43 protein-coding genes (2 of these 43 only partly in view) are annotated in these 57,671 nt (G+C 59.8%); 15 read left to right on the top strand and 28 right to left on the bottom strand.

Annotation, left to right across the window (positions count from 1 at the left end; all coding sequences use genetic code 11):
• The 4 genes from HNR03_RS18840 to HNR03_RS18825 all read left to right on the top strand — a co-directional run.
• Positions 1-1,405: the end of an error-prone DNA polymerase gene (locus tag HNR03_RS18840; protein WP_259155113.1), read on the top strand. The gene continues 1,694 nt to the left of window position 1, outside the view; 1,405 of the gene's 3,099 nt are visible here — the last part of the coding sequence; its start codon lies beyond the left edge, outside the window; its stop codon occupies positions 1,403-1,405.
• 330 nt (positions 1,406-1,735) lie between these two features.
• Entirely contained in the window at positions 1,736-2,410 is a 675-nt protein-coding gene (locus HNR03_RS18835) for a CsgG/HfaB family protein (RefSeq protein ID WP_222590403.1), read from the top strand.
• Between the two features lie 31 nt (positions 2,411-2,441).
• Entirely contained in the window at positions 2,442-2,813 is a 372-nt protein-coding gene (locus HNR03_RS18830) for a DUF4810 domain-containing protein (protein ID WP_222586389.1), read from the top strand.
• Positions 2,810-3,469: a DUF799 domain-containing protein gene (locus HNR03_RS18825; RefSeq protein ID WP_222586390.1), complete on the top strand. Its 660-nt coding sequence runs from the start codon at positions 2,810-2,812 to the stop codon at positions 3,467-3,469. The genes HNR03_RS18830 and HNR03_RS18825 overlap by 4 nt, the downstream gene beginning before the upstream one ends.
• 96 nt (positions 3,470-3,565) lie before the next feature.
• On the opposite strand, the gene HNR03_RS18820 is transcribed toward HNR03_RS18825, so the two are convergent.
• The 11 genes from HNR03_RS18820 to HNR03_RS18770 all read right to left on the bottom strand — a co-directional run bounded on the left by HNR03_RS18820 (position 3,566) and on the right by HNR03_RS18770 (position 14,365).
• On the bottom strand, positions 3,566-4,918 hold the full coding sequence (locus tag HNR03_RS18820; RefSeq protein WP_259155112.1) for an ATP-binding protein: 1,353 nt from the start codon (positions 4,916-4,918) through the stop codon (positions 3,566-3,568).
• Complete coding sequence (locus tag HNR03_RS18815; RefSeq protein ID WP_259155111.1) at positions 4,894-5,559, bottom strand: response regulator; 666 nt, start codon at positions 5,557-5,559, stop codon at positions 4,894-4,896. The genes HNR03_RS18820 and HNR03_RS18815 overlap by 25 nt, the downstream gene beginning before the upstream one ends.
• Before the next feature lie 109 nt (positions 5,560-5,668).
• A complete protein-coding gene (locus HNR03_RS18810; RefSeq protein WP_259155110.1) occupies positions 5,669-6,100 on the bottom strand; it encodes a hypothetical protein in 432 nt (143 codons plus the stop codon).
• Positions 6,101-6,128: 28 nt separating this feature from the next.
• The gene (locus tag HNR03_RS18805) at positions 6,129-6,893 is read right to left on the bottom strand and encodes a hypothetical protein (protein ID WP_259155109.1); all 765 of its coding nucleotides are present in this window, start codon (positions 6,891-6,893) and stop codon (positions 6,129-6,131) included.
• Positions 6,894-6,975: 82 nt separating this feature from the next.
• A complete protein-coding gene (locus HNR03_RS18800) occupies positions 6,976-7,638 on the bottom strand; it encodes a flavin reductase family protein (protein WP_259155108.1) in 663 nt (220 codons plus the stop codon).
• A 12-nt stretch (positions 7,639-7,650) separates the two neighbouring features.
• Complete coding sequence (locus HNR03_RS18795) at positions 7,651-9,138, bottom strand: amidohydrolase family protein (RefSeq protein ID WP_259155107.1); 1,488 nt, start codon at positions 9,136-9,138, stop codon at positions 7,651-7,653.
• Positions 9,135-10,331, bottom strand: coding sequence for an amidohydrolase family protein (locus tag HNR03_RS18790; RefSeq protein WP_259155106.1), 1,197 nt, complete (start codon positions 10,329-10,331; stop codon positions 9,135-9,137). The genes HNR03_RS18795 and HNR03_RS18790 overlap by 4 nt, the downstream gene beginning before the upstream one ends.
• Before the next feature lie 159 nt (positions 10,332-10,490).
• Positions 10,491-11,558: an extracellular solute-binding protein gene (locus HNR03_RS18785; protein WP_259155105.1), complete on the bottom strand. Its 1,068-nt coding sequence runs from the start codon at positions 11,556-11,558 to the stop codon at positions 10,491-10,493.
• Between the two features lie 17 nt (positions 11,559-11,575).
• Positions 11,576-12,364, bottom strand: coding sequence for an ABC transporter permease (locus HNR03_RS18780; protein WP_259155104.1), 789 nt, complete (start codon positions 12,362-12,364; stop codon positions 11,576-11,578).
• Positions 12,361-13,278 carry an ABC transporter permease gene (locus tag HNR03_RS18775; protein ID WP_259155103.1) on the bottom strand — a complete coding sequence of 306 codons (918 nt, stop codon included), beginning with the start codon at positions 13,276-13,278 and terminating at the stop codon, positions 12,361-12,363. The genes HNR03_RS18780 and HNR03_RS18775 overlap by 4 nt, the downstream gene beginning before the upstream one ends.
• Position 13,279: 1 nt before the next feature.
• Positions 13,280-14,365: an ABC transporter ATP-binding protein gene (locus HNR03_RS18770; protein WP_259155102.1), complete on the bottom strand. Its 1,086-nt coding sequence runs from the start codon at positions 14,363-14,365 to the stop codon at positions 13,280-13,282.
• A gap of 141 nt (positions 14,366-14,506) precedes the next feature.
• Between HNR03_RS18770 and HNR03_RS18765 the strand changes: the two genes are divergently transcribed.
• The 3 genes from HNR03_RS18765 (at position 14,507) to HNR03_RS18755 (ending at position 20,235) form a co-directional block, all read left to right on the top strand.
• A complete protein-coding gene (locus HNR03_RS18765; protein WP_259155101.1) occupies positions 14,507-15,196 on the top strand; it encodes a GntR family transcriptional regulator in 690 nt (229 codons plus the stop codon).
• 138 nt (positions 15,197-15,334) lie between these two features.
• Positions 15,335-17,446: a PAS domain-containing sensor histidine kinase gene (locus tag HNR03_RS18760; RefSeq protein WP_259155100.1), complete on the top strand. Its 2,112-nt coding sequence runs from the start codon at positions 15,335-15,337 to the stop codon at positions 17,444-17,446.
• Between the two features lie 152 nt (positions 17,447-17,598).
• Positions 17,599-20,235 carry an excinuclease ABC subunit UvrA gene (locus tag HNR03_RS18755; RefSeq protein ID WP_259155099.1) on the top strand — a complete coding sequence of 879 codons (2,637 nt, stop codon included), beginning with the start codon at positions 17,599-17,601 and terminating at the stop codon, positions 20,233-20,235.
• Between the two features lie 44 nt (positions 20,236-20,279).
• On the opposite strand, the gene HNR03_RS18750 is transcribed toward HNR03_RS18755, so the two are convergent.
• From HNR03_RS18750 to HNR03_RS18725, 6 genes are read right to left on the bottom strand one after another with little or no spacing between them, the layout of a single operon-like run.
• A complete protein-coding gene (locus HNR03_RS18750; protein WP_259155098.1) occupies positions 20,280-22,223 on the bottom strand; it encodes a response regulator in 1,944 nt (647 codons plus the stop codon).
• Complete coding sequence (locus tag HNR03_RS18745; RefSeq protein ID WP_259155097.1) at positions 22,213-23,088, bottom strand: sensor histidine kinase KdpD; 876 nt, start codon at positions 23,086-23,088, stop codon at positions 22,213-22,215. Before HNR03_RS18745 ends, HNR03_RS18750 begins: the two co-directional genes overlap by 11 nt.
• Positions 23,081-24,091, bottom strand: coding sequence for an ATP-binding protein (locus HNR03_RS18740; RefSeq protein ID WP_259155178.1), 1,011 nt, complete (start codon positions 24,089-24,091; stop codon positions 23,081-23,083). Before HNR03_RS18740 ends, HNR03_RS18745 begins: the two co-directional genes overlap by 8 nt.
• Positions 24,088-24,492: an anti-sigma regulatory factor gene (locus HNR03_RS18735; protein ID WP_222586407.1), complete on the bottom strand. Its 405-nt coding sequence runs from the start codon at positions 24,490-24,492 to the stop codon at positions 24,088-24,090. Before HNR03_RS18735 ends, HNR03_RS18740 begins: the two co-directional genes overlap by 4 nt.
• Positions 24,489-24,851 carry an STAS domain-containing protein gene (locus HNR03_RS18730; protein ID WP_222586408.1) on the bottom strand — a complete coding sequence of 121 codons (363 nt, stop codon included), beginning with the start codon at positions 24,849-24,851 and terminating at the stop codon, positions 24,489-24,491. Before HNR03_RS18730 ends, HNR03_RS18735 begins: the two co-directional genes overlap by 4 nt.
• 4 nt (positions 24,852-24,855) lie before the next feature.
• Complete coding sequence (locus tag HNR03_RS18725) at positions 24,856-25,707, bottom strand: STAS domain-containing protein (RefSeq protein ID WP_222586409.1); 852 nt, start codon at positions 25,705-25,707, stop codon at positions 24,856-24,858.
• 264 nt (positions 25,708-25,971) lie between these two features.
• Here HNR03_RS18725 and HNR03_RS18720 point away from each other — a divergent pair, with 264 nt between their 5' ends.
• Positions 25,972-26,262 carry a hypothetical protein gene (locus HNR03_RS18720; RefSeq protein WP_405046062.1) on the top strand — a complete coding sequence of 97 codons (291 nt, stop codon included), beginning with the start codon at positions 25,972-25,974 and terminating at the stop codon, positions 26,260-26,262.
• 57 nt (positions 26,263-26,319) lie between these two features.
• Here the strand turns inward: HNR03_RS18720 and HNR03_RS18715 are convergent, their stop codons facing one another.
• Positions 26,320-26,841: a DUF4142 domain-containing protein gene (locus tag HNR03_RS18715; RefSeq protein ID WP_259155096.1), complete on the bottom strand. Its 522-nt coding sequence runs from the start codon at positions 26,839-26,841 to the stop codon at positions 26,320-26,322.
• 215 nt (positions 26,842-27,056) lie between these two features.
• On the opposite strand from HNR03_RS18715, the gene HNR03_RS18710 reads away from it, so the two are divergent.
• Entirely contained in the window at positions 27,057-27,299 is a 243-nt protein-coding gene (locus HNR03_RS18710) for a DUF465 domain-containing protein (protein ID WP_222586411.1), read from the top strand.
• A gap of 112 nt (positions 27,300-27,411) precedes the next feature.
• Complete coding sequence (locus HNR03_RS18705; protein WP_259155095.1) at positions 27,412-27,654, top strand: hypothetical protein; 243 nt, start codon at positions 27,412-27,414, stop codon at positions 27,652-27,654.
• Positions 27,655-27,775: 121 nt separating this feature from the next.
• On the opposite strand, the gene HNR03_RS18700 is transcribed toward HNR03_RS18705, so the two are convergent.
• The 6 genes from HNR03_RS18700 to HNR03_RS18675 all read right to left on the bottom strand — a co-directional run bounded on the left by HNR03_RS18700 (position 27,776) and on the right by HNR03_RS18675 (position 35,198).
• Positions 27,776-28,867: an SMP-30/gluconolactonase/LRE family protein gene (locus HNR03_RS18700; RefSeq protein ID WP_259155094.1), complete on the bottom strand. Its 1,092-nt coding sequence runs from the start codon at positions 28,865-28,867 to the stop codon at positions 27,776-27,778.
• Complete coding sequence (locus tag HNR03_RS18695) at positions 28,864-30,009, bottom strand: SRPBCC family protein (protein WP_259155093.1); 1,146 nt, start codon at positions 30,007-30,009, stop codon at positions 28,864-28,866. The genes HNR03_RS18700 and HNR03_RS18695 overlap by 4 nt, the downstream gene beginning before the upstream one ends.
• A gap of 97 nt (positions 30,010-30,106) precedes the next feature.
• Complete coding sequence (locus tag HNR03_RS18690; RefSeq protein WP_259155092.1) at positions 30,107-30,970, bottom strand: LysR family transcriptional regulator; 864 nt, start codon at positions 30,968-30,970, stop codon at positions 30,107-30,109.
• Positions 30,971-31,954: 984 nt separating this feature from the next.
• On the bottom strand, positions 31,955-33,802 hold the full coding sequence (locus HNR03_RS18685) for an amidohydrolase (RefSeq protein ID WP_259155177.1): 1,848 nt from the start codon (positions 33,800-33,802) through the stop codon (positions 31,955-31,957).
• A 293-nt stretch (positions 33,803-34,095) separates the two neighbouring features.
• Positions 34,096-34,410, bottom strand: coding sequence for an SCP2 sterol-binding domain-containing protein (locus HNR03_RS18680; RefSeq protein WP_007976511.1), 315 nt, complete (start codon positions 34,408-34,410; stop codon positions 34,096-34,098).
• A gap of 77 nt (positions 34,411-34,487) precedes the next feature.
• Complete coding sequence (locus tag HNR03_RS18675) at positions 34,488-35,198, bottom strand: histidine phosphatase family protein (protein WP_208672329.1); 711 nt, start codon at positions 35,196-35,198, stop codon at positions 34,488-34,490.
• 204 nt (positions 35,199-35,402) lie between these two features.
• Here HNR03_RS18675 and sohB point away from each other — a divergent pair, with 204 nt between their 5' ends.
• The 3 genes from sohB to HNR03_RS18660 all read left to right on the top strand — a co-directional run bounded on the left by sohB (position 35,403) and on the right by HNR03_RS18660 (position 45,289).
• On the top strand, positions 35,403-36,425 hold the full coding sequence (gene sohB, locus HNR03_RS18670) for a protease SohB (protein WP_259155091.1): 1,023 nt from the start codon (positions 35,403-35,405) through the stop codon (positions 36,423-36,425).
• A gap of 132 nt (positions 36,426-36,557) precedes the next feature.
• Positions 36,558-41,426 (top strand): NEL-type E3 ubiquitin ligase domain-containing protein, encoded by a 4,869-nt coding sequence (locus HNR03_RS18665; protein ID WP_259155090.1) that lies wholly within the window; start codon positions 36,558-36,560, stop codon positions 41,424-41,426.
• Positions 41,423-45,289, top strand: coding sequence for a dermonecrotic toxin domain-containing protein (locus HNR03_RS18660; protein ID WP_259155089.1), 3,867 nt, complete (start codon positions 41,423-41,425; stop codon positions 45,287-45,289). Before HNR03_RS18665 ends, HNR03_RS18660 begins: the two co-directional genes overlap by 4 nt.
• A gap of 43 nt (positions 45,290-45,332) precedes the next feature.
• On the opposite strand, the gene HNR03_RS18655 is transcribed toward HNR03_RS18660, so the two are convergent.
• Both HNR03_RS18655 and HNR03_RS18650 read right to left on the bottom strand, forming a co-directional pair.
• Entirely contained in the window at positions 45,333-45,827 is a 495-nt protein-coding gene (locus HNR03_RS18655; protein ID WP_090183422.1) for a DUF934 domain-containing protein, read from the bottom strand.
• Entirely contained in the window at positions 45,811-47,469 is a 1,659-nt protein-coding gene (locus tag HNR03_RS18650) for a nitrite/sulfite reductase (protein ID WP_259155088.1), read from the bottom strand. Before HNR03_RS18650 ends, HNR03_RS18655 begins: the two co-directional genes overlap by 17 nt.
• A gap of 525 nt (positions 47,470-47,994) precedes the next feature.
• Here HNR03_RS18650 and HNR03_RS18645 point away from each other — a divergent pair.
• The gene (locus HNR03_RS18645; RefSeq protein ID WP_259155087.1) at positions 47,995-49,068 is read left to right on the top strand and encodes an ABC transporter substrate-binding protein; all 1,074 of its coding nucleotides are present in this window, start codon (positions 47,995-47,997) and stop codon (positions 49,066-49,068) included.
• Here HNR03_RS18645 and HNR03_RS18640 read toward each other — a convergent pair.
• Complete coding sequence (locus HNR03_RS18640) at positions 49,065-49,283, bottom strand: DUF2970 domain-containing protein (protein ID WP_222586421.1); 219 nt, start codon at positions 49,281-49,283, stop codon at positions 49,065-49,067. The genes HNR03_RS18645 and HNR03_RS18640 overlap by 4 nt on opposite strands.
• Positions 49,284-49,422: 139 nt before the next feature.
• Between HNR03_RS18640 and HNR03_RS18635 the strand changes: the two genes are divergently transcribed.
• A complete protein-coding gene (locus HNR03_RS18635) occupies positions 49,423-56,412 on the top strand; it encodes an NEL-type E3 ubiquitin ligase domain-containing protein (protein ID WP_259155086.1) in 6,990 nt (2,329 codons plus the stop codon).
• Between the two features lie 63 nt (positions 56,413-56,475).
• On the opposite strand, the gene metH is transcribed toward HNR03_RS18635, so the two are convergent.
• Positions 56,476-57,671, bottom strand: the end of a protein-coding gene (metH, locus tag HNR03_RS18630; RefSeq protein WP_259155085.1) for a methionine synthase. The gene runs 2,515 nt beyond the window's last position; only the last 1,196 of its 3,711 coding nucleotides appear in the window; its start codon lies off the right edge, out of view; its stop codon occupies positions 56,476-56,478.

Raw genomic sequence — 57,671 nt, 5'->3', positions numbered from 1 at the left:
CTACGACATGATCGGCCGTGCCGACACCATCGGCGTGTTCCAGATCGAATCCCGGGCGCAGATGTCGATGCTGCCCAGACTCAAGCCGCGCACGTTTTACGATCTGGTGATCGAGGTCGCCATCGTCCGTCCGGGGCCGATTCAGGGCGGAATGGTGCATCCGTACCTGCGCCGGCGAAACAAGCAAGAACCCGAGGTCTACCCGTCCCCGGCCCTGGAAGTCGTGCTCAAGCGTACCCTGGGCGTGCCGCTGTTCCAGGAACAAGTGATGCAGATTGCGATTGTCGCCGCCGACTACAGCCCCGGCGAGGCCGATCAGTTACGCCGCTCCATGGCGGCCTGGAAGCGTCACGGTGGATTGGAGCCGCACAAGGACCGACTGGCCGCCGGCATGAAGAAAAACGGCTACACGGCCGAGTTTGCCGCGCAGATCTTCGAACAGATCAAAGGTTTTGGCAGCTACGGATTTCCTGAGTCCCACGCCGCCAGTTTCGCGTTGCTGACCTACGCCAGTTGCTGGCTGAAATGCCACGAACCGGCGGCTTTCGCTTGTGCGCTGATCAACAGCTGGCCGATGGGGTTCTACAGCCCGGACCAGATCCTGCAGGACGCGCGCCGGCATCATTTGCAGATCCGCCCGGTGGATGTGCGCGCCAGTGACTGGGATTGCAGCCTGGAGCCGATCAGCGGCGCGCAACCGGCGATTCGCATGGGGCTGCGGATGATCAAGGGCTTTCGCGAGGACGATGCCCGACGCATCGAAGCGGCGAGGGCGAAGGGGGTATTTGTCGACATCGCCGACCTGGGCGAACGGGCGCAGCTCGATGCTCGCGCCCAGGAGCAACTGGCCGATGCCGGTGCGCTGCGCGGCCTGGCCGGTGACCGCCATCGAGCGCGCTGGGAAGTGGCGGGGGTGCACAAGCAACTGGGCTTGTTCGCCGGTCTGCCGAGTCAGGAAGAGGACGCGGTGTCGCTGCCCAAACCCACCGTGGGCGAGGACCTGTTGGCCGACTACAACAGCGTCGGCACCACCCTCGGCCCGCATCCGCTGGCCTTGCTACGCGGTGAATTGAAAGCCCGGCGTTGCCGCAGTTCGAAAGAACTGATGGAGGTCGAGCACGGGCGTCCGGTCAGCGTCGCCGGCCTGGTCACCGGGCGACAACGGCCGGGCACCGCCAGCGGCGTGACGTTCGTCACCCTTGAAGATGAATTCGGCAACGTCAACGTGATTGTCTGGCGTGACCTGGCAGAGCGGCAGCGCAAGGTGCTGGTCGGCTCGCAACTGCTCAAGGTCGATGGCCGCTGGGAAAAAGAAGGCGAGGTGCGCCACCTGATCGCCGGGCGCTTGAGCGACCTGACTCCTTTGCTCGACGGCATCAGCGTGCGCAGCCGCGATTTCCGCTGATCGCCACACTGACGATGATCGTTCCCACGCTCTGCGTGGGAATGCAGCCATGGACGCTCCGCGTCCCCCCGCTGTGACGCAGAGCGTCACGGGAGGCATTCCCACGCGGAGCATGGGAACGATCATCACGGTGCGGCCAATACATTGGCGCCAATAAAAATTAAACATTGTTCTCAATGATGGCACTTTGGCATAATGCCGGCCGCCGACGTCCCGCACGTCGATCATCGATTTGATTCCCCCCTCGCTTTTTCGCCGCTGCAACCCGCAGTGGCTGGCTATTGTCGCGCCGGGATAAACCGTTTTTTTCAAAAGGAATGTGCAGTGAGAATGATCTCTCGAATGTTGGTATCGACGGCAGCGATTGCCCTCTTGGGTAGCATTGCCGGCTGCGCGACCGAAAGCTCGCAAGCCTTGCCGATTGCCAAAGTCGAAAGCGCCAGCGTTGCGTATGCCGGTGTTCGTGTGCCGATGGCTGTCGGCAAGTTCGATAACCGTTCGAGCTACATGCGCGGGATCTTCTCCGATGGCGTCGATCGCCTCGGCGGTCAGGCCAAGACCATCCTGATCACCCACCTGCAGCAGACCAATCGCTTCAGCGTGCTGGACCGCGACAACATGGGCGAGATCCAGCAGGAGGCCGCGATCAAGGGCCAGTCCCAGCGACTCAAGGGCGCTGATTTTGTGGTGACCGGCGACGTCACCGAGTTCGGCCGCAAAGAAACCGGCGATCACCAGTTGTTCGGCATTCTGGGACGCGGCAAGACCCAGGTGGCCTACGCCAAGGTCAACCTGAACATCGTCAATATCAGCACGTCCGAAGTGGTGTATTCGACCCAGGGCGCGGGTGAATACGCCTTGTCCAACCGGGAAATCATCGGCTTTGGCGGCACCGCTGCCTACGATTCGACCCTCAACGGCAAAGTGCTCGACCTGGCCATGCGCGAGGCGATCAATCGTCTGGTGGATGGCATGAACGCCGGTGCATGGAAACCGGGCAACTGATCAAGGTTTGATGACAAGGAGCGGTACACGCATGTTCAAGATGTATGCGAAATGGGCGCTGATGGCGTCGACATTACTGGCCAGCGGTCTGTTGGCCGGTTGCAGCACCCCGAAAACCCTTTACCAGTGGGAAAGCTACCAGCCTGAGGTCTATGAGTACTTCAAGGGTGAACAACCCAAGGAAGCGCAGGCCGAAGCACTGGAGCGCGATCTGCAGAAAATCCGCTCCACCGGCAAGACCCCACCCCCTGGCTACCACGCTCACTTGGGCCTGTTGTACCTGAGCATGGGCAAGGACGATCAGATGGTGCAGCAATTCAGGACCGAGAAAACGCTGTTCCCTGAGTCGACGCCGTACATGGACTTTCTGCTTAAAAACGCCAAGGCCGGGGTGACTCAATGATCGCGCGCTCAATGAAACTGATGGCCGGGCTGCTGGCGCTGGCACTGCTTGGCGGTTGTGTCAGCCCCAAGACCGTGGACTATGCGGCGTACAAGCAGGCTCGTCCGAAAACCATTCTGGTGCTGCCACCGCTGAACAACTCACCGGACGTCAAGGCGTCCTACAGCATGCTGTCGCAAGTCACGTTCCCATTGGCGGAAGCCGGTTATTACGTGCTGCCGATCACGCTGGTCGATGAGACATTTCGCCAGAACGGTCTGACCACGCCGGCAGACATCCATCAGGCACCGGCCAACAAACTGCAGGAAATTTTCGGTGCCGATGCAGCGCTCTACATCACCGTGACGGATTACGGTACGCGCTACTTGATCATCCGCAGCGAAACCGTGGTGACCGCCACCGCGAAACTGGTTGACCTCAAGACCGGCACCACCCTGTGGACCGGCTCGGCCCGGGCGTCGAGCGAAGAGGGCAATAACAACAGCGGCGGTGGCTTGATCGGCGCGCTGATTACTGCGGCGGTCAAGCAGGTGATCAACAGTTCCACCGATGCCGGTTACCCGATTGCCGGTGTGACCAGTGCGCGGCTGTTGTCCGCAGGTCAACCGGCAGGGTTGCTGTACGGTCCGCGTTCGCCGAAATACGGTACTGACTGATACCTGTCGCTCCAAGCAAGCTCCCGTGGCAAGGGAGCTTGCTGGCGTTGGCCTGTCCGCGCTCGACAAGGGGCGGACCAAGCCACCTTCAGCGAATTACCTGGCTCTTTTCAACCAGACCGAAACACACAATCCGCTCTCGTTTTTTTCATCCGAAAAACTCAATCGCAGGCGTGCTCCCATGCGGTCAGCGATGGCTTTGACGATCGCCAGCCCCAGCCCGGAACCTGATTCATCGGTGCCCAGACTGCGGTAAAACGGATCGAACACCAGCAATTGCTCTTCTGCGCTGATCCCGGGGCCCGAGTCCTTGACTTCAAGGATCACGGATTCACCCGCCATTTCGACCGCCAGGTCAACTCGCCCACCCACCGGGGTATAACGGATCGCGTTGTCCACCAGATTCCTGACCAGGATCAGGAGGTCCATTTCGTTGCCCACGACCTGTACGTCTTCGAAGCTTTCGACACCGATATCGATGTGTCGGCTTTCCGCCAACGGCAGCAAGTCTTCCAGTACCCGTCGATAGATGTCATGCACTGAAACCGATGCCTGTAATCGCTCGGCGCTCGATTGTGCGGTCGCCAGGGCCAGCAATTGATCGATCAGTTTTCTGCTGCGTTCAATGCCCTGGGTCAATGGCAACAAGCGTTGATGAGCCGCTGCCGACATTTCTATGGCCGACAGTCGCTCGGCTTGTAGCGAGAGGGCGGTCATCGGCGAACGCAGTTCGTGGGCTGCGTCGGCAATGAAGCGGCGCTGGGTTTCCATGGATTGCGCGACACGCGTCAACAATCGATTGATGGCCACCACGAAAGGCCGGATCTCGGTTGGCAGGTGGTTCTCGTCGATAGGGTGCAGCGCCTGCTCGTCGCGCTGATCGATTTCCTCCGAAAGGGTCGCTATGGGGCGGAAGAGTTTGCGCACCAGATCGCTCACCACCAGCAACAGCACCGGAAACAGAATGAGAAACGGCAAAAGACTCCGCCAAGCGCTCTTTCGCGCCTCTTTTTCGCGTACGTCTGCTTCTTGAGCGACAACGATGCGTTCGCCACTGGCTATTGTTCTCACCAGCACGCGGAAATTTTCGCCGGCAACGCTCAACGTCGAGAAGCCATCGGCCAGGCCGGTCGGGAAGGGCAGCGGCGTTGTGGCGTCATCACTGCCGCTCGCTTTGGTGCTGTCGGTCAGGTATTGGACGATCACCCGCGACTCTTCGTCGTCACCGGCTACCTGCTCCACCACAGGGTAGTGCAAGGTCATCTTTTGCCGATCAAACAGAATGGCTACTTGACGCAGGGTCTCGTCCTGCATCTCGTGTGTCTCGTTGATCGCCGAAAAAAAAGCGAAAAAACCAGCCAGTACCGCGACGATCAGGATGGCCAGCGACAGCGTTACAGACAAACGTACCTGCACCGAGTCATTCAAGCGTTCTTTGAAACCATCCATCCCATACCCCTGACATTCTTGATGATGTGGTTTCCCAGTTTTCGCCGCAGCGCATGAATCAGAAACTCCACGGCGTTGCTTTCCACCTCATTGCCCCAGCCGTAGATCCGCTCTTCAAGTTCGCTGCGCGAGAGAATGGTGCCCGGCCGGATCAACAGGGCCTGTAGCAAAGCGAACTCACGGTTGGAAAGCTGAACGTCGGGAATATCGGCGGTGCTGGCTTTTTTGGAGAGAAGATCCAGCGACACCTCGCCGTTATCGAGCCGTGATTGGGCGCTGCCGCCTTTACGGCGCAAGACCGCGCGGATACGGGCCAGCAACTCCGCCATGGCGAAGGGTTTGAGCAAGTAATCGTCAGCACCGCCGTCGAGCCCGCGCAGGCGATCATCGAGACTGTCCCTGGCGGTAATGATCAGGAGCGGCACCGGATTGTTGCGCCCGCGTATGCCATCGAGCACATCGAGGCCGTCTTTGCCGGGCAATCCGAGATCCAGCAACACCAAGTCATAGACGTGGGTTTCCAGGGCCGCCAGGGCGATGAGTCCGTTTTTGACCCAATCGGTGGCGTAGCTCGCATCGTTCAGCGCGCCCTGAATGGCATCACCAATCATAGAGTCATCTTCGACCAGCAGGATTCGCATAAATGGCTCCGAAAAAAAGCGCGACGGTCATGACCGTCGCGCCTGTATTGAAGCACCTGAGCGGATGTTTGTCCGCCACCGGATTAACCCGGCGGGTTGTCGGTGATTATTAGCCTTTCATCGAATCGAAGGCTTTCAACAGATCATCCATCGATGCCTTGCAATCGCTCTGCTTCGGCGTGTTGGCGCGCAGGGCGTCAAGTGACCGGTCGATGGCTTTGTCCACCACATGCCAGTCACTGGCGGCACGGGGTTTGATGCCGGCTTCGGCGGAGTCCCAAGACGTTTCCAGATCCTTGATGCGGGTTTTCGCGCCGGGCAGGTCGTTTTTGTCGACAAGCGCAGCAACATCCGCAGCGATGGCTCGGAACTCAGACAAATCACCCAGCTTTGAACCGGTCTGGGCAGAGGCGCTTACCGAAGTGGCCGGTGTGGCCGCAACGGGCTTGTCGGCATGTTTCGAGCAACCAGCGGTGACGCCGAGTAACACGATCGATGAAACGATGGCGACGTGACGAAGGGCATTTTGAAATGGGCGCATGACAAATCCTTAAAGGGGGTTTGAAAGGTTACTGAGTGACGGTTCTGCGGTTGACCACGTTGAATTGCGCAACCGCGACCAAAAGAAAAATGACGCACAGGAAGATGGCACTCGTCCAGGTCGCTCCCATGCCCAGGCCACCATAGGTTTTAGCCTGGGTCAGTAAATCGCCGAGAGAAGCACCAAATGGACGGGTCAGGATGTAGGCCAGCCAAAAAGTCAGCACCACATTGCCGCCCAGGCGCCAGGCCACCAGCGTCGCCGCGATAAGTGCGCCGAAAATCATCACGCCAAGGGTGAAGCCCAGGCCCAGTGCTTCGGTGGCCAGGTCGCCCGCTGCGGTCCCGAGGGCAAAGGTACACAGCACCGTGGCCCAGTAGAAAAGCTCCCGTCGCGGGGTGACGATTTCGCGGATCGACAGGTTGTGCTCGACCCGATACCAGACCAGAAAGTTGACCGCCAGCAGAACCGCAAAGACCGCGGTGCTGGTGTACAGGCTGATGTCGAGCATGTCGGTCATGATGTCGGTGATCTGTGTCCCGACGATGCTGACCAGCACCACGGTCAACCAGTAGATCCAGGGTGTATAGGCCTTGGTACGCAGTTGAAAGAACAACGCGAGCGCCAGCAGCACGGCCATGCCGATGCTCGTCAAGCCTGCGCCAAAACCGGCATCCACGGCCAGAAAGTCCGCGCCGGTTTCACCTACCGTCGTCGAAAGAATCTTGATCACCCAGAATGACAGCGTCACCTCGGGCACTTTGTTGAGCCATCCGGCTTTATCGAAAGTCATGGGCGGGTCGCCTCTCCTGATCTGCGCTGAACTTGCGTAGGGGAGAAGATACGTCGCCAGACTTAGCTGAGACTGAGGAGCTCTATTTGCTGGCCGGCCAAAACCGCTCCCCACCGCCCGGCGCCTCCGTCCACGCCTGCAACGAACGCGTCGGCAGATCAAAATAATCGCGGGTTCGCGCATAACCATGGCCACCCATGCGCCCGATCGCATCCAGCCCAAGTTGATCGATATACAAGGTTTTCGGATCGATCAATTCGTCGCGCACATGGGCCATCAACACTTCCCCGAAGATGATTTCCCGCGACTGGCCGATGGACAGCGCCATCATGCGTCGGCATTCCAGGGCCACCGGCGCTTCACCGATACGCGGGCATTTGACCGTGGTGCCGGGAATCGCCGTCAGCCCGGCTGCTGTTAACTCATCGAAACCGGGCGCGAAGGGCACGGCGCAGACATTCATCGCCTCGACCAGCGCGTCACTGACGATGTTGACGGTGAATTCCTGGTTGAGCTGGATGTTGCGCGTGGTGTCCTTGGGGCTGTGATCTCCGTAGTTTTCCACGCCCAGCGCGAGGATCGGCGGGTCGGCGGACAACGCATTGAAAAAGCTGAACGGCGCGGCATTGATCCGGCCTTCGCCATCGATCGTGGTGACCAGCGCGATGGGGCGTGGCACCACGCTGCCGATCAGGATCTTGTATTTGTCTCGCGCACTCAGTGTGCTGAAGTCGAAGCTTTGCATAGGCAGACGTCTCTAAAGAAGGGGATCGATTGCGCTCAGCGGCGCGTGTGCGCTGTAGTCGTCGGCGAACGGGATGGCCGGTTTGAACAGGGTTTTCCAGTCCGGTTGGCCAAAGGCCCGGTCGCTGTGGCTGCGCATCAGTTTTTCGAATTGTCGTTGGGCCTGGCGTTGCAGGGCGGGGTAGTCGACGCCCTGGACCTGACCGTCCTGCATCACGCAACGGCCGTCGATGTAGCTGGCGATGCAGTCATCGCCGCGCCCGGCCAGTACCAGGTTTTTCAGCGGATCGAACAGCGGCCCCAGGTGCAGGCCGCGAAGATTGAACACGGTGATATCGGCCTTGGCTCCTGGCGCCAGACGACCCAGATCGTCGCGGCCCAACGCCTTGGCGCCGCCGAGGGTGGCGGCGTTGTACAGGTCCAGGGTGCTGGTCAACGAGGTGCCGCCCTCCATCAGCCGAGCGATGCTCAAACCCTGGCGCATGTTTTCCAGTAGATCCGCCGGCCAGGTGTCGGTGCCCAGGGCGAAGTTGATGCCTTTGGCCCGATAGCGGCCAAACGAATTCAGCGCCTCGCCATCGCGAGCAAACACCACCGGGCAATGCACCAGGCTGGCGCCGCCATCCACCACCCGCTGCAAGTCTTCATCGCCGGCGGTGTAGATGCCATGGGGCAGCAGGCTGCGCGGCGTCAGCAGGTCCAGTTGCTGCAACCAGCCCAGTGGTGAGGCGCCGCGCAGTTGCTCGACCATCGCCACTTCGCCCAGCCCCTGGCAGCAATGCAAACGCATCGGCGCGTTCAGTTCGCGGCTCAGGGCGGCGGTGCGTTGCAGCAGCGCCGGGGTGCAGGTTTGAATCCGGTCGGGCAACAGCGCGCCGCGAATCAAGTCGCCGTGGGCGCCATCGAAATCCTTGAAAAAACCGCAAGCAGCCTCCAGTCCGGCCAATCCTCGCGCTTCATCCCAGTGATGCCCCAAGGTGCCATCGGCCCGCCAATAACTCATGCCGCTCATGTAGCAGGGCCCAAGATACGTCCGCAGCCCCAACTCGGCGGCCACACCCGCCACTGCCGCAAACTCGGCGTAAGTCTCGGCCCACTCGCGGTAATACATCGAGGTGATCGGCATGGCCGTGGTGATGCCGTTGCGGATCAACTGAGTGAAGGCGTAGCGGTATTTGAAAACTTCTTCAGCCTCGGTGTAACTCTCCCGTGGACCGGCCGCCAGAGAATCCTCGGACCACATGCGGCCCATGTCGCGCTCATCGCCGTTGTCGAGCGTCAGCACCGTGGAATCTAGATCCCCCAGTGCATCCAGATCGATGAAGCCGGGGCCGATCAACGCGTTGCCATAGTCGATCCACTGATCCACCAGCCCTGCATAATCACGCCCGACAAACACGATGCGCGACCCTTCGAACACCACTTCGCCGTCGCGCCACAGCACATGTTGCACGCCGTCGAAACCGACCACGCAGCTGCTTTTAAGGCCTATGCGTTTCACAGACGGCTGTCCAGCAAACGACCGCCAGAGGCAATCAACTCACCGCGGCGAAAGACCTGCCGCACAGGGCGTGAAACCACCGCCTCGCCCAATGTCTGCACTGGCATCAGCAGAAAGTCCGCCGCCCGACCGATCTCCAGCCCATAACCCTCACAGCCCAGCGCTCGCGCACCATTCACCGTCGCGGCCTCGAATGCAGCGGCCAGTTCATCGTCCTTGTTCAAGTCGAAACGGAACGCCAGCAACATCGCCCGTTCGAGCATGTCGCCGTTGCCCATCGGCGACCAGGCATCACGAATACCGTCCGAGCCCAGGCAGACATTCACGCCGGTCTCGCGCAACGCCAGGAACGGCGGCACCGCACAATCGGCCGGCGCCGAGCTCATCAGCGAAATCCGCAGCGCCGCCAGGCGTTCGGCCACCGGTTTGACCTGGCTCCACGGCAGCATCCCCAGGCAGTAAGCGTGACTGATCATCACCCGACCCTGACGCCCGAAACGCTCGGTGTAGTCGGCGATCAGCGCGATTTGCCACAGGCCCAGCTCACCTTTGTCATGCAGGTGAATGTCGACGCCACGCTCGAATTCGCTGGCCAGCTTGAAGACAAAATCAAGCTGCGCAATCGGATCGTTATCGATGCCACACGGGTCGAGTCCACCGACGTTTTCCACGCCCAACGCCATGGCTTCACGCATCAGTTCGGCGGTGCCGGGACGGCTGATCAGGCCGGTTTGCGGAAACACCACCAGCTGCAAATCGATCAGGTCGCGATAGGTTTCACGCAGTTGCTGCATGGCTTCGACGTGGCGCAGACCGAACTCGGGATCGATGTCGACATGGCAGCGCATCGTCAGCGAGCCACGGGCGATGCAGTTTTCCAGCAGCGCGCCGGCGCGTTGAGCGATGGGGGCGTCGACTTCCCGCAGGACGCGGCGCTCGTTGGCGATGTAGTCCTTGAGCGTCGGCCCGGCGCTGTTCGGGCGCCAGGGTTGGCCCCAGAGGGTTTTGTCGAGGTGGACGTGGCTTTCCACCAGGGCCGGGGTGAGCAATTGATTCTGGCCATCGATGTCGGTGGCGGTGAGGGCCGCAGTCGATGCCGGGCGGCGTTGTTTGAACAGGCCGTTTTCGATCAGCAGGTCTTCGGCGGGTGCGCCGTAGGGCCGCACGTTGCGCAGCCAGCGGGATTGGGTCATTGCAAACCTCATTGAGTTCTAGGGTGTCTGGGCCGGCCTCATCGCGGGCAAGCCCGGCTCCCACAGGATTTGGGGTGGTGCCAAATTTTGTGATCGACACAAAACCTGTGGGAGTGTGCCTGCTCGCGATAGCCGCGCCTCGGTCTCAAAGCCAGATCATCAGCCCTTGAGCTTCGACCAGACCCGATCCTGCAGCTCACGCGCCTTGTTGCTGCACTCTTTCTCCGGGCGCAGGCGCGAGGCGAATTCGTCGGGCATGTTGATGGCGTCCATGACTTTCCATTTGGCGTCGAGCAGCTTGTCGCTCTGGATGCCGTTGGCGTAGGCGATGGCGTTGGACACGGCGGCGGCGTTTTCCGGCTTCATCATCCAGTCGATGAAGATTTTCGCGTTTTCGGGGTGCGGCGCGCTTTTCGGGACGGCGAAGTTGTCCTGGAACATCGCCAGGCCTTCGCGCGGGTACACGTATTTGATGGTGCTCTTCTGCAGCGTGGCGCGCGCGGTCGAGCCGTTCCAGTTCTGCATCATGATCACTTCACCGGAGGCCATGCGGTCGACGGTGTTGTCCGAGCTGTACATCTTCAGGAAGGGTTTCTGTTTTTGCAGCAATTCGAGGATGCGCTTGGCGTCCTGCGGGTTTTCGCTGCATTCGTCGACGCCCAGGTAATGGCTGGCGGCGTTGATCACGCTGCTTGAAGTGTCGAGCGCGGCGAGCTGGCCTTGCAGTTCCTTGCGCGGCTCGAAGAACTCTTTCCACGAATCGTCGAGCTTGCCGCCGGGCACCCGTGCGCTGTCATAGGAAAACCCGGTAGTGCCCCACAAATAGGGCGCCGAGAACTTGCGACCGGGGTCGAATACCGGGTCGCGAAACGCCGGTTTTACGTACTGGAAGTTCGGCAGGGTGGGCGCATCGATTTCCATCAGCAAATTCTGATTGATCAAGGTGCGCATGATCGATTGCGACGGCACGATCACGTCATACGCCGCGCCGCCGGCCTGCAATTTGGCCAGCAGCGTTTCGTTGCTGTCGTAGCCGTCCATGGTGACCTTGATCCCGGTCTCCTTTTCGAACTTGGCCAACAGGTCGACCGGGTAATAATCGGTCCAGTTGTAGAAAAACAGTTCCTTGGGCTCGGCTGCCTGCGCGGAAAAAACGCTGAAGCAACTGAGGGCCAGACCGGCGACAGCAAAACGCATGCTTTTTATTTTCTTTGGCTTTTTATTCATAACAGCAGGCTCCAGGCTCATTGTTGTTTGCCGCGCTGTCCCAGCCAGAAGGCCAGCACCACCAGCACGATGGAAATCACCAGCATCAGGGTCGAGATCGCATTGATTTCTGGCGTCACGCCAGCCTTGATTGCGGAGAAGATGTACACCGGCAACGTCGTCGAACCGGGGCCGGCGACGAAGAAGGTCATGATGAAATCGTCGAGGCTGACCACGAACGCCAGCACCGAACCGGACAGCACTGCCGGCCACAGCAGCGGCAGCGTCACCCGGCGAAACACCTGCCAGGGGTTGGCGTACAAATCGTTCGCTGCCTCCAGCAGGCTCTTGTCGAGGTCGTTGAGCCGCGCACGAATCGGCAGGTACGCGAAGGGAATGCAGAAGCCGACATGCGCGACGATCACCGTCAGCAAACCGAGCTTGATTCCCAGCGCCATGAACAGCAGCAGGGTGGCCACGGCGGTGACGATCTCCGGCAGGATCAGCGGCATGTTGATCCCGCCTTCGACCATTTTCTGTCCGTAGAACGGCCGGTAAGTCGCCAGCGCCGCGAGCAGCGCAATAGCCGTGGCGCACACCGTGGCAATGCTGGCGACAATGATCGAGTTCAGCGCCGCCGTCTGGATCGACGGGTTCGCCAGGATCCGCCCGTACCAGGCGAAGGAGAACTCGGTCCACACCGTCGCCGAGCGGTTGGCGTTGAAGCTGTAGGCGATCAGGACAAAGATCGGCACGTACAGATAGGCCAGGATCAACAGGCTGACTTCCCGGGTAAGGGGCAGTTTTTTCAGGTGCAGGGCAATCATGCGGTGGCTCCCCGACGTAGAGTTTTGGCGGCGTTGCGGCTGTAGAGCGCGTAAAGCACCAGCGACAGCAGCAGGATCCCCAGCAACAGGAACGACAGCGAACTGCCCAGCGGCCAGTTGCGCGCGGTGCCGAACTGTTGCTGGATCAGGTTGCCGATCATCAGCGTCTTGCCGCCGCCGAGGATCGCCGGGGTGATGAAGGCACCGAGGCTCGGCACAAACACCAGCAGCGCGCCGGCAATCACCCCGGGCATCGACAGCGGCAGGATGATCCGCTTCAGCGCGTGCCAGCGATTGGCGCCCAGGTCGTAGGCGGCTTCCACCAAGCGCCAGTCGAGTTTTTCCAGGGTCGAGTAGATCGGCAGAATCATGAACGGCAAAAAGCTGTAGACCAGCCCGACGCTGACCGCGAAGTCGTTGTAGAGCAGGGTGATGCCGCCAGCCTTTGGAAACAGCGCATTGAGGCTCTGGGCGACCCAGCCTTGTTCGCGCAGGATGATCAGCCACGCGTAGTTGCGGATCAGCAGGTTGGTCCAGAACGGAATGGTGATCAGCAAGACCATGAGGTTGCGCCGCCGTGGCGTCAGGCTCGACATCCACAAGGCCACCGGAAAACCGAACAGGAAGCACAACAACGTCGTGCCACCGGCCTGGAACACCGAGCGCAACAGCGCCTGGGCGTAGACCCAGTTCAGTTCCAGCTCACCGTCGAAACCTTCCTGGAAAAACAGTTGCACGTAGCTTTGCAATTGCCAGTTGGCTTGCCAGTCGACACCGCCGTACACATTGCGCGGCAACAGGCTGATGTAGCCCATGATCCCCAGCGGAATCGCGATCAGGGCCAGCAACGTCAGGACCACCGGGCTCAGTAGCAACGCACGGTTAAGGGCGGGAGAAGTGCTGCTGACGCTCATCTCAGGCCTCCATCAACAGGCAGGCGTGGGGCGGCAGGTGGACCGCGACGCGATCACCGACCCCACGGCCGCGGTTCAGGCCTTCGTTGTTCTCGCGCAGCATGACCTTGATGTCGTTGTTCAACCGGCATTGGTAAAGGGTCGCGGTGCCGACGTACAACACCGCCTCGATCACTCCGCGCAGGTGATGCGGTTGCTCAAGGTTAACCAGTTGCGAGCGCTCCGGGCGAAACGCCAATTGCACTGCGGCGCCGTCGAACCCTTGGGCCGGGCAGGGGATTTCCACCGGCATGCCGCTGGGCACGAAGAGCTTTTCATTGTGCTGGCCGCGCTTGAGGTGGCCGGGGAGGAAGTTGATGTCGCCGATGAACTGGGCGACGAAGCGATGTTGCGGACGTTCATAGATATCGTTCGGCGTGCCGATCTGCAGGATCTTGCCGGCGGACATCACGGCGATGCGATCGGACAGGGTCAGGGCTTCTTCCTGATCATGGGTCACAAAAATAAAGGTGATCCCGGCTTCCTTCTGCACGCGCTTGAGTTCGACCTGCATTTCCTTGCGCAGCTTGAGGTCCAGCGCCGACAGCGGTTCATCCAGCAACAGCACTTTGGGTTTGGGCGCCAAGGCCCGGGCCAGCGCTACGCGTTGCTGTTGGCCGCCGGACAGTTCAGCCGGTTTGCGCTTGGCCAGGTGTTGCATTTGCACCAGCGCCAGCATCTCATTGACACGCTGGGCAGTTTGCTCGCGATCAAGACCCTGCATCTCGAGGCCGAAGGCGATATTCTGCGCAACACTCATGTGCGGAAACAGTGCGTAACTCTGGAATACCGTGTTGACCCGACGCTTGAACGGGGGCAAATCGTTGACCGGTTCGCCCGCGAGGCGAATCTGTCCTTCGCTGACATGCTCGAAGCCGGCGATGGTGCGCAGCAAGGTGGTTTTGCCGCAGCCGGAGGGGCCGAGCAGGGTGAAGAACTCGTTGTCGGCGATGTCGACCGACACGTTGTCGAGCGCGGGAGCTTGGCCCGGATCGTCGGTATACCGTTTGGAGACGTTACGCACTTCGATTGCTATTGGTTGACCCATAATGGTGCAATCCTCTAATTATTGTATGCAATATCTGGATGCAATCTACAAATAGCCGGATTAATCTGGTCGTGCAACCCCCTTTTTCAAAGGCTGTTCATCGCCTGGGGCCGGTTGTTTAGCGCTAAAGGAGTGTTTCCAATGACCGAGAAGAAACTCGAGACCACGGTCGATCGCGTCTACCAAGGGGTTTACGAGGCGATCAGCAAACGTTCGTTGCGGCCCGGCATGAAGCTGGGCGAGGCGTCACTGGCCGAACTTTTCAACGTCAGCCGCACGTCGGTTCGTGCTGCGCTCAAGCAACTGGAAGCGGACGGACTGGTCACCACCGAGCCCAATAAAGGTGCTTCGGTGTCGTTGCCAAGTGACGAAGAGATCCGCTCGCTGTTCGAAACCCGGCGCCTGATCGAGATCGGCATCGTCAGCGAACTGTGCCGCCGACGGGACACCGCGGTGACCCAGGACCTGCGTGATCACCTGTTGCTGGAGGACGAGGCGTACCGCAGTGGCGACCACGAGCGGCTGATTCACCTGCTTGGCGAGTTCCACATCAAACTTGCGCGAAGCCTGAACAACCCGGTGTTGCTGGACTGGTTCCAGAAGCTGATTTCCCGCGCCTCGCTGTACGCCGCCGCGCTTGACGACGACAGCCACGAGGCGTGCCGTGACGACGAACACTTGCGGTTGATCGAGTACATCGAGGCCGGGAATCAGAGCGCCGCCATCGAGCTGACTTGCATGCACTTGAACGGCATCGAGAAGGCGATTCTCGACGTCGCCGCCACGCTCAAAACCGGCTATCACCCGCTCAAGCACCTGATCGAAGTGTGAGGTCTGCGCAGAAACAAAATCAGCTATACCTCTAATGAAACGATTGGCGTCGGTTAAGCTCGAAACAAACGGGCCCACACCGTCTTCATGCGGTTTCGATCCCGCGAGTCAGTCACTTTCAGGGATATTGAGCAGTCGATGCAGTTTCTATCTGATAGCCACGGATGCGCAGGCTGGGACGGTGAAATGGCCGCCCGTATTCGTGTGTTCGACTGGAGCCTTACCGAACTTGGAAACATCGAGACCTGGCCCAGGAGCTTGTGCAGCGCCGTGCAGTTATTGCTCGCTTCGCCGTTGCCGATGGTGATGCTCTGGGGCCGTGCGGGCTACATGATTTATAACGATGCCTATTCGGTCTTCGCCGGTGGTCGCCATCCCTATCTGTTGGGTGCCCCGGTGGAAATGGGCTGGCCGGAGGTGGCCGACTTCAATCGCCACGTGGTCGATACCTGCCTGGCCGGCGGCACGTTGTCCTACCGTAACAAAGACCTCGTACTCCTGCGTGATGGCATCCCCGAAGAGGTCTGGCTGGACCTCTTTTACAGCCCGGTCGCCGACGATGACGGGCGTCCGGCCGGCGTCATGGCAATGGTGGTGGATACGACTGAGCGAGTGATTTCCGAACGCCGACGCCAGGAAGCGGAAGATGCCTATCGCGCCGACAACGAACGCGTGCGCCTGGCACTCAATGCCGGGGCCTTGCTGGGCTCCTTCGTTTGGGATGTCAAAGCCAATACCCTGTCCGGCGATGAACGCTTCGCCCGCACCTTTTCCTTTCCGGCGGATCAGAGCCTGACCGACTTGCCGGCGGAGCTTGCCGGATCAAGAGTTCATCCCGACGACCGCAGCTGGGTCAAAGAGCAGGTCGACAAGTCCGTCTCCACCGGTGCGCCCTTTAACGCCGAATATCGGGTGCTGCGTCCCGACGGCAGTTATCTGTGGGTGCAGGCGAGCGGGTGTTGCGAGTTCAATGAGCAAGGCGAGCCCTTTCGATTTCCTGGCGTGTTGATCGACATTCACGAACGCAAGATCGCCGAAGAGTTGCTGCTCAAGTTCACCCGCAACCTGGAGCAGCGTGTAGCCGACGAAGTCGAAGCGCGGCTGGCGGCTGAAGAGCAACTGCGCCAGTCGCAGAAACTCGAAGCTATCGGCGGCCTCACCGGCGGCGTGGCCCATGACTTCAACAATCTGCTGCAGGTGATCGCCGGCAACCTGCATTTGCTGGCACGCCATGAGCCGGACAATGCCAATGTGCAGCGCCGGGTCACTGCATCGATTGCGGCGGTCGAGCGCGGCGCCAAACTGTCCTCGCAATTGCTTGCGTTTGCCCGTCGTCAACCGTTGTCGCCAGCGGTGTGCAATCCACAGCAGATCTTCGACGGGGTCGGAGAACTGTTGCAGCGCGCGCTAGGGGAAACCATTCAGATCGAAGTGGACGTGCCTGAGGACTCCTGGAACATCAACGTCGACCGTAACCAGCTGGAGAACGCCATTCTCAACCTGGCAATCAACGCCCGTGACGCCATGCAGGGCGAAGGCACCATCGTGTTGAGCGCCGAGAATGTGACGCTCGACCGTAGATTCTGTGCCGGCAAAGGCCTTATCCCCGGAGATTTTGTCCGCGTCGGGGTGGCCGATACTGGCGCCGGTATGACGCCCGAAGTGCTCGAGCAGGCATTCGAACCGTTTTTCACCACCAAGGCCGACGGCCAGGGCACGGGGCTGGGGCTGAGCATGGTGTTCGGTTTCGTCAAGCAGAGCGGCGGGCATATCGATATCTCCAGCGTGGTGGGGCAGGGCACTCGGGTACAGCTTTTCTTCCCACGCAGCTTGCGTGCCTTGCCGGATGAATCAACGCTGCGAGATTCAGCCGGTCGGGGTGGGCACGAAACCATTCTGGTGGTCGAGGACAACGAGGCGGTGCGCAGTACGGCAGTGGAACTGCTGCGCGAGGAGGGCTATCAGGTCCTGACCGCGGCCAACGGCGACCAGGCGATGCAGATGTTGCTGGAGGGCATAACGGTCGATCTGATCTTCACCGACGTCGTCATGCCCGGCCTGATCAAAAGCTCGGACCTGGCGGCGTGGGCCAAAGTGCAGAGTCCGCCTGTGACGGTGCTGTTCACTTCCGGCCACACACGCGACATCATTTCGCGCAATCACCAGCTCAGCCCCGATACGTTTCTGCTGACCAAACCTTATGGACCGCAAGCACTGACCCGAATGATCCGCACAGTCCTTAGCGGCTGACTGTGGACAGATCGTTCCCACGCTCTGCGTGGGAATGCAGCCCGGGACGCTCCGCGTCCCAGAAGCGTAACGCAGAGCGTCACGAGAGACATTCCCACGCAGAGCGTGGGAACGATCAATAGATTTTCTGTAATTTATTTAAGGGCCAATCGATGACTTCCAAGCGCACTTCAACTCCTCCTTCCGGCATGGTCAGGGTGCGCGGTGCCCGTGAGCACAACCTCAAGAACGTCGACGTCGACATCCCCCGGGATGCGCTGGTGGTGTTCACCGGGGTCTCGGGTTCGGGCAAGTCGTCACTGGCGTTTTCGACCCTCTACGCCGAAGCGCAACGCCGCTATTTCGAATCCGTGGCGCCGTATGCGCGACGTCTGATCGATCAGGTCGGTGTGCCGGACGTTGACTCCATCGACGGCCTGCCACCGGCCGTGGCCCTGCAACAGCAGCGCGGTACGCCGAGCACGCGGTCTTCGGTGGGCAGCGTGACCACGCTGTCGAGCCTGATCCGCATGCTCTACTCCCGCGCCGGCAGTTACCCGCCGGGACAGCCGATGCTGTATGCCGAGGACTTCTCGCCCAACACCCCTCAAGGGGCGTGCGCCGAATGTCATGGCCTGGGCCGGGTGTATGACGTCACCGAAGCGCTGATGGTCCCGGACCCGAGCCTGACCATTCGCCAACGCGCGGTCGCGTCCTGGCCCACGGCGTGGCAGGGGCAAAACCTGCGAGACATCCTCGTGACCATGGGCTACGACGTCGACAAACCGTGGCGCGACCTGCCGAAAAAACAGCGTGACTGGATTCTCTTCACCGAAGAAACCCCGACTGTGCCGGTGTATGCCGGGCTGACGCCTGACGAAACCAAAGTCGCGCTCAAACGCAAAATGGAGCCCAGCTATCAGGGCACGTTCACCGGCGCCCGACGCTACATCCTGCACACCTTCAGCCATTCGCAAAGTGCGCTGATGAAGAAGCGTGTTTCGCAATTCATGCTCGGCAGCCCTTGCCCTTTGTGTGACGGCAAACGCCTCAAGCGCGAGGCGTTGTCGGTAACGTTCGCCGGCTACGACATCGGTGAGTTATCGCAGATGCCGTTGCTGCAAGTGGCCGAAGTGCTCAAGCCGGTAGCGGCGCATAGCTACCTCGAACAGGCCGATGAAGCGGGCGAGGTATTGACCCATGTCCAGACCCGCGAGGCCCGTGAACAGCGCGTGGCCCACGGCGCCAGCGGACATGCCAGTGCACCGGATGTGCGGCATACGCCGAACCTGTCGGTGGAAAAGCGCCTGGCGGCGCAACGGATCGCACAGGACTTGCTCGAGCGCGTCAGCACCTTGACTGACCTGGGGCTGGGTTACCTGGCCCTGGATCGCAGCACGCCGACGTTGTCCTCCGGCGAGTTGCAGCGCTTGCGCCTGGCGACTCAATTGGGTTCGCAGCTATTTGGCGTGATCTACGTGCTGGATGAACCGTCGGCCGGTCTACACCCGGCGGATGGGGAAGCGTTGTTCGAAGCGCTGCAACGCTTGAAGGCGGCCGGCAACACGCTGTTTGTGGTCGAGCACGATCTGGAAACCATGCGCCGCTCTGACTGGCTGATCGATGTCGGTCCTGCAGCTGGCGAACACGGCGGCCGGATTCTGTACAGCGGACCGCCGCAGGGATTGGCCGAGGTCAAGGATTCCCAGACCCGCGCCTACCTGTTCGCCGAACAGGTCAGCGAAACCAGAACGAGCCGCAAGGTGACGGACTGGCTAAGGCTTGAAGGCATCACGCGCAATAACCTGGACGACTTAAGCGTCGAGTTTCCGCTGGGCTGTTTTACCGCGGTGACCGGCGTTTCAGGTTCGGGTAAATCAAGCCTGGTCAGCCAGGCGCTGCTGGAACTGGTGGGCGCGCATCTGGGGCGTGTCACCAGCGACAGCGAGCCTGAAGCATTGAGCCTTGAGGACGATGCGCCGCAAGTCAGCGGCGGTCAGGTTGCGGCGGGGCTGGAGTCGATCAAGCGCCTGGTGCAGGTCGATCAGAAACCCATCGGCCGCACGCCGCGCTCAAACCTGGCGACGTACACCGGGCTGTTCGACAACGTGCGCAAACTGTACGCCGCTACCCCCGAGGCGCAGGCCGAGGGCTACGACGCCGGGCAGTTCTCCTTCAACGTTGCCAAGGGTCGTTGCCCGACCTGCGAAGGTGAAGGGTTTGTCAGCGTCGAGTTGCTGTTCATGCCCAGCGTCTATGCGCCATGCCCGACGTGCCACGGCGCACGCTACAACCCCCAGACGCTGGCGGTCACCTGGCAAGGCTTGAACATCGCCCAGGTGTTGCAGCTGACGGTGGATGAAGCGGTCGAGGTGTTTGCCGAGCAAGCGGGTATCCGCCGCTCTCTGGAGGTATTGCGCGACATCGGTCTGGGGTATTTGCGCCTCGGGCAACCGGCGACCGAGCTCTCGGGCGGTGAGGCCCAGCGCATCAAACTGGCCACCGAGCTGCAACGTAATCAGCGCGGAGCGACGTTGTATGTGCTCGATGAACCTACGACCGGTTTGCATCCCCGGGATGTGGATCGGCTGCTGGAGCAATTGAATACGCTGGTGGTGGCGGGGCATACGGTGATTGTGGTGGAACATGAAATGCGCGTGGTGGCGCAGAGTGACTGGGTGATCGATATCGGACCGGGGGCAGGGGATCAGGGCGGCAAGATTGTCGTGGCCGGCACGCCGCAGAAAGTGGCGAAGAGCAAGAAGAGCCGCACGGCCCCGTTTCTGGGCCGGGTGCTTGGGGGCCTATGATCGTTCCCACGCGGGGCGTGGGAACGATCCTGGAAAGGCGAATATCAGGCGTAGCCGAGGGTGAGCCGTACCTTGTCCAGCAGCTCGTTGATCTGAAACGGTTTGATCAACATCTCCATGCCATCGCCGAGGAACACCTGGCGGTTGATGGCGTTTTCCGCATAACCGGTCATGAACAGGATCGGCAAACTCTCGCGCCAGCCACGGGCGACATCCGCCAGTTCCCGACCATTCATGCGCGGCAGCCCCACGTCGGTCAGCATCAGATCGATCGAGGGGTCGTTTTGCAGGCGCTCCAGTGCACTGTCGATGTCGCCGACCTGGGTGCAGCGATAACCGGCGTCCGCCAGCACTTCGGCAACAAACATGCGCACCGACGGCATGTCTTCGACAATCAGTACATGCTCGCCCGAACCCTGGTTATCAACGGCTACCCGCACCGATTCAGTCGTGGTCGAATCCGTGCTGGCGGGCAGCATGATGGTCACTTCCGTGCCCCGGCGGGCCACGCTGCGAATGTGCGCATCGCCACCTGACTGGCGGGCGAAGCCGTAAATACTCGACAACCCCAGCCCGGTGCCCTGGCCCAGCGGCTTGGTGGTGAAAAACGGATCGAACACCTTGTCGATCACGCTGTGTTCGATACCGGTCCCGTCATCACGCACCGACAACGCAACGTAGGCGCCATCCGCCAGCTTCATGTCACCGTGGGAATACGCGGCATAAGTGCTGACCCAGATATTGCCGCCCTGCGGCAAGGCATCGCGGGCGTTGATCACCAGGTTGAGCATGGCGCTTTCCAGCTGGATCGGGTCGACCAACGCAATCGCGGCTTTGGAGGTCAGTTCGAGTTTCAGCGCAATGTGTTCACCGATGGTACGCATCAGCAATTCTTCGAGGGAGCGGATGTGTTCGTTGATGTCCACCGGTCGTGTATCAAGCGGCTGCTGGCGCGCAAAAGCCAGCAAGCGATGGGTCAACGAGGCGGCGCTCATGGCCGAGTTCAACGCCGCTTCGGCGTATAACTGGACCTTGTCGGTACGGTTGTTGGCCACGCGTTTCTGGATCAATTCCAGGCTGGTGATGATGCCGGTCAGCAGGTTGTTGAAGTCATGGGCGATGCCGCCGGTCAGCTTGCCCAAGGCGTCCATCTTCTGCACTTGCAGCAGCTGGGCCTCGGTGCGCACGCGCACGGCAATCTCATGTTCCAGCTGCGAGGTGGCGTCGTCGAGCTGGGCCAGGTGCGAGCGTTCGCGGTGGCGATGCTCGGTGACATCCTCGACGAACACCAGGCTCAACTCAGGGGTGCGATACGGCGAAATCTGCCACTCGGTTTCCCGCAGTTCGCCCTCGACCCGGATGTTCAAGGTGCCTTTCCAGCGCTCGCCCGCCGTCAGGCGCACACGCAGTTCGTCGAGGATCGCCTCTTGTTGTTCGGCGAAGCATTCGCGCAAGGTCTGCGGATCGCGGTTGTCCTGGATCAGCCGGGCGAACGCGTGGTTGCATTCGTGGACGTTGAATTGGGCGTCCAGCACGGCGATGGGCGCCGAGACGTTGACGAAGATCTCGCGAAATCGCGCCTCGCTTTCGCGCAGGGCGTTTTCGGTTTCACGCACCCGCAGCAGGGTGCGCAAGGTCGCCAACAAGACGTCCGGGTCCACGGGATGGATCAGGTAGGCATCGGCCCCGGCGTCGAGGCCGGTGATGATGTCACCGGTCTGAATCGAGGCGGCCGACACGTGAATCACCGGCAACAAGGCCGTCGCAGGTTCCGAGCGCAGTTTACGGACAATGTCGAACCCGCTCATGTCGGGCAGGTTGACGTCCAGAATCAATGCGTCGATCTGCTCACTGTCGATTATTGCCAGACCATCGCCGCCAGTTCCGGCCTCCAGAACGCTGTAGCCATGCGGCTCCAGGCGTCGACGCAGGGCGTAGCGCGTGGCGGCATTGTCATCGACGATCAACAGGCGAATGTCACGTTTCATCGGCAGGCTCCATGGCGATGGCCAGCGGGATGATCACGAAGAAGGTCGAACCGACCCCTGGCGTACTCTCGACCCCGACTTCGCCACCCAGCAATGCAGCGAAGCGTTTACATAAAGACAGGCCCAGGCCGGTACCGCGCAAGCGTTTTTGCAGCGGGGAGTCGACTTGGGAAAAGTCCTCGAACAATGCACCATGTAGCTCGGCAGCGATACCTATTCCTGTGTCGCTGACGGCAAAACGCACATGGTTTGCGCCTTCCAGCGACGCCGAGATCCTCACTTCGCCGCGCGCGGTGAACTTCAGCGAATTGGAAATGAAGTTGCGCAGGATCTGCGCCAGCTTCTTGTCATCGGTGTACAGACGCGGCAGTCCGACCGGTTCTTCAAAGATCAGGTCCACCGCCGTAGCGTCGACGATCGGGCGAAACATACCGCGCAGGGCGGCGAACAAATCGAGCATGTCGAACCAGGCGGGCGAGATGGTGATGCGCCCGGCCTCGATTTTTGCCAGGTCGAGCAGGTCGTCGACCATGTTGCTCAGCTCTCGCGCGGCGGTGCTGACGAACGTGACTTGCTTGTGTTGTTCGGGGCTCAGGGGGCCATCGAGCTCATCGATCAACAGGCTGGCGATGCTCAGGATCGAGCCCAGCGGGGTGCGAAATTCATGGCTCATGTACGAGAGGAAGCGGCTTTTGAGGTCCGATGCCTGACGCAGCTCTTCGGCCTGGGTATCGAGCTCGGCGTACAGCGCGAGCACCCCCTGATTGGTTTCTTCGAGCTCTTCGCGCAGGGAGGCGGCCTCGCTCTGCAAGCGTTCGATGAGCGCCGCTTGTTCGTCGCTCGAAAGGGCGGTCAATTCAGTCATGGCCAGCCTCCAGGGCAACGACCAGAACCGTCGCGTCATCCCGGCCTCGGCAGAAATCGCGGTGCAGGACAGCGGCGATGACCGCCGGATGGCGGTGCACCAGGCCAGGGTAATCTTGCAGGTTCCAACGGGACTGCAGGCCGTCGCTGTACATGATCAATAGTTGTCCGTTCACGTGAGCATATTCAAAGGGTTGGGCTTTGCGGTATTGCCCGCCGACGATGCCCGGATGGGACGCCATGCCACGGGACTTGCCCGGACCAACCAGATTGGCGCCGATGTTGCCGATACCGGTGAAGGTGAGTTTGTCGAGGTGACCGTTGAACTGAGCGATTGCCAATGCACCGCCACGGGTGCCCATCATGGCCTGATGAATATCTTCAAGCAGCAACAGCGGCGAGGCGAATGGCGCGAGCGCGAAAGCTTTTTCACCGGCGCGTGCGGCGTGCTCGGCTTCTTCGCCATGGCCCAGACCGTCGATCACCAAGGCGCTGAGGTCTGGACCGTCAATCGCCAGGTGCCAGACATCGCCACACGCCGGGTCTTGGTGTAAAGAATGCTGACTGACACCCAAGCGCAGATCCGAGTCTTTGTCACGCCGGGAATACAAACGGGCCAGTATCACCGCACCTCGGGAGTCGGCGTAGACATCAAACACCTCGGTCTGGCGTGACACCGCGCCCAGGCCAATGCCCTGAGTGCCGCCAGTGGAAAATCCGTCAGTCAGGCAAGCCTGCAAGTCAAAACCCTGGGCACGATCCACGGCGATGATCTCGATGCCATTGGCTTTTTTGCCGGGCAGGATCCGCAGGTGCAATTCACCACGGGTGGCGTGCTTGAGCACATTGCTCGCCAGCTCCGTAATCACCAGTGCCACGCGTCCGGCGTCAGTGGCATCGAAGCCATTGTCTTCGGCGAGCCTTTGCGCCGTGCGCCGGGCGTGGCCGATCTGACTGAGGTCCTCGATCAACAGCACCTGGGTCAGCGAACCGCTGATCTTCATGTCCATCGGGTAATCGTTATGCGTGTGCCCTTGCCGGGCGCGGTGTCCAGTTCGAACTCTTCCACCAGACGTTTTGCCCCGGTCAAGCCCAGGCCCAGACCGCTGCCGGAGGTCCAGCCATCGGTCATTGCCAATTTGATGTCCGGGATGCCCGGACCATCATCGCGAAAGGTCAGGCGCAAACCGACTCTGGAATTTTCGTCGAGGATCTGCCAATCCATGTCGCCACCGCCGCCATACACCATCGTATTACGCGCCAGCTCGCTGACGGCGGTGACCATCTTGGTCAGGTCGATCAGGCGCATGCCGCACTCCGTAGCGAGCTTGCGCGCGGTCTGTCGTGCCAGGACCACATCCTGCTCGATATTAATCGCTTGCGTACCGCTGCTACGGACGTTCATTGCTCACGCACCCGGTCCTGAAGCAGCTTCATGCCACGCTCGACGTTGAGCGCAGTGCTCACGCCGGGCAGGGTCAGCCCCAGTTCCACCAGCGTGATCGCCACGGCAGGCTGCATGCCTACCAGAACGGTTTGTGCGTCCATGATTTTCGACAGGCCGGAGATCGTCCCGATCATCCGGCCGATAAACGAATCGACCATGTCCAGCGCGGAGATGTCGATCAGCACACCCCGCGCCGAGGTGTTACTGATGCGTTCGGACAGATCGTCCTGAAGGGTCATCGCAAGCTGGTCATGCATGTCGACCTGAATGGTCACCAGCAAAAAATCGCCCATTTTCAGAATTGGAATGCGTTCCATCGGCTTATACCGACTTGCTGACGGTGATTCCCAGACGGGTGAGGGCAAGTTTCAGGGCATCGGCCAGGTTGGCTTTGGTGACGACGCCTTGCAGGTCCAGGCCAAGGTGCACGATCGTCTGGGCGATTTGTGGACGCACGCCGCTGATGATGCAATCGGCACCCATCAGGCGAATGGCGGTCACGGTTTTCAGCAAATGCTGAGCCACCAGGGTGTCGACTGTCGGCACGCCAGTGATGTCGATGATGGCGATTTCCGAACCGGTATCGACGATCCGTTGCAGCAAGGATTCCATGACTACTTGGGTACGTTGCGAATCGAGGGTTCCGATCATCGGCAGCGCCAGCACGCCGTCCCAGAGCTTGACCACAGGGGTCGAGAGTTCCAGCAGTTCTTCCTGTTGGCGCTTGATCACCGCTTCACGCGATTTCTGGAAGGTGCGGATGGTGTGCATGCCCAACGCGTCGACCAATTCGGAAACTTCCCAGAGTTGCTCGGCGAGCATGGCTGGATTGGCTTCGTAGTGGCGTTGCAACAGACCGAACATCGGGCCTTTGAGCGAGAAAATGAAGCTGGCGGTCTGGTGTGAATCCTGGCCTGACAGGGCGCGGCTGTGGGAGAGCTTTTCGAGGAATTGACGAATGTCATCCCAGCCCGGCGCGTTGACGTTCGGGCCATTGCCGTTTTCCAGGCCGGCGATCAGCAGTTGCAGGAATTCCGATGTCTGCTGTTTAAGGTCGTGTTCTTTCAAGTTGCGGGTAGCGCCAGTGGCTTCCTGACTGGTCATCCAGTCGCCAACCAGTTGTGCCTGGTTGCTTTTCATCGCATCGAGAGTGCCGATATGCAGTGCTGCCATGTGTCTGAGCTCCTGAAAAAATTCTGTGCCGATTCCCCGAAAAAACACCGGCGTGAATCAGTGACAATTGGCATTCGCAATAGTTTGTCGTGCGCGAGGATTATTTAATCGCCGCGACAGTCGCCCGTAACTCTAATCGTTACACACGCGCGGCGATTCTATGACGATTACCTGCTCTGGCGCTGTTTTATTGGATGGAACCCCTGACTCCGTGCGGCTTCGAACTTTCAGGGCCTCGGTGTTTCGAGGTGCGGGCTTGCCTATATGAGCGAGGTACGTATGAAAGACGAATCGACACAACGACAGGATCAATCGGGTGCGCCGATCGATCGCAATGACCCGGCGATTGATCCGCAAACGCCGGGCGAAGACGCGGCAGGTGCTCAACGTCAACACTCATCCACCGGTTCTGCGCAAAGCGCTGATGCGGTGGTCGATCAGAAAAACCGCAACACCGACAACGACAATGAGTTCAGCCCGGGTTTCAAACCGAACCCCGACCGGCCAAAGCCCAGCGATGAAACCGATGCCGACATCGACACCGACGGCGGCTAGTTCGGTCAGCCGCAAAAAAGGCCGCATCCATCGATGCGGCCTTCTTTTTGGGTGTGTTTATTTGTTGGGGTGAGCGGCCTGGAGTTTTTTCGCCATCGCCAGATGTTTTTCCAGCGCCGGCAACATTTTTTGCGCGAACGCTTTGAGTTCCGTGCCGCCCTTGACCTTATCGTCGGTCACGGTGTTGGCTTCTTTTTTGAACCGCTCGATAGTTTCTTCGTGCGCCTTCACCTGATTGGTGGCGTAGGCGGCGTCGAACGACTCATCGCGCAAATCGAGAATTTTTTCCTTGGCTTGCTTCACCAACGTGGTGTCGTCCGGCACCTTGATGTCGTGCTTCTTCGCCAGCGCCGTCAATTCTTCATTGGCCTTGGTGTGATCGGTGATCATCATGTTGGCGAATGCCTTGACGTCGGCCGATGAGCTTTTTTCCAGGGCCAGTTTGCTGGTCTCGACTTCTGCGATGCCACCGGCAGCGGCGTCATCGACGAAGTCATTGGAAGTCGCGGCAAAGGCAACGCCCATACTGGAGCTCAAGGCCACGGCCAGAGCGAGGTGGCGCAGGGTGAATCCGTCCATTGGTTATTCTCCACACAGGTTTTGAAGGTGATCCGGTGATCGTTATTCAATGGAGGTCGGCGTTCGGACAAAGGTTTTATCGCGTTTGCGCCAGGACGACGAACGGACACCGCTGGTCTGATAGACGGTCGACAGAACACGGTAACCGAGGCCATTCTGATAGTTGGTAAACGCAATAAATCGCGTTTGCTGCCGATCAATAACGGAGGTGTTCCATGCCGGTGCCACACGACCTTTATCAGGACCTGAAAATTTCAAAGGAAGATATCCAGCAAAAACGCTCCAAGGATCCAGTACTGGATTCGCTGATCAACAAGTATTCGCAAGCGGACGCCGAGGTGGTCAAGGCTGAGACCGCAAAATCAGATGCGCCCAGCGATGACGTATTGAAAAAGCTCAAGGAGGCGCGTGTGCTGGTCAAGGACAAGATCGTCAAACAACTCCAGTCTTCTTCCTGACCCTCCACGTCAAGCCACCGACGACCGGTGACCGAAAAATTGGAACGGGGGTAAATACCGGCACCTCGAAAGATCAGAGTCCGACCTTTTTCGACTCCCTGCGAGGTGCCAAATGCCCGATCCAAAATTCCCCAGTGAAGAGCAGGGTGGATACGACCCGATTCCCACCCGTCCCGAGCCTCTCAGCCCCGGCCGTACAGCGGTCAACCCTGAAGACGAGCCTGGCATCGACGAACTGCCGAACAACGAAGGCATGCGCCCGTTGAATGAGGACGACACCACCGCGATGGACCCTGAACGGGTGCTGGAAGAAACGGACAATGCCGTGCGCGATAACGAAAGCGATCCGCGGTAGTCGAGTCTGTAAAATCCCTTGTGGGAGCGGGCTTGCTCGCGAAAGCGGTGTATCAGTCCAGGCAGATATCGACTGGTACACCGCTTTCGCGAGCAAGCCCGCTCCCACAGTTTGATTGGGGTTATTTCTGTAGGGCGGTACTCAGCGGCAACCGGACCATGTTGTTGGCCTTCAACGACCCCAGATACAGCCAGTCCCCGTACTCACGCACCGTGGTAATCGGCGAGTAATTGCCGTCGCTCGCATCCTGCAAGTTGGCAATGACCTTGCCATCCAGGTCCAGTCCCAGCGCGAACCCGCGTTTTTCCACCGGTTTGGGCAGCAGCATCAACGCCCGCACGATCAATTTGCGCACAAAGGGGTGTGGCGCCGTGGCGTCGAGCAGCGCATTGCGCGGAGCATAGAGCGCCACCCAGAACCGGTCGCGACCGTTGAATGCGAGGTTGTCCGGCAGCCCCGGCAAATTGTCGATGAACAGGTCGTGGGTGCCGGCCTTCGGTCCGCTCAGCCAATAACGGCTGATGCGATAGGCGCCGGTTTCGTTGACCAGTACAAAGCTCTCATCAGGCCCCAGGGTCACGCCGTTGGCAAACTCCAGTTTATCGAGCAGCACCGTGGTTTTTCCGGACTGAAAGTCATAGCGCAACAGCCGACCGTCACCGCCATGTTCGATGATCGCCTCGCCATCCTTGCCCAAGCCCCAACGACTGGAAGCATCGCTGAAATAGGCGTAATGCCCCGATTTATCGATGACCACGTCGTCGGTAAAGCCGAAGGGTACGCCGCCAGCCTCGGTGGTCAACGCTGACAATCGGCCATGAGCATCCAGCGACAGCAAGCCTTTGACGCCATCGGCAATCACCAATAGCCCACTGGGGTGCCGCGCCATGCCCAAGGGCCGGCCGCCGGTAACGGCCAGAATCTGGGTGTCCTTGCCGTCGAGGCTGGTACGAATCACGCGTCCGTTGTGCAGGCCGGTGATCAGCACGTTTTCCTCCAGCAACAGCGCCTCTGGCCCTTCAATGCCCGTGGGGCCGATACGCTGCACGCCTTTTAGACGTTGATTGTCGGCATACACGCCGACGGTGAGAGAGGGGGCCGGTGCGGGAGTCCAGGCTACCGGTCGGACTTTGGTCGGAAATAACAGTAAAAAGACGCCAAGGGCAATGATCAATAACAGCAGTAGATTGCGAAACCTTAAGGCTCTTCTCACGCGGTGGCTCCTGCCTGGGTCAAGTGTATTTGCGCCATTTCCCGCAACGCCAGCATCGACGCCGAGGATTCGCGCTCGATGCGCCGCTTGAGCAGCATTCGATTGGCGATACGCATTGCCAGGCCGGCGAACTGGTAGTCCAGTGTACGGATAAAGCGAGTGTGATCGCCATCAGCCTCGCACTCGTACGTCACCACCAGCGACAGCCCGTGATCGCCCCGCGCCCAGGCGCTCCAGCGCCGGCCTGGCAGGTATTCGTTGACCTCCCAACTCAAGTGGCCGTCACGCCCGCCAGCGCGGATGTCTTCTTCGAACCGCGCGCCGGCATGCAACGGGCCACTTTTTCCCTCGACCTTGAGGGAGGACGGATGCCACTCCGGCCAACGGGTCACGGTGCTGGCGTAGGCGAGCACATCCATTGGATTGCCGGCGATAGCGATCTGGTGCTGCATGCGGGTCATGGCCGTTCTCGTCAGTGGCTGGGTGTCGTGCTCCGGCTCCCAATACAGGGTGCCAAACAGGTAATCCATCAGCGGAAACACGATATTGAAATTGCGTTCCTGCATCAGCTCGCGTCGGTGATGCAGTTCATGCAAACGACGCATCTGGCGAATCCACGGCAGCCGTGTGACCGGGTTGCTCGGTGGCAGGTGCTCGCAGGCATGAAACACTTCATAGGTCAGGTAGCCGAGCACCAGGCAGCCAGCCGACAATCCGGCGACGTTGCTGTCGAAGCGACCCATCAGCCACCAGAGGGGCAGGGTGATGACAACGGTGTGCAGCACGATCAGCCAGGCAGGAAACAGAATCACCCGCCAGTCATGGGCGCTGTCGTAGGTCATGTGGCCGGGGGCAAAAAAACTGTGGTGATCGCCAGCATGACGAGCATAGAACATCCGCGCGAAGCTCTTTTTGTGATGCCCCAGATGTCGATGCACCACGTACACGCCGAAGTTGAAGAACAGCAGCGTCAGCGGCACCGCCAGCCATTCCAGCGGCTGGACCTGATGCACGGTGCTCCAGAATCCGCCGATGGCCAGTAACCCGAACAGCAACACGAAAGCGCCGTGCAGCCAAGGGTTGTAGCGCGGATGGATGGCGGCCCGATAGCGGTCACGGAATGCCTGGGTGGTTTGCCTCACTGCGCGCACCTTTGGTTATTGTTATAACCGCAGATTAGCTGATCTGCCCGTCTAGGCTGGAACAACCTCAAGGACACAAGCGCCATGATCCGGTGTGTCAGGCCAGCGGATTCCAGCGCTGGGACCAGTCGTCATCGGTCTTGATGACTTCGCGCAGCAAATCGAAGGCCCGTTGCAGGGTCGCCGAGTCGCGATCACGGGAATAGACCAGATAGGTCGGGTAGCTGAATTCGGGCGCCTTGGGCACAGGCTCCAGCACGCCGCTTTCCAGGTAACTCTGGACTACGCGCGTACGAAAGTAGCCGCTGCCGCCATTTTCCAGAATGTACTGCAGGGCCAGGGGGCCGAGGTTGAAGGTCAAGGCAGCCTTGGCTTTTTCGGGCAGGGCGGCATCGTGCTGGCGGCGGAAGTCCGGTCCCCAGTCGATATACACGTATGGATCGGGGCGCCCGGCGAGACGTACCAGGATGAGCTTTTCTTCGAGGACCTGTTCGACTTGCAGGCGCGGCCAGTACTCGGGCTGATAGACCAGCGCTGCGTCCAGCACTCCCAGCTCCAGTTGTCGCAGCAGGTTTTCGCCATCGCGGATTTCCATGCGCAGGGCATGGCTGGGGATCTTCTCGCGCAGTTCGCCGGCCCAACTGAGCATCAGCGGGTTGCACAGGCTGACTTCGCCGCCGATGTGCAACACGTCGCGGTAGCCTTCTGGCAACGGCAGATCCCGCCGCGCGGCTTCCCAGGTCTGGACCAGTTGGTTGGCGTACACGACAAAAGCTTCGCCATTGGGCGTCAGGCGCGCGCCGGCGCGGTTGCGCACAAACAGTGTGCTGCCGAGCTGGCTTTCGAGTTTCTGCACGCGCGCGGTGATCGCGGTCTGGGTGACGTGGAGTTTTTCAGCCGCGGCGGCGAGGCTGCCGTGGCGGACGATTTCCAGAAAGGTGCGCGCGAGATCGATGTCCATGGAGGGGCCGGTGCGGGAAGTGTGGGGATTGTAAACGGATCCTGCGAATCTCGTTTATATAGCTGTTGCCGAGTCGCCTGTGGGAGTTGGCGTAATTTCGTTCATGGGGTTGGGGGGTATATCCGTTTCTGCGGTCACGGAGGCTATTGGTTCCGCCCTGACGGCGGGTTACTTGGAAAAGCGCCAAGTAACCAAGCGCTAGCGCCCCTGACGTACGGTGCCTCGCTGTGGCTCGGCATTCCCTCACTCCGGTCCTGCTCCGTGGGCCCGCCGCCATCGGCCATCCATGGCCGGGGGCGGCTAACCCGGCATCCATGCCGGGTTGCCCACTACGCAGAACCTGCGTTCGGCCTTCCGACGGGGCAGATCAAGATCAAGATCAAAAGCTGAAGGCGAGCTAACGCTCGACCTGATGAGTGGTGAGAAGCAAAAGCTGCGCGCCGATCTGCTTTAGGTTTGATCGTTCCCACGCTCCGCGTGGGAATGCCGCCGGGGACGCTCTGCGTTCCGCTGTCCACACCAGGCTTGAGTCTTGCGCAAGGGTGACGCGGAGCGTCACGGGATGCATTCCCACGCAGAGCATGGGAACGATCAGTAACCACTACGCGCAAGCGTTGAGCAAACAGGTCGGCCCGTAGGCCGCCTCGCTTTGCTTTGGCACTGCATGCCCCCTCGTGAGGCCGAGCGCAGGTTCTGCGCAGTGGGCAACCCGGCATGGATGCCGGGTTAGCCGCCCCCGGCCATGGATGGCCGATGGCGGCGGGCCCACGGAGCAGGACCGGAGCGAGGGCATGCCGAGCCTTAGCGAGGCACCGAACGTCAGGGGCAAAAGCGCTTGGTTACTTGGCGCTTCTCCAAGTGACCCGCTGTAAAAGCGGAACCAATAGCCGCCGTTACCCCAAAAACGGATATGTACCCAACCCCAACCCACCCCCCAAAAACTTTCTCAAGCGAACAGCATCAAGGTGTCAGCAAAGCCCCTATTCAAAACGCAAAACACGAACAACCAAACGCCCCCCAGAACCCTTGAAAGTCACTGACCGGTGCCGAAGACAACCGCGCCCGCTCATGACTGTGCGCATGCACCGCACAAGCCCCCGCGCACTGATGAGCCTGCGCGGTCAACGGCGCCAAGGTTTTCCAGTGCCCCGGCACAGTAGCGACGGGCGACCACTCAGGCACCACAGGAATCGGCGGCGGCCCGAGTTTTTCGAACTCATGGCTACCATAGACAATCCTGCCATCGACAATGGTCAACACCGACTCGATCCATTTGATCGCCTCATCCTCGATGTGAAAGTAATCCGCCGACAGTGCAATCAAATCAGCCAGTTGCCCAACCTTGATCTGACCTTTCTTGCCCTGTTCGGAAGAAAACCAGGCACTGCCGTGGGTATAGAGCTCCAGCGCCGTGTCGCGGCTCAAGCCTTGCGGATACAGCTCCAGACCACCGACGGTTCGGCCGCTGACCAGCCAATACAACGAAGTCCAGGGGTTGTAGCTGGACACGCGCGTAGCGTCGGTGCCGGCGCCCACCGGAATGCCTTCGGCCAGCATGCGCGCGATCGGTGGCGTGTGTTCGGCGGCTTTGGCGCCATAGCGGTCGACAAAGTACTCACCCTGAAACGCCATGCGGTCCTGGATCGCAATGCCACCACCCAGGGCTTTGACCCGCTCGATATTCTGCGGGGTGATGGTTTCGGCGTGGTCGAAAAACCACGGCAAACCATCGAATGGAATGTCGCGATTGACCTTCTCGAACACGTCGAGCATACGGCTGATGGATTGGTTGTACGTAGCATGCAGGCGAAACGGCCAACGGTGTTCCACCAGATGGCGGACTACCGGCTCCAGTTCCTGCTCCATGGTTTGCGGCAAGTCCGGGCGCGGTTCGAGGAAGTCTTCGAAGTCCGCCGCCGAAAACACCAGCATTTCCCCGGCGCCGTTGTGCCGCAAGAAGTCGTCGCCCTGGCCGTATTGGGACGTGCTGGTCCAGTTCTTGAAATCGGTCAGCTCTTCCTTGGGTTTCTGGGTGAACAGGTTATAGGCGATGCGCACGGTCAGTTGTTGGTCTTTGGCCAGTTGCTGGATGACCTGATAGTCGTCCGGGTAATTCTGGTAACCACCGCCGGCGTCGATGGCGCTGGTGACGCCCAGGCGATTGAGTTCACGCATGAACTGGCGAGTGGAATTGACTTGATATTCCAGAGGCAGCTTCGGTCCCTTGGCCAGCGTCGAGTACAGAATCATCGCGTTCGGGCGGGCGATCAGCATGCCTGTGGGGTCGCCGTTGGCATCCCGCTGGATTTCCCCGCCCGGCGGGTTTGGCGTGTCGCGGGTGTAGCCGACCACTTTCAGCGCCGCGCGGTTGAGCAGGGCGCGGTCGTAGAGGTGCAGCACGAACACCGGTGTGTCGGGCGCTGCCTTGTTCAGTTCATCAAGGGTTGGCAGGCGTTTTTCGGCGAACTGGAATTCACTCCAGCCACCGACCACGCGCACCCATTGCGGGGTTGGCGTGCGATCCGCCTGGTCCTTGAGCATGCGCAAGGCGTCGACCAGTGAAGGCACGCCTTCCCAGCGCAGTTCGAGGTTGTAATTGAGGCCGCCGCGGATCAGGTGCAGGTGCGAGTCGTTGAGGCCGGGAATCACCGTGCGGCCATGCAGGTCGATGATTTTCGTGGCGGGGCCTTGCAGCGCCATGGCTTGAGCGTCGCTGCCGACCACCACGAAGCGCCCGTCCTTGATGGCAACGGCACTGGCTTGGGGTTTCTTGCGGTCGACGGTGTGCAGGCGTCCGTTGTACAGAATGAGGTCGGCGGGGGTGTCGGGCATGGTTTTACTCCCAGCGCTTTGCGGACTGATCCAGGTCTCGATGGACGCTGCCGAAAGGCCTTGCAATACACGTCGGTGATTGAAACCGTTGTGGACGTCAGGTGGGCTCATGGCGGCGCGCTCCGTCAATTGATCGGGGGCAAACGGCCGATGCCTGGCGCAAGCGGCCAGAAGGAATATAGACCGCAAATCCACGGGCGGCCGTTTCCAGAGGGTAAAAACGACGAATCCCGCCTCGGGGGGCGGGATTCGTTTGCAGCAAGAGGTGCTCCCGAAGGTCGGGAGCCGCCGTCTTAGCTTGGGAACAGCTCGGACAGTTTCATGGCCAGCATCATGTCGCCTTCAGCGCGCAGTTTGCCGCCCATGAACGCCTGCATGCCATCGGTCGAACCGTCAACGATGCCTTCCAGGGTTTCGCCGTCCATGACCAGCGTGACCTGGGCGTCAGGGTTTTCGCCTTCTTGCAGCTCGCAGGTGCTGTTTTTGACGATCAGCGAGAAGTTCTTGGTGTCGTCGATGCGGAAACCGAATACCAGGTCCAGACCGGCAGCAGCGGCTGGGTTGAACTTGGCTTTCATTGCTTGTACGGCATCAGCTACGGAGGTCATGGTTTGATCCTTTCTTGGGTAATAAGAGCAGAGTAATTACAGCCGGTGATTACAGCCAGGGTCACAATAGTCCGGACTCAACGAAACGTAATGAGTTCCGGGGCCTTCAGCAGCTGCAAGTGCGCATGACTGTTGAAGGAAGCCAGAGCCACCTCGCGTCCCCGAAACTTCAGGAGGTTGAGCGAGGTGTTGACGATTTGCCAGTTCAGCTCAAACGCCTGCCTTGCAGGCATTTGGGTAATCAGATGGAGCAGGGCAGTGATGGTGCCGCCGGAGGTGAACACGGCGATTTTCTGGGTGGGGTCGGCGTTTTCGAGGAGGCGGTGAAGACCGGCCTGCACGCGCTCGACAAAGCCCAGCCAGCTTTCAAGGCCCGGAGTGTCATAGGTGCCGGCGAGCCAGCGTTCGATGATCAGGGCAAAGATGCGCTGGAATTCGCCACGGTTTTGCGCGGCGTTGCGCAGGATGTCCAGTGCATGCGGCTCGTCCTGCAGCATGGCCGGCAGCAACGCGCGGATAACCGCGTCGGCATCGAATTCGTTGAAAGCGCTGTCGATTTCCAGGGGCGGCACCGGCAGGCCCACGGCAGCGAACTGTTCCAGCGCGCTGTTGGCCGTGTGCTGCTGGCGGCGCAGGTCGCCCGACAGGCAGCGATCAAAGCAGACACCGAGTTCGGCGAGGTGCTGGCCCAGGACTTCTGCCTGACGGATTCCGGTCGGCGACAGGACGTCATAGTCGTCTGCACCAAAGGAGGCCTGGCCATGTCGAATCAAATAGATACTGCCCACGTCCGCGTCATCCCGGTACGTTGAAGGTTTGGCGAGGTTATGAGGATGGCGGTGAGCTGTCAATGAAAAAACATACGCTTGTTTGAAATGCCCGTTACAGGCTTGTTGCCAGAGGTTTCCCGACTGGTCGTCGACGCAGCGCATGGGTATGCTGGAGGCATCCCGCGCGTGTTTCAATCCGCGCTTTGTATTGAAGGAGTCACTGTGGAGTTTTTGTCCGAGTACGCCAGTTTTCTGGCCAAGACCGTGACACTGGTGATCGCCATTCTGGTGGTCCTGGCCAGTATCGCGGCGCTGCGCAGCAAAGGTCGGCGCAAGGCGTCCGGCCAGTTGCAAGTCAGCAAACTGAATGATTTCTACAAAGGCCTGCGCGAACGCCTGGAGCAGACCTTGCTCGACAAGGACCAGCTCAAGGCCCTGCGCAAGTCCCAGGCTAAATCCGAGAAAAAGCAAAAGAAGGCGTCCGAGACCAAACCCCGGGTGTTCGTGCTGGATTTCGATGGCGACATCAAGGCATCGGCCACTGAAAGCCTGCGTCACGAGATTACCGCGTTGCTGACACTGGCCACGCCCAGGGATGAAGTCGTGCTGCGCCTGGAAAGCGGTGGCGGCATGGTTCACAGCTACGGCCTGGCGTCCTCGCAACTGGCGCGCATTCGTGATGCCGGCGTGCCGCTGACCGTTTGTATCGACAAGGTTGCGGCCAGTGGCGGCTACATGATGGCCTGCATCGGCGAGAAGATCATCAGTGCGCCGTTCGCGATCCTCGGTTCGATCGGGGTGGTGGCTCAGTTGCCGAACGTCAACCGCTTGCTGAAAAAGCACGACATCGATTTCGAAGTCCTGACCGCCGGCGAATACAAACGCACCCTGACCGTGTTTGGCGAAAACACCGAGAAAGGCCGCGAGAAGTTTCAGGAAGACCTGGACATCACCCATCAGTTGTTCAAGAACTTCGTCTCGCGTTATCGCCCGCAACTGGCCATCGACGAGGTCGCCACCGGCGAGATCTGGCTAGGCATCGCAGCGCTGGACAAACAACTGGTCGACGAACTCAAGACCAGCGACGAATACCTCGCTGAGCGGGCGAAGAAGTCCGAGCTGTACCACTTGCATTACGCCGAACGCAAAAGCCTGCAAGAGCGCATCGGCATGGCGGCCAGTAGTTCGGTTGATCGCGTATTGCTGAGCTGGTGGAGCCGGTTGACTCAGCAACGCTTCTGGTAAGTATTCTTTAAAAAGCGAGCCCTTTCATTGCCTGGCAATGGAAGGGCTTTTTTTGTGGCGGTATATAGGTACCACCTGAAAAAAAAGCGGCTCGATAGGCTGGTGGCTCTAGTCAGTTACGAGTGATCAGCCATGTCTCTTCAGCCCACCCATCAACCCATTCCTGCCTTGACGCCAGAGCAACAGAGCCTTTTTTTTGATCTGGTTAAAAGTAATACCCCGGCCTGGCTTCTGGCTGCATCAGCCCCATTGCGAGCTGAGCTGTATGAAAGCCTCAATGCCAGCCATCGCTCACGCGGTGAGGTGGCAAGCCTCCTTAAAACCCTTCAATCCCCTGAAGATTTCTGTACCCCGTTACTGGCCAAAGCCATGTCCGACAAGCTGGGCGCGCCGCTGGAAGTGGCAGGTGTGGTCTTTCAGCACGTACGGTCAACCTCAAGCCTGCTGGGCCTTCGTCGAAAACTGGTGTTGCCGATTGACCGGGATTTACTGTCCGCTGCCTGTGAAAATTTTGAACTCAACGAAACGTTGCCGGGAAACTACAACGACACTTCGTTGCTATACATTCCTGAAAAAATCACCGGGCATGCGGCTAAAACACTGTTGATAAAGCCCCATGAGTTTGCCGGATTGTGCCGGACACTGGATTTAGGAAAGCAATACCAGACGCATCTCAAGAACCTGATTGAACCGGTATCCGAGCGTCACCCACTACGCGACAAATACATTGCACATGCCCGGAACAGTTTTGAAGTCAGCAGGCATGCGGCGTTGATGCAGAAACATATCAGTGCGCAAGTTCATCAAGCGTTGAAGGCGGTGACGAGCCGGCAACCTGTGAGGCTGGGTAATAACACGCTGGGATATCAGGCATTGAAGCTGTTTGGTATGACGCTCAATGGCGCGATGTTCATCGGCCCCGTCAAAGAGCATGACGATGACGATAACCGGTGTGTCGTGTATCTGCCGGGTGACCCGCTGCATCCGCTGAAAGAATTCGCATCGTTCACCGATTTCGAAGTGGAGTTGAGTCGGCGATTGCGACACGACGATTATCGTCGATGGTTCATGCGCTACATCAAGCTCGCCGAGCGTTCGGCTTTCCTGAAAAACCTTGATGAAAAGTTACTGTCGTCAAACACCTCGCCGCTTCCTCGTCATACGGTGTATGTGTCGTTATCCGGTGACGACATTGTAGGCGATATCTTCCAGCAGACTTTTCGTCAGTATTCGGACCAGGTCATGGCGAATGCCAGAATTCTGGTTGTACCAACGGATGATGAAGACGAAAAGTCCCGTCTCGACAGGCTTCAGACCTATACGTCCATCGGCATCAACCTGGTGCTGTTTGGCGCCTCTTTTTTGCCTGTTGTAGGCGAGGTCCTGTTGGCGGTGACCGCCGTACAACTGCTGTCGCAGGTGTATGAAGGTATTGCCAGCTGGTCGAGGGGCGAGCTGGAGGAGGCCACGGATTACCTGTTCGATACCGTCGAGAACCTGATTTTGATGGCGGCATTTGCGGCAGGTACGGCCGCTGCCGCAAGTGCGTACAAAACCATCCGGGCGTCCCTGTTTATCGAGGGGCTGAGAAAGGTCACGTGCGCTGACTCGCAAAGCCGCTTGTGGAAGCCTGATCTGTCGCCTTATCACCAGCGCCGGACGTTGCCGCAAGGGTCAGCGCCTGATACCAGAGGGCTGCATTGGGCTGACGGGCAAGCATATCTTCCGATCGACGCGGCAGTTTATGCGGTGCGGCCCAAAACCGGAACGGATCTGTGGGAGGTGCTTGCGCCACAGGGTGCCGGGGAGACCTACAACCCCGTGCTTGAAACCAACGATGTCGGGGCCTGGCGCCACGACTCGGAGCTGCTACAGGAATGGGATCGGCTGAAACTGTTTCGTCGGTTCGGTTATTCCCGTGATGACGTGCCTGATAACACGGCTGCGCAGATTATTGCCGTCTACGGGATCGAAGACGCGGTGATGCGCCAGGCTCACATTTCCCGAAGCCATCCACCGGCGTTGCTGGTCGATACGGTGCATCGGTTTCGGGCAGACGCGGCGGTCACGCGCTTTATCGAGCAGATGAAGGAACCCTCGACAGCTTCCTTGGCCGACCCAGACCTGCAATTGCATCTGCTGACAACCTCTGAAAGGTGGCCGGGCGGCGCCGCCATCAAGGTTGTCAATGCTTCGGGTGGGCGCGTCAGTTTCCATGGTGCAACGAACGCGCAGGCCGGGGAAACCCTCAGCCTCAATCAGGACACGCTGGATAAAGGGCTCTTGCATGCCTCGCTATTGTCAGCCTTGAGCAGTGGTCGGCGTGAGCACCTGTTGAACACGAAAACCACGGATGCGGCCGCTCAGGGCAAGGCCCTGACAACGATCATTGCCGAACAGGCCGAACGCGACAGGCCTGGGCTGTTTACGCGGATCTATCAACGCACCGAAGCCCCGAACAATGCCCGTGTTGCCGTATTGATGAAAAGGTTTGACGGTTTGCCTGCGGCTGTCGCCGACGAGTTGGTCAGGCATGCCGAATCGGGGGAAGGGGACGAACTCGATGATGACAAAATCCCCCTGAGGCTGGCGGAGGAGGCCAGTCGTTTTGTGCAGCAGGTGCGTGTCAGCCGGGCATACGAAGGGTTGTATCTCAGTGCCGCGGGAGGTTCCTATACCGACCGTTTGGTACTCGACACCCTTGAGCAACTGCCAGGCTGGACCGGCGATGTGCGGGTTCAGATAGGGGAGTCGTCAGGTCACCACAACACATCGACCAGCATCGGAATGGCGAACGCTCCGGAGAAAGTACAAGTCAACGTTCACGCCGATCGATACAGCGTGTTTGTCGACACCACAACCCCCTCGAGCACCTTTTCCCAGCGAACACGCGATCATTATTTTCAGGCCCTTTGGCATGGTCTCTCGGCGAGGCGCAAGACCTTGCTGGGCGTACATGCGGACGATGCCGGGGCTGCGTTGCGAGAGAAAATCACGGAGCGTGCCCTGCAGCGACGACCGGCTGTAGCGCAACTCATGGATGACCAGCCATCGCGGCCGGGCTACACCTCGCCCATGAGGTTGGCAGACAGGCCATTGGCGACACCTTCGACGGGGCACTCCAACAGCCTCGCGATCATCACCAGCCATGACGTGCTGATGCGTCGTGCGCGGGAGCTATATCCATTGCATTCTCCCAGGCAAATCCACGCCCTGCTTAACGCTACGGGGACGAACGTGATTTTGTCGCTGAAGAAGCTGGAGGCAATGAGGCTGGAGTTCATGGCAATCAGGGAAGACCTGAGTCGCTGGGTGAACCGTCAGACCTGGCATCAGGCACCCGACGGACCACGGCTGGAGGTGCCGAGACTCAGCAAGGCCAGCGCGGCTCAGGCGATCATTCGCAGCTGGCGCAAGGAACCCGAGGTCATTCAATCAGGCGAGCACCTTCTTGGCACACTCACGTTTTCCGCGCAGCCTTTGGGAGAGTTACCGGTCATTATCGGAGATTTCAGCCATATAGGCAGGCTGGTGATGGACGGCGTGGGTGCCAGCGCAGGGTTGAACCACTTTCTGAAAAATTTCGATAATCTTCGAACCCTGTCTCTGCGAGGCAACCACCTGACAAGGTTGCCGCAGGCATTGACCACCCTGTCCCGATTGGTTGATCTGGACCTGAGCAACAACCTGATTCAGCTGACCCCGGCCTCGCAGGCTCAGTTGGCCGAAATGACCGGTCTGCAATCGATGAACCTGGCTTTCAATCCGAGCCTGACTCGGGCTCCCGATGTCAGCCGGATGCAGCACCTGGAAAGGCTGAGCCTGCAGGGCGCGGGGATAAATCAATGGCCTGCGGGCGCGGTGGATCTGCCAAGGTTGCGTGAGCTTGATTTGCGTGACAATCGAATCGATACACTTCCAGATGAGGTGCTCAAGGGCAATCCATTGCCTAACAAGGGAACCAATCTTCATGGCAACCCGTTATCACCCGACACCATCAAGGGGATCTCTTCTTATCAGCAAAGAACCGGCGTCAGTCTTGGCATCATCGCCTCAGAGTATCGTCGGCTAAACGCGCGTTCTGCTACTGACGCAAATCAGGTCGCACCTTGGCTGGCCGGGCTCGACGTCGCCAAGGCTCAGACCCGGCGAGGGTTGTGGGAGTCTTTGCAGGCTTATCCGGATTCGAGGGACTTTTTCAATGTGATCGCGCGATTGTCCGACATCGCCGATTACAAACAACTGTATTCCGACTTCAGTCAGCGAATCTGGAACGTTCTGGAGGCCGCGGGCGTAGACGATCGCTTGCGACGTGCATTGTTTCGGCTGGCTCGTCTCGGGCGGGTCAGCGCCGATGGCTATTCGGCCTCATTCAGTGAGATGGAAGTGCTGGTGTTGTGCTACCGGGCCAATACCGCCGCCACCACCGGAGCTGCGTCTCTGGAACAGCAATTCATCGTGCTGCTCAGGGGCTTGTTCCGCCTGCAGGAGGTCGAGCGCTTTGCGCTGGCTGACATCAACACCCGTAGCGGTTCCCAACAAAAAAGCTACGAGCATGCATTGGAGATCAGTCTGGCCTATCGTGTCGGGCTGTCAGAGCGCCTCGGCTTGCCATCCCAACCACGGACCATGACATCGCCCTGGAATGTCGAGGTCACGCCCGCGATGCTGGGACGGGTATATCAGGCGGTCCTGATGACCGAACGCAGCAGTGCATTGCTGGAGTGGATCATCGGTCAAAGGTTTTGGGTGGAGTATCTGGAGTCGGCCCATCAAGACCAGTTCTTCGCTATCTCGGATCGGTCAGCGCAGGCGTTTGCCCAACTCGAGGGACAGTTCGAACTCACCCGCGAAGTCGCCAGCGAACGAATGAACGCCCTCGTCGACAACTTCAAGAATGAACGTCGGGATCTACTCAGGCGGCTGACTGCCGCGGCACTGGCGCGCCATCGCGCACCTGAAGTTCCGAGTACCAGTTCGAGCTCGGGAGTGTCCCGATGAACGAATATTCTCACGATGATGTCGCCGGGCCGGTTCCGTTACCAGTGCCAAAAATGCACGAAAAACTGAAAACGCTGGTGGACATCGCGCTGCCGCAAACCCCCGGCCAGTTTGGCGAGCATTTGATCAAGGAAAAATGGGGGCAGGGCATTGACCCACAGACCGCGATTCTGGTCACGCTCGATTACAGCTATAAAGGCCATCCTGCACAGGACGGTGTCGAGCAGGGGCGGGTGGCGAGCAGTCGTTCGTTGCTTCAAACGCTGCTGTCCAACTACCAGACAGTTGGCGACGGGCGCTTTGCGGAAACCGCGTTTGGTCTGTACACGCCGCCGGATGTCGGGCCAACGGTGCGGATAATCGATAACGTCGACGAATTCGCCGATCACGGCAGCGGCAACCACCACACGTATGAAGGCATTTATCGGCAAACCTCACCGCAAACGTATGGACCGCTGACGGAGATTGCCCTGAGACCCGCCGACTTCAAGAAATGGGTCTGGGAATTGGATCTGAAGGGCTTGTACAAAACGTATCTCGATCAGGCGTGGCCGTCCGATGACGTGCTCCTTGCACCCAGTCCCTACGCCTTGAGAACGTCGGTCAAAGCAGCGTTTGTCATGGCGGCCTGGTTGCAGTTGCAGGAGCAGCGGCTGACTCAAAAGGGCCTGGAACTTGCGATGCAGGTCGCTGGCCTGCCAGCCGATCAATCCTGGGAAACCTTGACTATCGAGCAGTTGCAAACACCCGCTCGCATGCCTTCAACGGTCAGGTGCGGCTTGCTGAAACTGTACCGCTACACCGCGACGGATATCTGGGCCTGGCGTGATACTTCCAGTCCTCGCGTGCTGCTGTACATCCCCGGTAATTCTTCCCCATTGCACGAATTCGCCGATGCCACGCAATTGCAGCAATGGGTGGTCGCGCAGGGCCGGTCCATCGCGACAAAAGAGGCGTTGGCCGCGCATTTCGCTGAAGACGATCGCGAGGACGGTACCTTCCACGCTGGCGTACTGACGGCGTTGGACGGCATGACGCTTTATCCTGCCAAGCACCGGCTGAACTCCAACGCCGGCTTCTTCAACGACGATGGCTACTGGGACCCTGCCGAGTACATCGGCTTTGACGATCCGCTGCTCGCCACCGATCCCTTCGCCCGATTGGTGTTGACGATGAAGCAAGCTGCAATGGCAGGCATCAAGACCATTCGCGACGATGCGCAGGTCAGCCGGGATCAGTTGAGCGCCGTGGTCGAACCAGTGGTGCAATGGATCAACCGCTTTGGCCCGCTCGCCGTGTTCTTCCCCGGAGGCGAGGGTTTGCTGGCGCTGGCGGGGCTGATTGACGCCGGTTATGGCCTGAATCAGGCGGTCAACGGCAAAACGTCCAGCCAACGCTCCGAAGGCCTGACGCGCACGGTGTTTGGCTTGCTGAACGCGTTGCCGATGATCGGTGGCGCGTCGGTACTCAAGGGTGAAGCCGCGCAAGCCGAGCACCTGGCAGAGCCCGGCCCGGAGCCCGAGGTGAATCCGCAAGCGGTGGAGGTGCGGACGGCACCGACCGTTGCGCCGATGCCCGGTCCTGCGCTCAACCGGATTGCGCTCTTGCGCGGAGTCGGTCCCTCCGTGGCTTCCTTCAGCGATGAAGTGCTGGCGCAGATTGGCACCGTCAGCGCGGTGGACGACGACATGCTGCGGCTGATACAGGCGGGCCGAGCGCCGACGCCGTTATTGGCGGACACGATCAGTCGCTTCAAGATCGATCAGGACCTCGGTCCGGCAGGGGACCTTACGCTCTTCAACCCGCATTACCAGGCGCTTCAGCACTCGGAGCATGCATGGGTTCAACTGTTTCAACGCGAATATCCGGGTTTGCCCAAAAGCGCCATCGAGCAAATGCTTGAGCGCTCTGGCATCGACCTCCAGGCCTTGCCCGACACTACCGAGGCCAGCCAGGTGCTTGCACGCCTGGACCGCAAGGCGCGGCAATACCAGCAACATGTAAGGCTCAATCGAGCCTATGAAGGTCTGTTCCTGCGCTCGATGGTTAACCCCGAGTCGGACGCACTGGCCTTGCACTCGCTCGCCCGGCAACCAGGCTGGCCCAGGCACATTCGCATCGATGTGCTGGATCAGACTGCAGTCGGTCGCGTACTGGACCGCAGCGGTCCACTCGATGCGAGCGATGTCCGGCGCCTGATCAAGGAGGAACAGGGTTACCGGCATCAGGACCGGCAAACGGATTTCTATACAGCGCTTGTGGGCCTGCTGTCAGACGACGAGCGTTTAGCGCTGCACCTCGATTCAGTTGATCCGGCAGGTCAGTTGCGGCTGAACATCGGCCGTCAGACGTTACCTCGTCCCGAGTTGATGCTCGGGCTTCAGCGAATGGATGCCGGTTTGCCTTTCGAGGCTTCGGGGCTCAGAGGCGGCGGTTTTCCGGGCACGCCGCAGGCCGAAGCGCTGACGCATCAGATGATGAGATTGCAGCTCAAAGACATCTATCCGGATTTCACCGATGCCCAGGCCGATGCATTGCTGCGGCGCGAAGGCGCAGCGGCACAGGCGCACATCGATGGACTCAAGCAACAATTGCAGCAACTCAACACAGACCTCTTCGGCTGGATTGATCAGGTGACGGACGACATCCATGACATGGGGGTTCCCCAGCTGACCGCCGGCGATCCCGAGGCGGCAGGGCTCAACGCTGTGCAGATCCAGGCCCATAACGTCCAGCTGATGCTGACAGAGATGCATTATGAGCGAGTCACCCGCCAGGAACTGGCCGAGGAGCTGGTCGCCATCTGGCAACAGCGTTGGCCCCGACAGGACATTCTCCTGGCCGGCGAACACGTGCGCGGCGACAGGCTTGATCTCGACTTCGAGGATTACCACCGCTTACCCGTATTGAACGTGCGGCTCAACACGGTTCTGGAATTATCGATGCGCGGATTCCACGTGACCGAAGAGGACAGCCTGAACGGCTTTCTTGAGAGCTTTCCCAACCTTGAAACCCTGAACCTGGAAAGTGTCGATCTGAGTCACTTCAGCGCCGACGGCGAGGCTGGACGCGCACTGCCTCATGCGATCAGCCAGATGCGTCAATTGACGACGCTGAATCTGCGTTCGACCAACCTGACGTTCAGTCAGCGCGGTGCTTCGCAGCTCACGGAGCTGACGCGCCTGCACACGCTGGACTTGAGCAACAACCCGCTGGAGGTCCCGCCCCTGCTGCTGGGGATGAACGAATTGCGCGAGCTCAATTTGAGCAATACGCAGATCACCACATGCCCGGTCGGGATCATGGAACAGCCCTACATGACGTCCCTGGACTTGCGTAATAACCGTATCACCCGTGTCCCACAGACGGTGCTCAACCAGGCCATCGCCAGGGACCGTGTCAGGCTGCAAGGCAATCCGTTGACGGATGAGGACACGCTGTTTCGCATCGTCGAGAATCGCCGGCGAACGGGCATCAACCTGTGGTTGAGCGAGGCTCACGCCGACGATGGCAATGGTATCGAGTGGTTGCGTGAAGGCGATGAGACGCTGCGGGAGACGCGGCGATTGATCTGGCAGCGGCTGGCAGCCAGGCCATTGGGGATTCGGTTCTTGCGGGTCATGGATGGCATGGCCCTGACGGCCGACTTTCGGGTCGACTACCTGACCTTGCAGGCGAGGGTGTGGCGGCTGCTCGGCGATGCCGACGCCTCAGAGGTTCTGTGGACTCGACTGGTGCAGGACGTGGAAGCGGCGCAGGTTGATGATGACAACCCTTTCACGCTGTTTACAGAGCTTGAGGCGCAGGCTGTGTTTTATCGGAACTGGGAGGCCATGGGACGACCGTTTCCGATCGGCTCATAGTAAGGGGAGCCTTGAACCCCGAAAGGGGTTCAAGGTTTGACGATCAGCGGCGACGGAACAGCGGCAGCGGTTCGTCAGTGGCGGCCTGATAAGTCACCGAGAAGTCCTTGAGACCTTCGAGGGCTTCATACGGGTCTTTATCGGCGCGAATGGCGAACGCGTCGAAGCCGCAGCGGTGCATGTAGAACAACTGGTCACGCAGCACGTCGCCAATCGCCCGCAGTTCGCCTTTGAAACCATAGCGGTCTCGCAGCAGGCGGGCGTTGGAGTAGTTGCGGCCATCGGTGAAGGCCGGGAAGTTCAGGGCGATGACCTGGAAATTCGCCACGTCTTCACCGATTTCTTCCGCTTCCTCGTCGGCATCCAGCCACACACCCAGGCCGCCATCGCGAGCCTTGAGCATACGGCCGTGTTCGCGCCACAGGCTCAGCGGGACGATCAGGTCGTCGCAGTTGCTGATCTCGTCGATGTTGAAGTCCTTGGGCAACAGGTGCCAGGTTTCGTCGACGACCTCGTTGTTCTTAATTATTCGCTGCATAGACGCGCTCCTTGAAGAGGTCGATGCCAATACGCTGATAGGTGTCGATGAAACGCTCGTCTTCGGTACGTTGTTCGATGTACACGTCGATCAGTTTCTCGATCACGTCAGGCATGGCTTCCTGGGCGAAAGACGGGCCGAGGATCTTGCCCAGGCTGGCGTCGCGACTTGCGCTGCCGCCCAGGGAGACCTGGTAGAACTCTTCGCCTTTCTTGTCCACCCCGAGGATGCCGATGTGGCCCACGTGGTGGTGACCGCAAGCGTTCATGCAACCGGAGATGTTCAGGTCCAGCTCGCCGATGTCGAACAGGTAGTCCAGGTCTTCGAAGCGGCGCTGGATCGATTCGGCAATCGGGATCGATTTGGCGTTGGCCAGCGAGCAGAAATCACCACCAGGGCAGCAGATGATGTCAGTCAGCAAGCCGATGTTCGGCGTGGCGAAACCTTGCTCGCGCAACTCGCCCCACATCGCGAACAGTTGGGACTGCTCGACGTCGGCCAGAATGATGTTCTGCTCGTGGGAGGTGCGCAGTTGACCGAAGCTGTAACGGTCGGCCAGGTCGGCTACCGCGTCGAGCTGCTTGTCGGTGATGTCGCCCGGTGCAACGCCGGTCGGCTTCAGGGACAGGGTCACCGCCACATAACCCGGCTTTTTGTGCGCCAGGGTGTTGCGAGTGCGCCAGCGCGCGAAGCCCGGGTGTTGCTTGTCGAGCTCGGCCAGTTCGGCGGTCTGGTTGTCCAGCGCCTTATAGTCCGGATCGACGAAGTGTTTGGCGACGCGATGCACTTCGGATTCGGTCAACGTGGTCTGGCCACCGCGAAGGTGTTCCATTTCCGCATCGACTTTTTGCGCGAAGACTTCAGGCGTCAGGGCCTTGACCAGAATCTTGATCCGCGCCTTGTACTTGTTGTCGCGACGGCCATAGCGGTTGTAGACACGCAGGATCGCGTCGAGGTAACTCAACAGGTCTTGCCACGGCAGGAATTCATTGATGAACGCGCCCACCACCGGCGTACGGCCAAGGCCACCACCGACCAGCACCCGGAAGCCCAGTTCGCCAGCGGCGTTGTGCACCGGCTCAAGGCCGATGTCATGGACTTCGATGGCGGCACGGTCGGAGGTCGAACCGTTGATGGCGATCTTGAACTTGCGCGGCAGGTAGGCGAATTCCGGGTGGAACGTCGTCCACTGACGAACGATCTCGCACCATGGGCGCGGATCGATCAGCTCATCGGCAGCGACACCGGCGAACTGGTCGGTGGTGACGTTGCGCAGGCAGTTGCCGCTGGTCTGGATCGCGTGCATCTGCACGGTGGCCAGTTCGGCGAGGATGTCCGGAATGTCTTCCAGCGCCGGCCAGTTGAACTGCACGTTCTGCCGGGTACTGATGTGGGCATAGCCCTTGTCGTAGTCGCGGGCAATCTTGGCCATCATTCGCACTTGGCGCGAAGTCAGTTGGCCGTAAGGCACCGCCACTCGCAACATCGGCGCGAAGCGTTGGATATAAAGCCCGTTTTGCAGGCGCAGAGGGCGGAATTCTTCTTCGCTCAGCTCGCCTGCCAGATAGCGTCGGGTCTGATCACGGAACTGCTTGACGCGGTCCTCGATGATCCGCTGATCGTACTCGTCGTATACGTACATATAAGTCCTGTTCTCAGGCTTGGGCCGGTCGGATCCAGTTGCGTTTTTCGCTTGCTGAAGTATCCGATAGTGCCTCGGCAATTCTGCGCGCACGGCCGCGCACTCCCTACGGAGCCGGGGCAAGATACCAGTTTGCAGTTATGCGCAAAAGTGATGTTTGAGTATATGTAAAGAACCAAAACGACTAACGAGAATTGTTATGGGTAAACCCGTATTTGTCGTGCGGGCAATCGTCGTCTTTACTGTGATCGAGTCTTTATGCAATCACCGATAAAACCGACAAGAGGCGATGCAATGAGCAACCCAACGAAAGCGACAAAACCCGATAGCACGGTCGATGCTTGGGCGATTCTGTTTTTGATCATTCTGGTCGTGGGCACCGCGGTATTCTGGGTCAGTCATCAATAATCGACCTCGCCCGGGCCCTGTTCCGACGATTGTCGGACAATTAGCGCAATAAACGCCGTTTTCCGGAATTTCGCTGGCTATAATGCGCGGCGCAATTTCCGGGGGCTCGGGCGATCAATGTTGAAGTTTTTCTACACCTTCCTGCTGATGATGGGCGCAGTTTACGGCCCTGTCGCGCGTGGGGAATCGGTGTTGTTCCTCAATCCCGGAACGACTGAGGAAGCTTTCTGGATCAGCTATTCGCAATTCATGCAGGCGGCCGCCAAGGATCTGGGCATTGACCTGCGGATTCTCTATGCCCAGCGCATGCCGGAGCTCACGGTGGCGCAAGCTCGCCTGGCGCTGCAAGGCCCGGATCGCCCGGACTATCTGGTTTTCGTCAACGAACAGTACGTCGCCCCGCAAATCCTGCGTCTGGCCGAAGGCAGTGGCGTGAAGCTGTTTATGGTCAACGCGTCGTTGACGGCCAATCAAATGAGCCTGCTGGGCGAGCGCGCTGATCGATTGGGCAGCCTGGTGCCGAACGACGAGGAGGGCGGTTACCTGATGTTCAAGGAGCTGATTCGCCAGCATCCGCCCGTGGCGCCCGGCCAGGTCATCGAGTTGCTGGCGTTCTCCGGCCTGAAAATCACTCCGTCATCGCAACTGCGCGAGCAAGGCATGATGCGCGCCCTGGCCGAACATCCTGAAGTGCGCTTGCGTCAACTGGTGTACGGCGGCTGGACCCGGGAACGGGCCTATGAGCAGGCGAAGTTGCTGTTGCGACGTTATCCGAAGGTGTCGCTGGTGTGGTCGGCCAATGATGAAATGGCTTTCGGCGCCATGCAGGCGTATTCGGAAACGGGCGGCGTGCCCGGCAAGGATGCATTGTTCGGCGCGATCAACACCTCGCCGGCTGCATTGCAGGCGAAGGTCGACGGGCGCCTGAGCGTTTTGCTGGGCGGGCACTTCACCTTGGGGGGCTGGGCGCTGGTGGAGTTGCACGATATGGATCAGGGCGTGGATTTGAGTCATTACGGTGGCCGAGACCGGCGAATCCCGTTGCTGCAGATTATCGACAAGGCACAGGCCCGGCGAATGCTGGACATGGGAGCATCGCCAAACTACGGCGTGGATTTCCGCCGATTGTCCGCCAAAGGAAGGCCATCGTCTTATCGATACCCGTTCAGCCTGCAAACCCTGATGCGCTAAACCCCGGCCAGGTGCAACACCAACTGCACGATGCCGTACAGCGTCAGCGCAAACACTGCCGTGAACAATATCCCCAGAATCACGAAATGACTGGGCTTGCCATGGGTAAAGTCCCGGGCCCGATTCTTTCCGCTCTGCACCCCGAACGCCGCGGCCATGACACTGTGCAGCATCTGCCAGAACGTTGGTGGCTTGTTGTCGACCGGGTCGTCCATAAATCCCTCGCCATGCCTGTGTGAGCTATAAGCATAGCCAAACAACCTGCCCATTTCCCCCCTATAAATATGTACCGCCATACCGCCGGATGGCTGTGATGTCCTGATGCACTCTCAATCGAGCATCAGGAGCAACATCATGCCGGACCCTTCGACGCCCACAGAACCCGGGATTCACGTCCCATTTATCAAGAGCCGCCTTCCCGACTGGACGCGTCACCTGACGACCTCCCATCTCCAGGCCATGACGCAGGCGCGCAATCCCGCCCAGCGATTCATCGGCACTTACCCTGAGCTGTATGCCAAGGCGTCGCAGGCATTGCGCCAGGCCTTGCTCGACAGTCAGGCACAGAGCAACGCTTCCAACCAGGCGTTGGCCACGACTCTCAAGGATTTCAAAGGCATCACCGAATTCGCCAAGCCATTGCTGACGGATGCGTTGCAGAAAAAATTCGGTCAGGCGCCAGATGTCGTCAATACGGCGCTGTTTCATATGCGTTCGCCCAACCTGGCCGAAGAGCAGTCATTGTTGCAAGCGGCGCTGCGAAACTTCGAAGAAAATGAGCCTTTCGACGGCATTGCCCTGCAGGAGACCAGCGCGCTGGCGCCGGTGGGGGCACTGGAGCAGCATCTTTACGACGAACGCACCCAGTATCCGTTTGCGAAGGTGCGCTACAGCCTCCGTGACAAGTTGTCGATCAAGCCCGCGGCGTTCGCCAGCCTGTGCCGGGAACTGGACGTGGGCAAGCAGTATCAGGACCATCTGACTGCGGTATTCGATGCGCCCGACAAGGCTGCGACGGTACGCCAGCAGACGATTGCGGCGGACAAGCAACGGATGCGCGTGCAGGCGCATATCGCTCTGATGAGGTCGGACATTGACACCGCAGACCATGTCACGGTGTTGGCAATGCTCGACGGTGCCTCGCAGGAACGACTCGACGGCGAGTCAGTCCTCCACAGTCGGCTGGAGGTGTTTGGCTCGAAATTGAATGACGTGCTGATTATTGGCGCTGCATCGCGCAAAGTCAGAGCGACCCTGCAAAATCCCTGGCTCTTTCTTCTGCCGTTCACACCCGAACTGGCCAAACTGGTGCCTGATTCACGAGTCATCGTCTACATTCCAGGCGATCCCATCAGCCCCCTCAAGGCGTATGCCTCCGGCCGCGAGTTTGCCCGTGACCTGGCGATCAAGCTGCGTTCCGTCAGTTACCAGCGGTTCTTTGCCGGCTTTGTCGCGCAAGATGAGGCCGGTCGTTTTTTCCACCGGCTCAAGCGCCAGCTCAAGGTCCAGAAATGGGACCCGGCTCCGGTTTATCCCGGTCCACCCTATGCGCCGGGCGCATTCCTCAATGGCATGTATGTCGAGGTGTGGAACGAGAATGTCGACCTGGGCATGGATGAAACCTTCATTGATGGCGAAGTGTTTGCAGCCCGTTATGAGTTTCATCTGGCCAGGATGAAGTCCAATGCCAGGTTGTTGGCCATACCCACCGCCGAGGTTGACCACGAAGCCTGGATGACGCGACTCCAGCACTATGCCGAAGGGGGGTTGAACGTCTTGAACGTGGCAGCCTTTTTCGTGCCGGGACTGGGTGAGGTCATGCTCGCCGTCGCCGCCGTGCAACTGACCTGTGAGGTTTACCAAGGGGTGGAGGCGTGGAAAGAGGGTGACGCCGAGGAGGCCTGGAGCCATCTCACGTCAGTGGCGCAAAACGTAGCCTTCATGGCCGTGTTGGGCGCGGTAGCCAGCAAGGCGCCGCCGATCATCAACACGCGGTTTGTCAGCAGGATGACCAGGATCACCACGCCTTTTGGTGAGCCGCGTTTGTGGAGTCCCGACCTTGCCCCCTACAAGAGCAGTGTGTCTGTGGAGCGGCTCGAGCCGAATGCATTGGGGCAGTACAAGGTCGGGGACAAGACCTGTATTCGATACGAGGGGAACGTCTACGAAAAAAGCTTCGACCCGGCGCTGAAAAAATGGCGGATCCAGCACCCCAGCGATCCCCAGGCCTATCAACCGATCTTGCGGCATAACCAGCTCGGCGCCTGGCAGCACACCCTTGAACGGCCGCTGGAGTGGGATCGCCCAACGTTGTTGCGCAGAATCGGGCCGCAGATGGACGTTTTTTCTGATGCGCAGCTACAGCAAATTGCCGAGGCCAGCGGGGTCAGCGATGATGCGTTGCGCCAGATGCACATCGATCTCCAGCCACCGCCGCCGCAATTGGCCGAGACCATCAGATCGTTCAAGGCTGATCAACAAGTGCAGCAGTTGATTGATCAGATCCGCAACGGCGGTGACCTGGGTGGTGCTGGCGAGGCTGTCGTACCGCTGGCTGTCGGGCTGCCGGACTGGCCCGTCGATGAGGTTCTGGAAGTCTTCGAGGGACCGGAACCCTGGGGGGCGTCGCAGCGCTTCGGTTCAGTGTCGGCAAGCAACAATGTAAAGCCCACGATCAAGATCACTCGATCCGAAGTGCAGGCCGGAAAATTGCCGGAACGTATATTAGGGGCGCTTGACGAGCCACAAATCACCCGGGTACTCGGCGCACGCAGCGTGCAACAAGGCGCGAACCGCGTGCAGATGTTCAGGGACAGCCTGGCCAACCGCGCCCTGGATAGCAAAAAGTCGCTGGTCGACCGATTGCTCGCTGGCCAGCAGACGACGAATGCCGATCTTCAACGACTGCAACGCAGTTTCCCTACATTGTCGCCGGAGGGTGCGCGACAGGTGCTGGGCAATGCCAGTGCCGCCGAGCTGGCCCAATTGCGCAACAGCACAAAAATACCCTTGCGCCAGGCGCAAGAAATTCGTGTCCATTTACAGCAGGGCGCTCTAAACCGGGCGCTCTGCGGTTTGCACCTGGAGAGCATGGCGTCCGTGGCCAGCGATCGCCTGGCGTTGCACAGCCTGGAGCAATTGCCCGGTTGGTCGATGGATATGCGCGTGGAGCTGCGTTCCGGCTCGATCAAGGGCCCATTACTGGACAGCGTTGGCGGCGGCAGTGCGACGATTCGCAATTACCTGGTCAAGGGCGACGGCTATTTTCGCGCATACGACGCCCAGGGCAGGCCTCTCAACAACATCCCCGCCCATGGCCGCAATTTCTATGAATCGCTGCTGGAGTTCTTGCCCAACGTGACAAAGGCGACCCTGGAAGGTCATCAGGGCCAGGCCCTGCAAAGAAAACTGGCGAACCATGCCAGCACTCATCGCAACGACATGGCGTTGATCTTGAAACAGCGCCCGTTGAATGGCGCCGGGCCATCGCTGCGTTTGCCCAATGGCCGCCTGGGTTACCTGGCCAGTGGTCGTGGCGTCGGTTTTCATGATGCTGCATTGGTCTCCAGGGTCCGCGACCTTTACCCGAACATTTCCGATGCGCAAGCCAGCCAGTTCGTCAGAAACCGCCTGAGCGCGGGGGACACCGACCAGCAAGTGTTCAATCTGTTGAACAACCGTCAACGGGAATTCGACGCATTGGAAACCGCATTGAACACCTGGGTCGACGCTGTCGTGCCGGCCCCTGCTGGTGGGCAGTCTCGCCGAGTGATCGCCGATCGGTTGATCCAGTGTTGGCGCTATGGACTTTACCGAGGACTGGAGCCGGCTTTTGATCTGAATTTAAGCGGTACTGACACGTTGCCCGAGTGGGATGCCGACTTCACCCATGTGCGTAATGTGCAACTGGACACTGGGCAGCTAATCGGTGACTCGGGCAATGAACTGCTTCAGCGGTTTCCAAAGATCAAAAAGCTGGATCTCACCGTGGATGTGCAGGGTATGTCGGCTCTGGCGGAAAAACTGCCTGAATTGGCCGAGATTACCGAGCTCACCGTTGATGGCGCATCGCAGACCTTTGCGCCGCAGTTGGTGCAGGCGTTACAGGGAATGACGCAGCTGGAGCAGCTGTCGCTCAGGGGCGATATGGGCGTAATGGACTTCGGCACGCTGACGAATTTGCGGTCTTTGAGGCTCGCGGGGGATTTGGCCGAGTGGCCAACCGGGGTGTCGGGCCTGAACAGGCTGGAAACCCTCGATCTACAGCGAATGCCGATCAAATCGCTGCCTGACGAGCTGTTCAGTGGGCGGGAGTCGATATGGCGTTGCCTGCAGCTGGATTGGGCGGCCCTGGAACCGCAAGCTTTCTTGAAGGCCTATGATTATGTGCATGAAAACCCGGCGCATCTGGTCAACGAGCCGCAAATGATTGCCCAGTACTGTGCAGGACGTTTGTGGAAGCTGGCACCCAATGATTACACCTTTGCATCAGACGCAATGGCGCGTTTCAGTCGCGACGGGCTATCGGGTCGGGCATTACTGGAAAAGGTAGATGCACTGCACGAGCAGCATCTGGCATTGACTGAGTCATTGGACGCCTGGAAGGGCAGGGTTGTGCGGGTCGATGGCCGGCAAATGGAGGTCGCGCACCGTGAGCTGATTGCTGAAAGAATTGGCAAATGCGCTCGCAAGGGGCTGCGTGCCCGGTACTTCCCCGCGGAGCCTGTGGCGGGTCCGTCATGGTGGCAAGACGACGCAGTGAACGAAGTGCTGGACCTCACAGGGTTTGGGCCGCTGGGTGATTTACCCGTGCTCGGCGATACGGTGTTTCCTCATGTGCGCAGCCTGGTCCTCACTGGCAGCGGGCTTTCGACCGTGCAGGTCAATGAGTTTCTGAAAGGATTTCCCCAACTGCGGTCCCTCAACCTCAGCTCCAACCAACTGATTGGACTGCCGCAGGCCATTGATTCGCTCGGGGAACTCAGCGAATTGAACCTCTCATTCAATCAGATGAGAAACACGGCGTCAGCGCAAGCACGGTTGAACCGTTTGACCCACTTGAAAACGCTGAACCTGGCGTACAACCGCGTCGACGCTCTTGAGGTCGGTTCGATGACCAGCCTGCAGAGCCTGGATTTGAGTCATACCCATATCAGCAGTTGGCCCGAAGGCGTGTTGTCGTTGCCCAACCTGCGCCGTCTGGCCTTGAATCACAGCGCCATTACAGACATCCCGGCAGCGGCCCTGACCGGGCATGATCAGCTGTTGGCGGGGACCTCGCTGCAAGGTTGCCGGCTGAGCCCGCAAGCGGTGACGGCGGTGCGGGCATACGCGCAACGCACGGCCTCCCGCAACCCGATGGATATTGCATCAGCGCACCTGTCCGCCGGACGAACCGGCGGCGATCCGGAGTTCTTTCCGGATGAAGTATCGGAACACCCGGACCTTTTATTGCCTTTGCACCTGGAACCTGGCGAAGGTGATTTGCCCCAGACCTCCGCCGCCAGGCTGCAGCGTCTTGATCCTCAGCTGGTTGATGCGCAAGCCGTTGAACGGATCGACGCATGGCTTGCCAAGGGCATGACGGCTCTGGAAATTGAAGCCCGACTGATCCAGTGGCAGCAACAGCAGACGCAATTGATCAAGCACTTGAATGACTGGATCGATGTTCCGGCCGTTCGCAGTCGCCAGGGTTGGGTCAGCGCGGTAGACCGCCGCCGGGCGGCTGACCAGCTTCTGGAGTGCTGGCGAGCCACCTTGCGAGATGTTCCCGCGGCCGAGGGAGCACCGACCGACGCTGTGCTTGATTTTACCGGCCTGATCATCGGCGACTTGCCGGCCTTGCCGGTCACGTTCGAGCAGGTCGGTGCGTTGGACCTGAGCGGTGTCGGGCTCACGGAAAGTTCGGATGCGTTCCTGCGTTCGTTTCCGCGGTTGCGTAGCCTGACGCTCAATCGCAACGGCCTGGGCACCTTGCCCGAGGCTGTGGGGCAATGTGAATACCTCACCCGGTTGAGCGCCACGTATAACGATCTGCGTGCCAGTGATGAGTTGTCGCGCCAGTTGCGCTCGCTGAGGCATTTGCAATGGCTGGACTTGAGCGAGAACCGCTTCGCCAGCTTCGATGTCACCGACCTTGACCAGTTGCAGGGACTGAATCTGAGCAACAACAATCTTTGGGAATGGCCGGAGGGTGTGTTGGAAGCGCCGGCGTTGACAACCCTCAACCTGAGTGGCAACCAGTTAGAGATAATTCCTCCCGATGCCTTTTTGCCTGGGCACGCAACCTTGATGGCTGGCACCAACTTGACCGACAACGTCAATCTGGGACTGGATGAAATGTTACGACTGCAGGAGTACCTGGAGGAAACTGGCCGTGGCTTGGGTTTCACCGCGCAAGAGATTGAGCGACTGCTCGAGGGCTACGGGCCTGCATCGGTCGACGGTTCCGAGAGCTCTGACTTGGAGGATCATCCCGACCTTGAGACGCCGGAGGTAGAAAAAGCGCGGTGGTTTTCCGGCGTGGCGGCAGACTCGGAAAAACACCTGATGTGGAATGCCTTGATGGAGCAGGACACCACCCAGGACTGTTCATACATTCTCTCGCAACTTCAGCACACCCGGGACTTTGTCGCCGATCGACTGGATCTCACGCAGCGCGTCTGGCGTGTCCTTGAAGCCGCTTATGGCGATCAAGCGCTGAGCGAACGGTTGATGGTTTTGTCGAAGGCATTGAGGAATCGCGCGACCTGTGGTGACGGTCGGATATTGTTGTTCAACGAGCTGGAAATCGAGGTCTATGAGTTCAATGCCTTGAAGGCCATTGCCCCCGAACACAAAGGTCGCGAGCTGCTGAAACTGTCGAGAAACCTGTTCCGCCTGGCGCAGGTCGAAGAGGTAGCCAAAACGCGTATCAAGCTCAGGCCTGCTATCGATCCCGCCGAGATTCGCCTGGCCTATCGAATCGGTCTGGCTCAGCGTCTTGAATTGCCCAGCCAGCCCAAAGGCATGGTGTATGAGAACCTGGCGCAGGTGGCGCCAGCGGATCTGGACGAAGCGTACGCATTGATCATCGCCAAGGAAAAGACGCCCGTGTTCATCGAACAGCTGACCGCGCGTAAATACTGGCGAGACTATCTGGAGGAGAAATACCCTGGGGAATTTACCAGGGTGCAGCAGGGTTTCCAGGACAAGGTCGGTAAGCTGGAGGATAAGTACCCGGAGCTCAATACGGCCTACCTACAGGAGATGGACGCCCTGGATACCGTGAATAAAGCCAACCGCCTGCAATTGCTGACCACACTCAGCGAGCGTGAGATAGCCGTGTTGGGCGCACAGGCCTGATCGTCAGCCGGCAAGGCTCTGGAGTCAGCACATCTGCCTCCAGAGCACAGGGCCTCGGATCAATCAGTTGTCGTAGCCGAGGTTCGGTGCGAGCCAGCGCTCGGTCACGCTCAATTCCTGGCCTTTGCGCGACGTGTAGCTCTGCACTTGATCCTTGTCGATCTTGCCCACGGCAAAGTATTGCGCCTGCGGGTGCGCGAAATACCAGCCGCTGACCGCCGCTGCCGGGAACATCGCGTAGTGTTCGGTGAGGAACACGCCGCTGCGTCCGGCCTTCATTTCGCTGGCTTCAGGATCGAGCAAGGTGAACAGGGTGCTCTTCTCGGTGTGATCCGGGCAGGCCGGGTAGCCCGGCGCCGGGCGGATGCCGGTGTATTGCTCTTTGATCAGCGCCTCGTTGTCCAGCGTCTCGTCCTTGGCGTAACCCCAGTACTCTTTACGCACTTGCTGGTGCAGCCACTCGGCGCAGGCCTCGGCCAAACGGTCGGCCAGGGCCTTGACCATGATCGAGTTGTAATCGTCGCCAGCGTCCTGATACGCCTTGGCCACTTCTTCGGCGCCGATCCCCGCGGTGGTGATGAAGCCACCCACGTAGTCGGTGACTTCGCTGTCCTTGGGCGCGACGAAGTCGGCCAGGGAGAAATTCGGCTTGCCGTCGGTCTTGATGATCTGCTGGCGCAAGTGATGCAGTTTGGCAATCGGCTTGCCATCGTCGCCGTAGACTTCGATGTCGTCGTCGCGCACCTGGTTGGCCGGCCAGAAGCCGAACACTGCACGGGCGCTGATGAGTTTTTCGTCGATCAGTTTGGCGAGCATTTCCTGGGCATCGGCGTACAACGCGGTAGCGGCTTCACCGACCACTTCGTCCTGAAGGATGCGCGGGAACTTGCCGGCCAGGTCCCAGGAGATAAAGAACGGCGTCCAGTCGATGTATTCGGCCAGAACCTTGAGGTCAATGTTGTCCAGCACCTTCGAACCGGTGAAGGTCGGTTTGACCGGTGCGTAGGTGCTCCAGTCGAACTGCGGCTTCTTGGCGATGGCGGCCGGGTAGCTCAGGCGTTCGGTGCGGGCGCTGCGGTTGGCGGTGCGCTCGCGAACGTCGATGTACTCGAGGCGGGTCTTTTCGACGAACGCCGGCTTCAATTCCTTGGACAGCAACTGCGTCGCTACGCCCACGGCGCGGGAGGCGTCCGTCACGTAGATCACCGCGTCGTTGCTGTACTTGGGTTCGATCTTCACCGCCGTGTGAGCCTTGGAAG

The organism is Pseudomonas sp. JAI111, assembly GCF_024809425.1.
Taxonomy (GTDB): domain Bacteria; phylum Pseudomonadota; class Gammaproteobacteria; order Pseudomonadales; family Pseudomonadaceae; genus Aquipseudomonas.
This window is presented reverse-complemented; position numbering and strand designations above follow the sequence as displayed.

What these genes read in the sequence shown, in the direction of transcription:
- HNR03_RS18705 (WP_259155095.1), top strand. Translation starts at nt 27,412, where the DNA reads ATGCCCGATCCAAAATTCCCCAGTGAAGAGCAGGGTGGATACGACCCG.
- HNR03_RS18810 (WP_259155110.1), bottom strand. Translation starts at nt 6,100, where the DNA reads ATGCGCCCATTTCAAAATGCCCTTCGTCACGTCGCCATCGTTTCATCG.
- HNR03_RS18635 (WP_259155086.1), top strand. Translation starts at nt 49,423, where the DNA reads ATGCCGGACCCTTCGACGCCCACAGAACCCGGGATTCACGTCCCATTT.
- HNR03_RS18655 (WP_090183422.1), bottom strand. Translation starts at nt 45,827, where the DNA reads ATGCAGCGAATAATTAAGAACAACGAGGTCGTCGACGAAACCTGGCAC.
- HNR03_RS18835 (WP_222590403.1), top strand. Translation starts at nt 1,736, where the DNA reads ATGATCTCTCGAATGTTGGTATCGACGGCAGCGATTGCCCTCTTGGGT.
- HNR03_RS18820 (WP_259155112.1), bottom strand. Translation starts at nt 4,918, where the DNA reads ATGGATGGTTTCAAAGAACGCTTGAATGACTCGGTGCAGGTACGTTTG.
- HNR03_RS18780 (WP_259155104.1), bottom strand. Translation starts at nt 12,364, where the DNA reads ATGATTGCCCTGCACCTGAAAAAACTGCCCCTTACCCGGGAAGTCAGC.
- HNR03_RS18725 (WP_222586409.1), bottom strand. Translation starts at nt 25,707, where the DNA reads ATGGCAGCACTGCATATCGGCACTCTCGATGCGATGAAAAGCAACCAG.
- HNR03_RS18735 (WP_222586407.1), bottom strand. Translation starts at nt 24,492, where the DNA reads ATGAACGTCCGTAGCAGCGGTACGCAAGCGATTAATATCGAGCAGGAT.
- HNR03_RS18660 (WP_259155089.1), top strand. Translation starts at nt 41,423, where the DNA reads ATGAACGAATATTCTCACGATGATGTCGCCGGGCCGGTTCCGTTACCA.
- HNR03_RS18745 (WP_259155097.1), bottom strand. Translation starts at nt 23,088, where the DNA reads ATGACTGAATTGACCGCCCTTTCGAGCGACGAACAAGCGGCGCTCATC.
- HNR03_RS18760 (WP_259155100.1), top strand. Translation starts at nt 15,335, where the DNA reads ATGCAGTTTCTATCTGATAGCCACGGATGCGCAGGCTGGGACGGTGAA.
- HNR03_RS18640 (WP_222586421.1), bottom strand. Translation starts at nt 49,283, where the DNA reads ATGGACGACCCGGTCGACAACAAGCCACCAACGTTCTGGCAGATGCTG.
- HNR03_RS18685 (WP_259155177.1), bottom strand. Translation starts at nt 33,802, where the DNA reads ATGCCCGACACCCCCGCCGACCTCATTCTGTACAACGGACGCCTGCAC.
- HNR03_RS18720 (WP_405046062.1), top strand. Translation starts at nt 25,972, where the DNA reads ATGAGCGAGGTACGTATGAAAGACGAATCGACACAACGACAGGATCAA.
- HNR03_RS18770 (WP_259155102.1), bottom strand. Translation starts at nt 14,365, where the DNA reads ATGGGTCAACCAATAGCAATCGAAGTGCGTAACGTCTCCAAACGGTAT.
- HNR03_RS18775 (WP_259155103.1), bottom strand. Translation starts at nt 13,278, where the DNA reads ATGAGCGTCAGCAGCACTTCTCCCGCCCTTAACCGTGCGTTGCTACTG.
- HNR03_RS18730 (WP_222586408.1), bottom strand. Translation starts at nt 24,851, where the DNA reads ATGGAACGCATTCCAATTCTGAAAATGGGCGATTTTTTGCTGGTGACC.
- HNR03_RS18755 (WP_259155099.1), top strand. Translation starts at nt 17,599, where the DNA reads ATGACTTCCAAGCGCACTTCAACTCCTCCTTCCGGCATGGTCAGGGTG.
- HNR03_RS18815 (WP_259155111.1), bottom strand. Translation starts at nt 5,559, where the DNA reads ATGCGAATCCTGCTGGTCGAAGATGACTCTATGATTGGTGATGCCATT.
- HNR03_RS18665 (WP_259155090.1), top strand. Translation starts at nt 36,558, where the DNA reads ATGTCTCTTCAGCCCACCCATCAACCCATTCCTGCCTTGACGCCAGAG.
- HNR03_RS18690 (WP_259155092.1), bottom strand. Translation starts at nt 30,970, where the DNA reads ATGGACATCGATCTCGCGCGCACCTTTCTGGAAATCGTCCGCCACGGC.
- HNR03_RS18825 (WP_222586390.1), top strand. Translation starts at nt 2,810, where the DNA reads ATGATCGCGCGCTCAATGAAACTGATGGCCGGGCTGCTGGCGCTGGCA.
- HNR03_RS18750 (WP_259155098.1), bottom strand. Translation starts at nt 22,223, where the DNA reads ATGAAACGTGACATTCGCCTGTTGATCGTCGATGACAATGCCGCCACG.
- HNR03_RS18715 (WP_259155096.1), bottom strand. Translation starts at nt 26,841, where the DNA reads ATGGACGGATTCACCCTGCGCCACCTCGCTCTGGCCGTGGCCTTGAGC.
- HNR03_RS18790 (WP_259155106.1), bottom strand. Translation starts at nt 10,331, where the DNA reads ATGACCCAATCCCGCTGGCTGCGCAACGTGCGGCCCTACGGCGCACCC.
- HNR03_RS18645 (WP_259155087.1), top strand. Translation starts at nt 47,995, where the DNA reads ATGTTGAAGTTTTTCTACACCTTCCTGCTGATGATGGGCGCAGTTTAC.
- HNR03_RS18805 (WP_259155109.1), bottom strand. Translation starts at nt 6,893, where the DNA reads ATGACTTTCGATAAAGCCGGATGGCTCAACAAAGTGCCCGAGGTGACG.
- HNR03_RS18830 (WP_222586389.1), top strand. Translation starts at nt 2,442, where the DNA reads ATGTTCAAGATGTATGCGAAATGGGCGCTGATGGCGTCGACATTACTG.
- HNR03_RS18800 (WP_259155108.1), bottom strand. Translation starts at nt 7,638, where the DNA reads ATGCAAAGCTTCGACTTCAGCACACTGAGTGCGCGAGACAAATACAAG.
- HNR03_RS18650 (WP_259155088.1), bottom strand. Translation starts at nt 47,469, where the DNA reads ATGTACGTATACGACGAGTACGATCAGCGGATCATCGAGGACCGCGTC.
- HNR03_RS18680 (WP_007976511.1), bottom strand. Translation starts at nt 34,410, where the DNA reads ATGACCTCCGTAGCTGATGCCGTACAAGCAATGAAAGCCAAGTTCAAC.
- HNR03_RS18740 (WP_259155178.1), bottom strand. Translation starts at nt 24,091, where the DNA reads ATGAAGATCAGCGGTTCGCTGACCCAGGTGCTGTTGATCGAGGACCTC.
- HNR03_RS18765 (WP_259155101.1), top strand. Translation starts at nt 14,507, where the DNA reads ATGACCGAGAAGAAACTCGAGACCACGGTCGATCGCGTCTACCAAGGG.
- HNR03_RS18710 (WP_222586411.1), top strand. Translation starts at nt 27,057, where the DNA reads ATGCCGGTGCCACACGACCTTTATCAGGACCTGAAAATTTCAAAGGAA.
- HNR03_RS18785 (WP_259155105.1), bottom strand. Translation starts at nt 11,558, where the DNA reads ATGAATAAAAAGCCAAAGAAAATAAAAAGCATGCGTTTTGCTGTCGCC.